We start from the raw sequence: 57,671 nt of genomic DNA, 5'->3' as shown, positions 1-57,671 counted from the left end.
CCGAGTCATTTACTTTTTTGGTAGTTTCTGTTATTAATGTACCACCATTTTGTTCGGTAACCGAATTATATATTAACCCTTGTTTAGTAACCGTATTAAATACAATAGAATCTGGTTCTATTACATTTTCGCCTTGTTTAAATACAGGTCGCTGTTTGTAAAGTTTAGTAGAATCGTCAATAATACCTTTGGCATAAATTAAATCTTTATCAAAATCTAAAATAATATGACCAGCAGTCACTTCCATATCTTCATAAAGCACTTCAGCTTCGTTATAAAGATGCATTTTGGATTCCTTTTTCTTATAAGACATGTAATCCGTAGCTTTATAGGAAACAGTACTAGATAGTAAAGGTTTGACTTTTATGGTGTCTACAGTAGTGCTATCACTAGCTTTTTCTGACAGTAAAGGAATATCTTTGTCAGTTTTTGTAGTGTCAATTATTGTATTGACTTGTAATTCGGTTGTTTTTACTGCAGGTAAATCAACGCCCTTTTTAGGGATTTCTCCTTGCGCAAAGCCTAGAGTGTTAATAAACACTGTAAAACTCAAAGTAAAAAGTATGTTAAGACTATGTGTACGCAACGCTTTTAAATGTATTTTTGTAAAAGTATGGCTTGGTATTTGAATTGACAAAACTACATATATTTTTTTGTGAATGTTTTAATATTCGTTAAAATTTATAAATCATACTAAACGCAAAATAAATTGGTTATAACATCTATGCAAACGAACATTTTTAAACTTATAGTATCCTTTATAATAGTATTAACATTTAATAGCTTTCAAACTAGTCTTGCACAAGGTAGTAATGGTAAGTTTATTGTTGTTTTAGACGCTGGTCATGGTGGTAAAGATCCAGGAAAACATGCTAAAACAGGTTTGAAAGAAAAAGATATTGCCTTAAATATTGTGTTAAGTGTTGGAAAAATATTGGAAAAAAATCCTGACATAAAAGTGGTGTATACTAGAAAAACTGATGTTTTTGTAGATTTATTTAAAAGAGGAAAGATAGCTAATGATGCCAATGCAGACCTTTTTGTATCCATACACTGTAATGCTCATAATACGCAAGCTTCAGGATCCGAAACTTATGTTTTAGGAATACATCGTAATAAAACTAATTTTGAAGTTGCTAAAGCAGAAAACGAAGTAGTTTACTTAGAAGAAAATTATAAAGAAAACTATAATGGTTTTGATCCAAACTCACCAGAATCTTTTATTGGGTTATCTTTAATGCAAGAAGAATATTTAGATCAAAGTATAAAATTGGCCTCTTTAATTCAAAGTTCTTTCACTAATAAATTGAAAAGAAAAAACAGAGGAGTAAAGCAAGCTGGATTTATAGTTTTACATCAAACGGTTATGCCAAGTGTATTGGTAGAGACTGGTTTTATTACTAATACAGCGGAAGGTGCTTATTTAAACTCGGCTAAAGGACAAAAAGATTTATCTAAATCTATATCTGATGCAATTTTGGATTATAAAACCGAAATTGATAAAAATGTAGGTAGTATTGTAATGGAAGCACCTATTGTGGACACTATTTCAACAGAAGAAAAAACAATTAAAAATACCGTTTTTAAAATTCAAATAGCAGCAAGCTCAAAATCTTTAGAGCCTAAAGCCTATAATTTTAAAGGATTGCAAGATATTTCTAGAGAAAAATCAGGAGGTCTTTATAAATATTATTACGGTTATACTTCGGACTATAATAAGATTCAAAAACTACAAATAGAAGCTAAAAATAAAGGTTATAAGGACGCTTATATTGTTGCTTTTAAAGATGGTAAACAAATCAAACTTTCAGAAGCATTAAAAACCGAGTCTAATTAGACCCATTCTTTTATAATTATTTTCTAATTTTGTTACCAATCTAAATTTCATATCTTGAAACTATCACTAGAAGTTAAAACAGCCATATTAGTTATTCTTGGAATAATATTTTTCATTTTTGGATTTAGTTATCTAAAAGGGAATAATATATTTGATTCTAACAATACATATTATACAGAGTTTGATTATAACTCATTAGCAGTATCTGCTCCAGTAACTATAAAAGGGAATACGGTAGGTAAGGTTAAAGAAATCAAATATGATTTTGAAACCGGTAAAACAAGAGTCGCTTTCTCGGTAGACAAACAATTACAGTTTTCTAAAAACAGTAAAATTAGTATGTACCAAACAGGTTTAATGGGTGGTAATGCATTGGCAATAAAACCTGCAGAAGACAATCAAATGGCTAAGGATGGCGATTTAATCCAATCAGACGTAGAGGAAGGTTTAGTAACTAGCCTTACCAGTGATTTCTCTCAATTAAGTACTAACCTTGACGGAACGTTAAAAACGGTAGATACATTAATGGGTAATCTTAATGGTTTAATTGCAGACAAATCTGAAAATGGATTACAAAATACGTTAGCCGAATTAAATGCTACCTTAAAATCTTACAAAGGATTAGCGTATTCGATTAACTCTGTAGTTAAAAAAAATGACGAAAACATAACTACAATGGTGGATAACTTTAATCAAACTAGTGGCAATCTAAACCAGATGAGCCAAAAGTTAAACCAAGTAGATATAGCAAAAACGGTTGAAGATTTGCAAGCAACCTTAGCAAGCGTAAATACCATGATGGCAAACGTTAAAAACGGAGAAGGATCACTGGGTAAACTACTTAAAGACGATGGCTTGTATACAAACCTAGAAGGTGCAGCATTACAAATGGAGCAACTTTTAGAGGACATGAAACTAAACCCTAAACGTTACGTACACTTTTCATTATTTGGTAAAAAGCCAAAACAATACGATGCAGAAGGAAACGAGCTTAAAGATTAATACAAAATAAAACTAACTAAACTAACCCTATGGAATACATACCTAACATAATTTTTGCAATAATACTTTTTGCAGGTATTGGTTACTTTGCAAACAATGTAAAAAAATTAGTCAGAAACATAAAACTAGGTAAAGACGTTGACGTATCAGACAATAAACCACAACGTTGGAAAAACATGGCATACATTGCTTTAGGACAAAGCAAAATGGTTAAACGTCCTATTTCTGGATTTTTACATGTTATTGTTTACGTAGGATTTGTAATAATAAACATCGAAGTTTTAGAAATTATAATCGATGGTTTATTTGGTACACACAGGATTGGTCATAGCTTACTTCCAGAAGCACTTTACGGTTTTTTAATAGGAAGTTTTGAGATATTGGCAGTACTAGTATTAGTAGCAGTTGTTATCTTTTGGACGCGACGTAACATTATTAAACTAAAACGTTTCATGAAGTCAGAGATGAAAGGTTGGCCTAAATCTGATGGTAATATTATATTGTATTTTGAAGTCGTATTAATGTGTCTATTTTTAGTGATGAATGCAACAGACACAGTCTTTCAAGACTATAATTCTGGTAACGTAATCAGTCAATTTATAGCACCATTATTTAGTGGATTATCAGAAGCAGCATTACATACTATAGAGCGTGCAGCATGGTGGATTCACATAGTAGGTATTTTAGTATTTTTAAACTACCTATATTTTTCTAAGCATTTACATATCCTTTTGGCATTTCCAAACACATATTACGGTAAGCTTACACCAAAAGGACAATTTAAAAACAATGCAACAGTAACTAAAGAGGTTAAGTTAATGATGGATCCAAACGTAGATCCATTTGCAGCACCTGCAGAAGGTACAGAAGCAGCAATGCCAGAAAAATTTGGAGCAAGTGACGTACAAGATTTATCATGGGTAAACCTTTTAAATGCCTACACGTGTACAGAATGTGGACGTTGTACAAGTGAGTGTCCAGCAAACCTAACAGGTAAAAAGCTATCACCACGTAAAATAATGATGGATACCAGAGACCGTCTGGAAGAAGTAGGTAAAAATATAGATGCCAATAAAGGGACGTTTGTAGACGACGGTAAACAATTATTAGGCAACTATATTACAACCGAAGAGCTTTGGGCTTGTACAAGTTGTAACGCCTGTGTAGAGGCGTGTCCAGTTAGTATTGATCCATTAAACATTATCATGGAAATGCGTCAATACTTAGTAATGGAGCAAAGTGCTGCACCAACCGAGTTAAATAACATGATGACCAATATAGAAAACAATGGTGCACCTTGGCCTTACAACCAAATGGACCGTTTAAACTGGAAAGACGAGTAGTATAATTTGGGCGTTACCACAAGGGTCGCGCTATCCATTATATCTTTTTTTGCCATATATGGCAGCAAAAAAAGGATGTCATTACTATCGCTAACGCAAACCACAACATGAGTTTTATATTAAAAATACCATCAAAAACAAGACTAATAGTTGGCATTATAGCTACAACTTTAGCTGTGTTATCATTCTTAATTTTAGATAAATATAAGGTTGGTTTTTTAGGTGGATTAATATCAGGAATGCTTTTAGGGATGGGTATTGGTTTAATAGTAACATATAAAAAAACACAACTTATATAATTGAAGTACAGAGTTTTAATATTACTAATCAGTAGTTTTAGTTTAATACAACTAAACGCACAAGATTATAAAAAAGATTCACTTCAATTTAAAATTATAACACAAATAAAATACAAGTCTGGAGCAGTACAAGACATAAAACTTAAAAAAGTATTATGCGACTATTGTACAGACAAACAAACAAAACAATTAGGGTTACAAGCACTAAAGTTAGCAAGCTTAGAGCAAAACGATCCAAAAAATAAAAAGGAAAACGGAATTAAGATTTTATCCATTTACATAAGATTAGCTAAAACCGATTTTTCAGCAATTAAATAAAACAGATTATGAGCGAACAACTTATAGTGCCAACTATGGCAGAAATGATGAGCCAAGGTAAAACTCCAGATATTTTATTCTGGGTTGGATCAGCAGGAAGTTATGACGACAGAGCTAAAAAAATCACCAAAGCTTTTGTAAAAATATTAAACAAAGCAAAAGTAAATTTTGCAGTATTAGGTACAGAAGAGAGCTCAACAGGTGATATCGCAAAACGTGCAGGAAACGAGTTTTTGTTTCAAATGCAAGCCATGATGAATATTGAGTTACTTAACTCATATAACGTAAAACGTATTGTAACCTGCGATCCGCATTCATTTAATTGTTTAAAAAACGAATATCCAGAATTAGGAGGTAATTACGAGGTGTTACACCACACACAATTTATCAAACAATTAATAGACAATAAAGTTATTCAAATAGAGAATAGCAACTTTAATGGTAAACGTATCACGTTTCATGATCCATGTTATTTAGGTCGTGCAAATTCAGAATATTTAGCACCAAGAGACGTGTTATCTGTATTAAACGCAAATTTAATCGAGATGAAACGAAACAAATCTACAGCATTATGTTGTGGTGCAGGAGGTGCGCAGATGTTTAAAGAGCCAGAAAAAGGAGATAAAGATATTAATGAGTTAAGAACAGAAGATGCTTTAGAGACTAATCCAGATATAATCGCTACGGGTTGTCCTTACTGTATGACCATGATGTCTGATGGTGTAAAAGTTAAAGAAAAAGAAAACACAATTAAGGTTATGGATATTGCCGAGCTAATTGCTAACGCACAGGACCTATAATGGATATCAAAAAATTTATACTTGCAGGTTTAATCTCAGGAATTGTGTTTGCTTTATTAATGGCTGGATGGGATTATTATAAAGAGGTGCCTTTTTCGGTTTTAAAATTTGTAATTCATTTTGTGTTATTTGCATTGTTTAATGGCTACATGTCTTACAGAACAGAAAAAAAGAAATTAAATAATAAGTAGCATTTAGTCGCTTTTTAATAGCAGTTTAATAATGACCAACGAGATATTTCTTCTAAACATATCAGGACCAGATAAACCAGGTTTAACCTCCAGTTTAACTAACGTTTTATCGCAATATGGTGCTAAAATTTTAGATATTGGTCAGGCTAATATACACGATACGTTGTCATTGGGTTTTATGTTTGAGATAGAATCTGGTAACAACTCAGCAGCAGTTTTAAAAGATCTATTATTTAAAGCTTATGAGTTAGGTGTCAAAGCTAAATTTACACCAATATCTTTAGAGGATTACGAAAAATGGGTAGGTCTACAAGGTAAGGATAGATACATTATTACCATTTTAGGAGAAAAACTAACAGCAGAACAAATATCTGAGGTAACTAAAGTGATTTCAGAAAAAAACCTAAATATTGATGCTATTAAGCGATTAACTGGACGTACTTCATTAATTAAAGAAGAAGAATACCCAAGAGCATCCATACAACTATCCATTAGAGGTAAAATTGAAAACAAAGCAGAGTTTACAGAAAAATTTATGCAAATTTCTCATGATTTGGATGTCGATATAGCGTTTCAAGAAGATAACATTTATAGACGTAACAGACGTTTGGTGTGTTTTGATATGGACTCAACATTAATACAAACCGAAGTTATTGATGAGCTAGCAGAGCTAGCAGGAGTAGGAGCAGAAGTAAAGGCAATTACAGAGTCTGCTATGCAAGGCGAAATTGATTTCAACGAAAGTTTTAAACAACGCATGCAATTATTAAAAGGGTTAAGTGAAGACGTATTACATGACGTAGCAATCAACTTACCAATTACTAAAGGTGCAAGACGTTTAATAGATACTTTAAAAAAATACGGTTTTAAAACAGCAATTTTGTCTGGTGGTTTTACTTACTTTGGACACTATTTGCAAAAAGAATTAGGTATTGATTATGTATACGCTAATCAATTAGAAATAAAAGATGGTTTACTTACTGGTGGCTATCTTGGAGAGATTGTAGATGGTAATAAAAAAGCCGAATATTTACAAGATATAGCTAATAAAGAAGGCATAGATATTAGTCAAACCATTGCAGTTGGAGATGGAGCTAATGATTTGCCTATGCTAAATTTAGCAGGTTTAGGGATTGCATTTCATGCCAAACCAAAAGTAAAAAATAATGCACAAAGTGCTATTTCTAGTATAGGATTAGATGGTGTATTATATTTATTAGGATACCACGACAGACATATAGATTTAATAGAATAACGATAATTATAACATGTTAGTAGATTTTAGCACATTACCAGAAACATCAAGAGTATGGATTTATCAATCTAATCGCTCATTTTCGGATACCGAATTAGAAGAGATAAAAGCTAAGTTAGATATTTTTATCGAAAGTTGGACTGCTCATGGTAGCGACTTAAAAGCTGGCTATGACATTAGATATAAGCGTTTTATAATTTTAGCTTTAGACCAAGAGGTAAATAAAGCAACAGGTTGTAGTATTGATGCTTCTGTCACGTTTATTCAGCAATTAGAAAAAGAATACAATGTAGACTTGTTAGACAAAATGAATGTGTCTTACAAGCAAGGCGAATTTGTGGCGCACAAAACATTAACCGATTTTAGAAAAATGGCTAAACAAAAAGCGGTATCTAAAAATACAATTGTATTTAATAACTTAGTTACTAACATTGAAGAGTTAAACGAAAGTTGGGAAGTACCAGCTAGCGAAAGTTGGCATAACAGATTTTTAAATTAATAGCTATTAAAAAAAGCTTACGTTATTTGGGATTAACGGTTTATAATTAGGTAATAAATCTATCTTAAAGTCCTTTAATAATAGGGATAAATATACTAATTTGGCATAGTTTTTAGTTGTACATTAAAGTGTAACTATAATAGTCAATTTCAGTATATGCAATATTTAAAATCCCTCGTCTTATTTTTATGTTTTACTTGTGTCATGGTTGCACAAGATACGCCTAACCCTTTATTAGATAAAAACCCTGTAGCCCAACAACAATGGGTTGACAGCTTGTATAATAATATGTCTTTAGAAGAAAAAATAGGACAATTATATATGGTTCAGGTGTTTTCTAGTCAATCAGAACAAGAAAAAACTAATATTGTAAATTTAATTAGAGACAACAAAATTGGAGGATTAATTTACTCAAAAGGAGGTCCTGTTAGACAAGCAAAACTTAATAATGAGTTGCAAGCTGCTGCTAAAATACCATTGTTAATTGGTATGGATGCAGAATGGGGTTTGAGCATGCGATTAGATTCTACTTATGCTTTTCCTTGGAATATGACGCTTGGTGCTGTTAAAAACAATCAGTTAATAGAGCAAACTGGACGTCAGTTAGGTGAACATTGTAAGCGTATTGGTGTACATTTTAATTTTGCTCCTGTTGTAGATATTAACACTAATCCAAATAATCCTATTATTGGTAACAGATCTTTTGGAGAAGATAGAGATAACGTTACAGATAAGGCATTAGCCTTTATGAAAGGGATGCAGAGTACTGGTGTTTTAGCAAACGCAAAACATTTTCCTGGTCATGGAGATACGGAAGCAGATTCGCATAAAACACTACCAACAGTTAGTTTTGATGAAAAACGTATTGATTCGGTTGAGTTATATCCTTATAAAAAGCTAATAAAAGAAGGTTTGTCTAGTGTTATGGTAGCTCACCTTAATATACCAAGTCTAGAACCTAGAGATGGATACCCTTCAACGTTATCAGAAAACATAGTGACGTCAATTTTAAAAGAGCGTTTAGGTTTTAAAGGCTTAATTTTTACAGATGCATTAACCATGAAAGGAGCTTCTAGTTTTAGTGCTCCTGGAGATATCGATTTAGCAGCTTTTAAAGCTGGTAATGACGTTATGCTTATGTCTGGAGATGTTCCTACTGCTATAAATAAATTTATTGAGGCTTATAATGCAAATGAAATTACAGAAGCGCGATTAGCACATTCTGTTAAAAAGATTTTAATGGCTAAATACAAAGTAGGGTTAAATGACTACAAGCCAATTGGAACGTATAATTTAGTTTCTGATTTAAACAGAATTAAAGATGATGCGTTGTATGAAATACTAATGGAAAATGCAATTACCATAGCAAGAGATACAACTAATCAGTTACCTTTTAGAAATCTTGAAACTAAAAAAATTGCTTATGTTAGCTTAGGAGATGATTCCGGAAGTACGTTTTATCAAGAGTTAAAAAAATACACTAAAGTTCATGAAATTGCTGCAGATAATTTAGATGAGCTTATTACAAAGCTTCAATCTTATAATACCGTTATCGTTGGTTTTCATAAGTCCAATGACAGTCCATGGAAAGATTATAAATTTACAAATAAAGAGCTAGTTTGGTTGCAAGAAATAGCTAGAACTAATAATGTTATTCTAGATATATTTGCTAAGCCATACGCCTTATTAGATTTAAGTACAGTAACAAATATAGAAAGCGTTATTGTGAGTTATCAAAATAGTAAAATAGCTCAAGAAAAATCGGCTCAATTAATATTTGGAGCTATTCCTGCAAAAGGAAACTTACCAGTTTCTGCGGGTGAGTTTTTTAACGTTGGTGATGGTAAGCAAGCCAATTCTTTAGAGCGTTTGGGATATTCAATACCAGAGCGAGTTGGCATGTCTAGTTATGCACTTAAAAAAATTGACTCGATTGCCAACTATGCAGTCAATGGTAAAATGACACCAGGAATACAATTAGTTATTGCTAGAAAAGGTAAAGTGATTTATAATAAAACCTTTGGTAAACATACTTATGAAGGTTCGACTAAAGTAGAATCTGATGATATTTATGACATTGCGTCTTTAACTAAAATTGTAGCTACATTACCTTTATTAATGGAGTTAGAAGAGCAAGGTATTGTGTCTTTAGATACTAAACTTTCAGAGATTATACCGTCTTATAAAAATTCAAATAAAAAAAATGTGACTTTAAAAAAGATGTTGTCACATTACGCCCAATTAAAACCATGGATTCCTTTTTATTATAAAACTTTAGATCCAGAAACTAGCAAACCTTCGGCTAAATATTATAGAAAAACTAGAAGTAAGGGATTTACAGTAAAGGTTGCTCCAGAACTTTACATGAGAGATGACTATAAAGATTCCATTAATACTATTATTAAAGATACAGAGCTATTATCAAGATTAAAATATCGCTATAGTGATTTGCCTTATTATATTTTAAAGCAATATATAGAATCTCATTATAGTAAACGTTTAGATGAGTTAACTACAGATCATTTTTATAAATCATTAGGTGCTAATAATACAATGTATAATCCTTACGATAAAATTAGTGACACTAAAATTGTACCTTCAGAGAATGATGATTATTACCGTTACCAAACTGTACAAGGTTACGTGCACGATATGGGAGCTGCAATGCAAGATGGTGTTGGTGGTCATGCAGGCGTATTTAGTAATGCTAATGATATTGCTAAGATTATGCAGTTGTATTTACAAAAAGGATTTTATGGTGGTAAACGTTATTTTAAAAATGAAACCTTAGATAAGTTTAATACCTGTTATTATTGCGAAAGTAACAATAGAAGAGGTATTGGATTTGATAAGCCACAATTAGGAGACGCTGGACCAACTTGCGGTTGTGTAAGTATGACTAGCTTTGGTCATTCAGGATTTACAGGGACTTATGCTTGGGCAGATCCGGAACAAGAAATTGTGTATGTATTTATGGCTAATAGGACCTATCCAACGTCTAAAGGACCAAATACATTATTAAGAGAAGATATTAGAACCAATATTCAGGCAGCAATTTACGAAGCTATTATAGATTAAATTGTAAAGTTATCTGAATTATATAGACCAAGTTATAAAACTATAAAGATTACATGAAAATAGGAATTGTTTGTTATCCAACATTTGGAGGAAGTGGAGTAGTAGCAACAGAGTTAGGATTGGAGTTGTCAAAACGTGGTCACGAGATTCACTTTATTACATATAATCAACCTGTTAGACTTGAGTTATTAGGTAATAATGTTCATTTTCATGAAGTTAATGTACCTGAATATCCTTTGTTTCACTATCAACCTTATGAGTTAGCATTATCTAGTAAATTGGTAGATATGGTTAAGCTTCATCAAATAGAAGTTTTACATGTACATTATGCAATACCACACGCATACGCAGCTTACATGGCTCAAAAAATGTTAAGAGAAGATGATATTTATTTACCTATCGTAACCACATTACATGGGACAGATATTACATTAGTAGGTAGTCATCCGTTTTATAAACCAGCTGTTACATTTAGTATTAATAAATCAGATGCTGTAACTGCAGTATCACAGAGCTTAAAAGATGATACATTGCGTTTATTTGATATTAAAAATGAAATAAACGTAGTCACTAATTTTATAGATATTAATAAGTTTAGTCATAATTTTACAGACTGTCAACGCGGAATGATGGCTAACGATAATGAAAAAATTATTACACATATTAGTAATATGCGAGAAGTAAAGCGTATTCCTGATGTGATTAATATTTTTAATAATATTCAAAAAGAAATTCCTGCTAAATTAATGATGGTAGGTGAAGGTCCAGAAAAAGAACCTGCTGAGCGTTTATGCGAAAAATTAGGTATAAGCGATAAGGTTGTATTTTTTGGAAATAGTAATGAAATTGATAGGATACTTTGCTTCTCCGATTTGTTTTTATTACCAAGTAAAACCGAAAGTTTTGGATTATCAGCTTTAGAAGCTATGGCTTCAGGAGTACCTGTAATATCTAGTAATACAGGAGGTATTCCAGAAGTAAATAAAGAAGGTTTTTCTGGTTATTTAAGTAATGTTGGTGATGTAGAAAGTATGAGTAAAAACGCTATAAAAATACTTAAAGACGATTCAGTTTTAAAACAGTTTAAAGCAAATGCTAAGGAGCAGGCTAAAACTTTTGATATTCATCAGATTGTACCACAATATGAAGCTATCTATCAAAAAACACTAAACAGGTGTAAGGTTTTAAAATAATAGTATAAAAAAAACCACCGTAATAGGTGGTTTTTTTTATATAAATATAGTGTTGATTTAAAATCTATAACGGATTCCTAATGCGATATCAAAATCTAAATCATCTCTGTAATCTCCAAAGCCTAATTCTGGTCTAAAGTCTAAAGATAATTGTAACGGAATATCAAAATTGTATTCAATTCCAATATCTCCAGCAGCAAAAACAAAAGTTTCATCATCTATAGCGCTGTTGTCAAAACTATAAGATCCAACACCACCACCAACTCCAGCGTACCAATTAAAGTCACCATCTAATACCCAAACCCATTGGTATAAACCAGCAAGTTTAAAACCGTCATAAGCACTACCAGAACGCCATCCTAAATCTACTTCTAATCGGTTATTATCACCTAAAGCACGTTGGTAAGACACTTCTGCTCCAAACCCGTCGCTATCTCCTAAACGTAAACCAATAGCGTTATCAGAAATATCCTGAGCGTAAGTAATTGTTGCAAATCCAAAAATTGCAAAAGCAAATAAAAAGTATTTTTTCATGTTAATTAATTTATTAGTTAATGTATGTACGTTTAAAATCCAATTAAGGATTATAACGCTCTAATATATTATCAAGTTAACTTATTTTTTGTTAAAAATATAAAATTTATTAACAAAAAAAAAAGACTGATAAACAGGTGTTTATCAGTCTTTAGTAAACTAAAACTAACTAACTATTATTCTCTATTTTACTACAGAAACATCAATTCTTCTATTTTTAGCACGTCCTTCTGCAGTTGCATTGTCAGCTATAGGATCAATTGATCCCATCCCTTGTGTATTTATACGTCCCGAAGCGACTCCCATTTCAACTAATGTATTTTTAACAGATAATGCTCTACTAGCCGATAAACTTTTGTTTCCTTCTATAGATCCAGTATTGTCTGTGTGACCTCTAAATAAGATATTTACTTTAGGGTAAGCTTTCATAATTGCTGCTACATTTTCAATTTGATTCATAGAATTAGCATCTAAAGAAGAAGATCCTGTATTAAAATATAATCTATCAAAAGCGTAGTATTTACCAGCGTCCATTTTACCGTCTTTGATATAACTTAAAAAGTTATCTTCAAATCCGCCTTCAGGTATATTTAATTTTGTTCCATTAGGTAAATCAGAGCTAAAAAAGTTGCCGATAGCTTCACCAAAAGCGTTGACTACATTTCCAGAAGCATCAACTATTCCTCCAGCAACATTACCAATTGTTTTTCCAGCTGCATCAACAGCATTACCTGCTGCGTCTACAGTTTTACCAATCGCGTTACCAGTAGCATCTACGACGTTTCCTGCAGCATCAGTTACTCCATTGGCAGTATTTTTAATTGCTCCTGTAGTTTCATTAGCTGCATCTTTTACATTATCCATTATAGATTTTTCACTATCACATCCTTTTATTAAAAAGAAAGCTAGTAACAATCCGATAATACCGATTGCCCAAGGTAAAATCTTTTTTAGTAAAGATCCTCCCGACTTTACAGCATTATTAGCTGTGTTAGCAGCAGCTCCTGAAACTTTGCTTGCTCCACTAAAAGCAGCTTTACCTGCATTACCAGCTAACCCTGCAGCTCCTCCTACAACTTTACCTGCACCACCAATAACGGATTTTCCCGCATCTCCAGCTATTCCTGCAGCACCACCAATAATTTTACCAGCACCATCAACAGCAGCTTTTCCTGTGTTGCCAGCAAACCCTAAAGCACCACTAGCTAAGCTTCCTAATTTATCAGAAATTCCTGAAAATGAACTTAGACCTAATAATGATGCTAATCCAGCAGGAGCAAACTTATCAAGAAAACTACCTTGATTTGATAATAAACCTACAAAGCTTCCTAAATCCATCCCTGAAGCTTTTTGCTTTCCTAAGACTCCTCCCAAAACAGATCCTGCAACATTTAAAATAGATGAAGACGAATCTTTACCCATTCCAGATACAGAGCTTACCAAGTCTATAACTCCTGAAGCTTTTTCTCCTAATATATTTTTTACAAAATCTAATCCTTTATTTAAAAACCCTTCCGATTGTGCGCCACCAACTCCTATTGTACTTGCTAAGTTGTCAACAGTACTTCCGTCTCCTAACATGCTAAAAATAGATTTAGCACCTTCAGGCGAAGAGGCTTTATCCATTATTCCTCCCAACAAAGCAGGCGCTGCAGCCATAAGTCCTTTTTGGATGGTGTCCTTTTGTTCTCCTCCTAAAAGTGAAGAAACGTTACCAAGTACATCATCAGATAATTGATCTTTAAATAGATTTAATAGATTTGTTGCCATTTATTTATTGTTTTAAGTTAATAATTACTAATACAAAGATATTTTTCTAATAAGCTTTAGTATTTTTGTTAGATAACTTAATAACGGTTATCGATAAAGTGTATCATTAATACGCTAAAACACCGTTTTTTTTAACTTAATTTTAGTTTTATTTAGCTTTATGGATTTAAAGAGTCTAAAAAACAGCTTGTTAGGTGATTTGTTTTATGATGATTTAACCAAATCTATTTATGCTACAGACGCTTCGGTTTACAGAATGCTACCTATAGCTGTAGCTTACCCCAAAAATAGTGACGATTTAAAATTGCTAATACAGTTTGCTACACAAAATAAAACAGCATTAATACCTAGGACTGCAGGTACATCTTTAGCAGGACAATGTGTTGGAGAAGGTATAATAGTAGATGTATCCAAATATTTTAATGCTATTGTTTCTTTTGACAAAAAAAACAAAACAGTAACTGTGCAACCTGGAGTGGTTCGCGACCAGTTAAATAATTATCTAAAGCCTTTTGGATTATTTTTTGGTCCAAATACATCAACCTCAAATCGTTGCATGATTGGTGGAATGGTGGGTAATAATTCGTCAGGTACGACATCAATAAAATATGGAGTTACCAGAGATAAAGTGCTTGAGTTACAAACGGTGTTAAGTGATAGTAGCTTAGTTACTTTTAAAGGGCTTACTAAAGCTAATATCAAAGAAAAATTAAAACTTGATACTTTAGAAGGTCAAATATATAGACAACTACAAAGTAATTTATTTAATGATAACGCTAAAGCGGAAATAATAAAGCACTTTCCAAAACCAGAAATCCATAGACGTAATACAGGTTATGCAATTGATGAATTAGTCAAAGATGAAACGTTTAATATTTGTAAATTACTTGCAGGAAGCGAAGGTACCTTAGCTTTTACTACGCAAATAACATTACAATTAGACGATTTACCTCTGGCAAATAGGATTATGGTTGCTATGCATTTTAATTCTATTAAAGAGTGTTTAAATGCTGTACAACCAGTAATGGAGCATGATTTATATACTTGCGAAATGATGGATAAAACCATTTTAGATTTAACCAAGTATAATAAAACGCAACAAGACAATCGGTTTTTTATTAAAGGTGATCCCGAAGCAATACTTATGTGTGAGGTTAGAGGAGTAACATTAGAGCAAGCAAAACAACAAGCTAATGACTTAATTAATATTTCTAAATTAAATACAGCAAGCTATGCTTACCCTATATTAATAGAAGACCAGATTGATAAGGCTAATAATTTAAGAAGTGCTGGATTAGGTTTAATGGGTAATATGATTGGTGATAAAAAAGCAGTAGCTTGTATAGAGGATACTGCTGTTGCATTACCTGATTTAGCTAATTATATAGCAGATTTTTCAGCCTTAATGGCTAGTTACAATCAAAAAGCAGTTTATTATGCACATGCAGGAGCAGGAGAATTGCATTTGCGTCCAATTTTAGATTTAAAACAATCCGATGACGTTAAGCTTTTTAGGCAAATTACAACAGATGTAGCGCATTTAGTTAAAAAGTATAATGGATCCTTTAGTGGAGAGCATGGTGATGGTATTGTTAGAGGTGAGTTTGTTGAGCTTATGATTGGTAGTAATAACTATCAATTATTAAGAGAGATAAAATCAAGTTTTGATCCTAACAATATTTTTAATCCAGGAAAGATTGTGGATGCTTATCCTATGGATAAAAACTTGAGATACCAACCAGATAAAGAGGTGCTAGAAATTACAACTCTTTTAGATTTTTCTAAGTCGGAAGGTATTTTAAGAGAAGCAGAAAAATGTAATGGTTCTGGTGATTGCAGAAAACTACCTGAGTTTGGTGGTACTATGTGTCCTAGTTACAGAGCAACTAAAAACGAAAAAGATACAACAAGAGCAAGAGCAAATGCACTACGTGAATATTTAACAAATTCTGATAAAAAAAATAAGTTTAATCACACAGAATTAAAGTCTGTTTTTGATTTATGTTTAAGTTGTAAAGCATGTGCAAGTGAGTGTCCAAGTAGTGTAGATGTAGCTAGTTTAAAAGCAGAGTTTTTGTATCAATATCAAAAGGAAAATGGCGTTTCAATTAGGACTAAATTATTTGCATTTAATAATCAATTAAATCAATTTGGTAGGCCAGTAAAAGGCATTACTAATTTTATGTTTTCTAATAAGATTACTGCATCATTAATTAAAAAAAGTCTAGGAATTGCTAAACAAAGAAGCTTACCTTTATTGTCAAGTAATACTTTAAGTAGTGCATTTCAATCATCTAAAAACAAGTATTTTGTATATAAAAAAACAAAAACAGTTTATTTGTTTAATGACGAGTTTACTAATCAATTAGATGCTAACATTGGTGAAGATGCTATTCAACTATTATATGCTTTAAACTATGATGTTAAACTAATCAGTAACGCGGAATCAGGACGTGCTTTTATATCTAAAGGCTTATTAGATCAGGCTAAAAAAGTAGCCGAAAAAAACGTTAGTTTATTCAAAAATATAATCACTGAAAATTCGCCTTTAATAGGTATTGAACCTTCAGCGATTTTAACTTTTAAAGATGAATATCCAAGACTAGTTGAGGACAAAATTTCTGCGGAAGCAATAGCCAAAAACACATTTTTAATTGAAGCCTTTTTATCTAACGAAATTGCTATTGGAAACATTACTTCAGATCAATTTACATCCGAAGCAGAAGTGATTAAATTTCATGGTCATTGCCATCAAAAGGCACAATCAAACCAAATCCATAGTTTTAATGTTTTAAATCTTCCAAAAAATTATAAAGTAACCATAATACCTAGTGGTTGCTGTGGTATGGCTGGTAGTTTTGGTTACGAAAAAGAGCATTATGAGATAAGTATGCAAGTAGGTGAACAAACATTATTTCCTGCTGTAAGAAAAGCACCTGAAACTACTATAATTAGCGCTAATGGTACAAGTTGTAGGCATCAAATAAAAGATGGTACACAACGCGTTGCATACCATCCAGTTACTATATTAAAAAAGGCTTTGCTATAGTTATTCTGATACATTATAATCCGATAAAACTTGTGTATTAGTAATAGAAAGTGAGGTTTGTAAAGCGCCTAAATCTGCACCTAATTGATTTAATAATGCGGCAGTTTCAGTATTTAGCTGATAATTAGTATTAGCTTCTGCTTTAATTAAACCTACATTTTCAGCATAAAAACTATTAACAGATAGTACTTGTTGAGTGTCTAAAATTGAAATGGTTTGAGCTACTAAAATGGTAACTTCAGTGGTTACAGATAACTCTAAACTAATATTAGAAGACGTCACTGTATTATAGGTTACACCATTTACATCTAGGCTATTTAAGTTTTGTAATTGTTTACTTTTTAAAGTGTAATTTATGGTAACAGGATACCCTTCTAAATCTTGTGTAAAGGATCCAGTTTGTATAGATAATTGCGTTCCGTTATTTGCTTGTGTATTGTATAATAATGCATTGTCAAGTTCAATTTGAAAATCAAAACCATCAATAGGTAAAGCTACCGTTCCGTTAGCAGCTAAAGTCGTTTGGGTTCTAGATAATTCGCCACTAGTCAATATACCACTCATGGTTCCGTTAGCGATTCCGCCTTGGTTAACAGATAATGTGTAACCGTTTGAGGATTGGCTTTCAACCATTAATTCATCTTCACTTGGTGTGTCTAAGCCAGTATTATTGTCGGTATTTACAACATTATAATTCCAAGAATTTAATGTGTTTAAAGGAAAAAAATCGCCTTCAAATTGTTGTTGTGACGTTGCAGGACTATCATCGGTAGAGTCGCTAGAGCAGCCAACTAAAATAATACTTAAAATTATTAAAGATGTAAATTTAGAAAAAGTCATAGGTCTGTAATTTTTAACAAATTAACACAAACTATAACAAACACCAAAATTAACGCTTATTTAGATGTTTTAAAAGGCTTCATAATAGTTATAGCTGCAATCAATTCTTGCTCTGACATCTCTTTAATGTCTTCATCAGCAAAAAAAGCAGATAATTTATCCTCACTATATCTATATAATTTCCAACGTTTAAATTGATACTCCAAAGCTGTAAAATTTTCTACCCAATCTCCAGAGTTTAAATAGTTTGTGGTGCCTTTTTTAGTTTCAACTATTTCATTTTTTGGTTGGTGGATATGACCACAAATAACGTAATCATACCCATTTTCTATGGCTAAGTCTGTCGCTGTTTTTTCAAAATTACTAATAAAGCGTACAGCACCTTTGACACTACTTTTTATTTTTTTAGATAACGAATAACGTTCTTTACCTAAAGTTACCAATATCCAATTAAAGACTTTATTAATTAATATTAAAAGGTCATAACCGTAAGCGCCTAATTTAGCTAACCATTTGGCACTTTGTATGGACGCATCAAAAACATCACCATGAAAAAACCATGCTTTTTTACCGTCTAATTCTAGTACCAATTTGTTAACAATGGATATATTTCCAATCTCTGAGTCTGTAAATTTTCTCAGCATTTCATCATGATTACCAGTTATATAAGTCACTTTGGTACCTTTTGCAGCTAAAGAGACTATCTTTTTTATAACTTGCATGTGTGATTTAGGAAAATAACGTTTGCTAAACTGCCAAATATCTATAATATCACCATTTAGTATTAAATGTTTAGGATCAACGCTACTTAAGTAAGTCAACAATTGTTTAGCATGACAACCATAAGTACCTAAATGGACATCTGATATGACTACAACTTCAACTTTTCTTTTTAATTTCAATACGGTTTAGTTTCTTGATTACTAATGCAAATATCAAACTGTAGTGTTAATCTAACATTATTGCATAATTATCTAATTATAAGCTAATTGTTAAGATATCATTACCAATTTTTATAAGTTGAAATTATATTGGTTTTGTTTGACTATTATTTATGATTACATTAGCGTAAATTAAATTATTTATGGCAGGTAATAGCTTCGGAAACTTATTTAAACTCACCACTTTTGGAGAATCTCATGGTGTAGCTATTGGAGGAATTATTGATGGATGTCCTCCAGGAATTGAAATAGATTTGGAGGCTATCCAAATGGAAATGAATAGACGTAAACCAGGTCAGTCTGCTATTGTAACTCAGCGTAAAGAGCCAGATGAAGTTAAATTTTTGTCAGGAATTTTTGAAGGCGTTACAACAGGTACGCCAATTGGATTTATTATCGAAAATTCTAATCAAAAATCTCATGACTATTCACACATCAAAGATAGTTATAGGCCAAGTCACGCAGATTATGTCTACGAAAAAAAATATGGTTTAAGAGATTATAGAGGAGGAGGTCGTAGTTCTGCCAGAGAAACTGCTAGTCGTGTCGTTGCAGGCGCAATTGCTAAGCAAGTTTTAAAAAATGTAAAAATTAATGCTTTTACGTCTTCAGTTGGAGACATATTTATAGACAAACCGTATCAAGATTTAGATTTCACTAAAATTGAAAGCAATGCTGTGCGTTGTCCAGATTCAGCTATAGCTGAAAAAATGATTACACGTATTAAACAAATCCGTAAAGAAGGTGATACCATTGGAGGTACAGTAACTTGTGTGCTTCAAAATGTACCAATAGGTTTAGGCGAACCTGTTTTTGATAAACTGCATGCCGAATTAGGTAAAGCAATGTTATCCATTAATGCTGTTAAAGGTTTTGAATTTGGTAGTGGATTTTGTGGTGCTAAAATGAAAGGTAGCGAGCATAATGACTTATTTAATATTGACGGAAGTACAAAAACTAACCTATCTGGAGGTATACAAGGTGGTATTAGTAACGGAATGGATATTTATTTTAGAGTTGCATTTAAACCTGTGGCTACTTTAATACAAAAATATGAAACCATTAATAGAGATGGTGAAATAGTAGAAATGCAAGGAAAAGGAAGACATGATCCTTGTGTGGTACCAAGAGCTGTACCTATTGTGGAAGCTATGGCAGCTTTAGTATTAGCGGATTATTTATTGATCAATAAGACGTATTCTTAAATAAAATAAAGTCTAATAACTTAGTTTATAATATTTAAATGGACCCTCAAATTTATTATACTGCTTTAAATACCTTTGATCCCGAAAGTAAAACGGGATTTAGTTGGGTAGATTTTATGGTTTATTCTGATTTGACACATCTAACAGAATTAGTATCTTTAGATGGTAACTTAAATAGGTTGTCTTTTATGCCTGATTTAGATTCGGTAAAGGATTGGGATCATATTATTACACATCAAGGCATGGTCATGTTTTATTTTAATGATTTAAACTATGTGCTTGAAAAAGTAAAAGAGTTGCAATATTTTAATTTGTTAGCAATAATCAAACAACCTAATAGTGAAAAAGCTAACTTAACAACACATTTTGATTTTGTAGGCTATGACTTAATTGACGTTACAGGAGATACTAGTGCTTTATCAAATGCAGGAGGTTTTGATGCTACATTTTTACCTTCAGATTTAAATGATTATGGTTTAATAACGGACTATGATAAAGCAAAAACAATACAAACACAATTACCATTAAACAATCCAAATCAAGAACATACAACGTGTCATCTTTACGAAGTTTGGAGACATAAAACAATAGGAAGAAAAACTAATTTAATAACTTAAAAAAAGTACTTTTTAAAAGGAACAACTACCAAAAGATATGAAAAAACTTGCATTACACTGGAAAATTATAATAGGAATGATATTAGGTATCATTTTTGGATTTTTAATGAATAGCGTTGATGGAGGTAGAGGTTTTGTTGGAGATTGGATAGCACCTTTTGGAACTATTTTTATTAATTTATTAAAATTGATTGCTGTTCCGTTAATATTAGCGTCACTAATAAAAGGAATTTCTGACCTAAAAGATATTTCTAAAATTAAATCTATGGGCTTACGTACCATAGGTATTTATATTGGGACAACTGTTATAGCTATAGTTATTGGTTTAAGTATAGTTAATATTATTAAGCCAGGCGAAGGAATGCCTCAAGACACAATCGAGAACATCAAAACAGCATACCAAGGTAATGCAGATGTAATGATAGGTAAAGCCAAAGTGACTAAAGAAGCTGGTCCATTACAACCATTAGTAGATATTTTTCCTAGTAATATATTTAATTCATTTGCTGAGCCAGCGATGTTACAAGTTATATTCTTTGCTTTATTTGTGGGTATATGCTTACTATTAATTCCGGAGAAAAAAGCCAAACCATTAATTGATTTCTTTGATTCTTTAAATGAAGTGGTTATGAAAATGGTAGATTTAATTATGTTGTTTGCTCCTTATGCAGTATTTGCACTAATGGCAAATGTAATTATCGCATTTGATGATACCACCATATTGGTTAAACTATTGGGTTATGCTGCATGCGTAGTATTTGGTTTATTTTTAATGATTTGCTTCTACCTAATGCTAGTCAAAGTAGTTACTAAAAAATCACCTTTATGGTTTTTAAAACAATTTAGTCCAGCGCAATTATTAGCATTTTCTACATCAAGTAGTGCTGCTACATTACCTGTAACTATGGAGCGTGTAGAGGAGCATTTAGGTGTTGATAAAGAAGTCGCAGGATTTGTTTTACCAGTAGGAGCAACGGTTAATATGGATGGTACAAGTTTATACCAAGGTATTGCTGCTGTATTTATTATGCAAGTTATTTGGCCTGAAGGACTAACTTTTACAAATCAATTAGTTATTGTAGGTACCGCTTTATTAGCTTCTATTGGTAGTGCTGCAGTACCAAGTGCTGGTATGGTTATGTTAGTTATTGTATTAGAAGCTATAGGATTTCCTGCAGAATTACTACCTATTGGGTTAGCCTTAATATTTGCGGTTGACAGACCATTAGATATGTGCAGAACGGTAGTTAATGTAACAGGAGATGCGACTGTATCTATGTTAGTAGCTAAGTCCTTAGGTAAATTACATGATAATCCTAAGGCTAAAGAATGGGATGATAATTATGAAAATGTAAAATAAACTACTAATTTTAATACGCTTAATCGTTTAATACATATAAATAAAAAAGTAATTATGGATGGATTTGATACTATTGTTTCGGTAGATTGGTTGAAGGCTAACATTAATCATGACCAGCTAATCGTATTGGATGCGTCTATACCAAAAGTAGGAAGTCAGTCTTTAAAACCGAATCAAAAGTATATTCCAAAAGCCCGTTTTTTTGATATAAAAAACGCTTTTAGTGATGTTAAAGCAACATTTCCTAATACAATACCCTCAGAGATACAATTTGAAACAGAAGCCCAAAAACTTGGAATTAATAATACTAGTTTTATTGTGGTTTATGACGCTTTAGGCATCTATTCTAGTCCAAGAGCTTGGTGGCTTTTTAAAACGTTTGGACATAATAATGTAGCGGTTTTAGATGGTGGTTTGCCAGAATGGGAAGCTAGCGGTTATGCTACAGAAAATAAATATGAAACAGATTTTAAATCTGGCAATTTTACAACTAAATACAACCCAAATAATGTAGTATACTTTGAGTCGATTGAAGCTATTAGTAAAGATCCAGATTTTACAATTATTGATGCTAGATCAAATGATAGATTTACTAGTAAAGTAAAAGAACCTAGAGCAGGTTTACGATCTGGCACAATACCAAACTCGATAAATTTACCGCACGATGCTATTTTAGAGGGTTACAAGCTTAAGTCTATAGATGAGTTGCGTCTGATTTTTGAAACTATTTTAAAGCAGAATCAACACATAGTATTTAGTTGTGGCTCTGGTATTACAGCATCTGTTTTAAGCTTAGCAGCAACAATTATAGGTTATAATAATAGTGTTTACGATGGATCGTGGACAGAATACGGAACTTTAAAATCTTCAATAATGAAACAACCTAATACATGGACTAAGGACGAATTGCTAGCCTATATTTTAATATTTATAGCACATTCAGATTTAGACGAAACTAAAAAAGAAAAAAATTATATTCTTTCTAGAGTTAATAAAGACGTCTATAATCGTGTACACGAAAAATTTGAAGAAGATAACGACTATCAAAGTATTCAAAATATAATTGAAGCAGTTAAAACTCATGATTATTATCGCAATGATTTTGCAGATCTATTTGCAGATATAAAACTTATGGCTTTTGCAGATGGTGAAATGGATCAAATGGAGAAAGCTGCTTATAATTTATTAAAAAAAATACTAAAAGCTTAGTTTAGCAACTTTTGATTAAGCTTTAGGGTAAAATTAAAAAGCCTCAAAACAGTTTTTTTGTCCTAAGTATAATACTATGCTAATTTAAGGTTAGACATTCCTTAAACTAAAACGCAATCTATTCCTAACTAACAGAAGTTAGGCTTGAGTTAACATAACTGTTTTGAGGCTATAACCAACCTCATACTCAAAGTTAAGAGACTAGCTAGTGTTATAAAATTGTAATTGAGTAAACAGGTGTTTTTAATGAGGGAAGTATAACTTTGGATGAGTCAAAGCTTATTAATTTAAAAATTTAGCTTTTAATTCTGGAGTAGGAATCATACAAGCTTCTTTTTTGCCATACCATCTATAACGGTTTTTAGCTACAAAGTCGTACACCCAATTTCTAATAAATGTAGGCACTATAAAAAAAACACCTAACATATTTATCGGAAATCCCAAGTGTGTGGCTATTACTATTGCAGCAGTAGATTTTACCTTTAAGCCTTTAGTATTGGAATAGAGTAGTATAGAGTCTGTTTTGCTTGTATCCAAGTTATATTTCTGGATAATGGATTGACCAATATTACTTTGTAAAGGAGCAAATAGATACTTGTTTTTTGTATCGTGTTTTATAACAAATTGTATTGATGTGTTGCAAAGGTTGCATACACCATCAAAAAGAATAAGCGATTTGTCGTTTGGTAAATTTTGCATATCACAAAAATAAATTAATATATTTACAAAAATCAATTATATGAGAACTTTACAACAATGGTTTGATAGTTATGCTGTCAGTCATCAAAATCCGACAAACATTTCTATACATTTTATATGTGTGCCAGCTATATTTTTTAGTGTTGTTGGTTTGTTTATGTCTATACCTAGTGGATTTTTAAATAATATTTTACCGCATCCTATCATTGCTAATTGGGCATTTGTTTTATTAGTTATAACCTTGGTGTTATTTTATTTTAGACTGTCTGTAAAGGTTGGAATACAAATGTTATTGTTTTCGGCTTTTTGTCTTGTACTTAATTATGTTATTGCGCAATATGTTCCTTTAGTTTACTTCTCTTTAGCGTTATTTATTATAGCTTGGATTGGTCAATTTTATGGTCATAAGGTAGAAGGTCAAAAACCTAGTTTTATTGATGATTTACAGTTTTTATTAGTTGGACCAGCTTGGGTTATGTACAAACTATTTGGTAAGTAGTATATTTAAGTAATCACAACACATGAGTTCAAGTGCTTCGACGTAGGAGGAGTATATCTAGAGCTTTTACTTTTATTATTTTAATGTACTTCTCGATACAATTTGCTCGTGCCTCACAAATCACTCGAAGTGACGATGTGTGTTTTTAGTTGTACTTAGCAGTATTTGAGTAATCGCATCACGTCAGTTCGAGTGCTTCGACGTAGGAGGAGTGTATCGAGAACTATTACTTTTATTAATTTTATATGCTTCTCGATACAATTTGCTCGTACCTCACAAATCACTTGAAGTGACGATGTGGTGTATTGTTATAATACTATTATTTCTTTTTAACAGCCTCAACAAGCTCTAATACATCAACATTGACGTTAGTGGTAAACATACCGTAGTTCACAATTGCTTTGCCTTTTTCAAACTTATCAATAGTACCAACAGCGCGACCATCATTCATCCTAACGCGATCACCAACTTTTAAGATTGCTTTTGGTGCTACAGGTTTATTTTTTTCTTTTTCTTTAGCGTCTTTCTTCTTTTTACGGATGACTTCTACTGTTTTTTCGGCTTCCTGTTTAACTTGTTTCTCTTTAGCTTTTTCGGCTTTAGCTTGTTTTGCAGTTATTTTTTTTCGTTTAGAGTTTTCAATTTGTACTAATCTAAATAACTCTGACATTAACTCTTTTTTCTTCTTATCGTTAAAAAATTTCTCTGCAATATCATTCATTTTCTGACCTAAATAAATCAGTCGTTGATTGCTGTCATATAACTCTTGATAGTTTTCTAGTTTTTTCTGAACTTTAGCATTGATTTCTTCTAATTTATCAGCTTCAGATTGTTTTTTCTTTTCATTAACCTTTAGCGATTCGCTTGTTTTTTCAAGCTTAGCACGTTGTTTTTGCAGCTTAGCTATCGTTGCATCAAAGCGGACTTTACTGCGTTCAATCTTCTTTTTAGAACGATTAATTAAGCTATACGGAATTCCATTTTTTTGTGCGACTTCAAACGTAAAACTACTACCTGCTTGACCTAATGCTAATTTGTACATTGGTTCCAAGGTACGCTCGTCAAACATCATGTTAGCGTTAATCATTTCGTCCTTTTCATTAGCCAACATTTTTAGGTTAGCGTAATGTGTGGTAATAATTCCGTAGGCTTTTCTAGCATAAAATTCTTCCAAAAAAGTTTCAGCTAAAGCACCTCCTAATTCTGGATCAGATCCAGTACCAAATTCGTCAATTAAAAACAGCGTATTCTTGTTAATTTTCTTCAAGAAATAATTCATCTGTTTTAAACGGTAGCTATAGGTACTTAAATGATTCTCGATGGATTGATTATCTCCAATATCGCTAACAATACGATCAAATAAAAAGGCTTTGCTACGCTCATGCACAGGAATTAAAAAACCGGATTGCAACATGACTTGCAGCAAACCAACGGTTTTTAATGTAATGGATTTACCACCAGCATTTGGACCCGAAATCACAATAATGCGACTGTCTTCTTTAAGTCCAATGGTTTGCGGAAACGTTTTTTCTTTTTTCTCTAAATTGTTTAAATAGAGTAGTGGATGGTAGGCATCACGCAAGTATAACGCTCTGTCTTCGCTGATTTCTGGTAAAATAGCGTTCATGGATTTAGCATATTTCGCTTTCGCGGAAATCACATCCATTTCGGTTAAAAAGGTTTGATATAACTCTAATAACGGTAAGTAATGACGAATGTAATTGGTCACTTCTTTTAGGATACGCACGACTTCTTCGCTTTCTTCGTATTCTAAATTATTAAGTTCTCTGGTGTGTTGTAACGTGGTTTCAGGCTCGATATAAACGATGCTTCCTGTTTTACTTCCACCCATTATGGCACCTTTAACCTTACGTCTGTACATTGCTTTTACAGCTAACACACGCTTGTTGTCCACCACAGACTCTCTAATATCATCTAAATATTCTAGGTTGTGATATTGGTTTAAGGCAGAGGTAAAGCTAGAGTTAATTTTACCTTTTAACTTATTAATTTGTTGTCTGATGCTTTGTAATAATACCGAAGCATTGTCCTTTACATCTCCAAAACGGTCCACAACGCTATCCACTTTTTCAATAATAGCAGTAGTAACTTCTATTTGTGTGCTAAATTGGTGTAAACCTGGATAATAGGTGTCAAACTTTTTTAAAAATTTGACAATATCGTTAGCGGTTAAGGATATAGAAATTAGTTTTTTAAGACTATGGGTTTCTAAATAGGTATTTTCTATTTTTAATAATTGCAACTCTTTAGTAATGGTGTCAAAACCATGATTTGGAATGCGATTATCATTATAGTAAGACGATAGATACTCGTTAGTTAACTGTAATGCGTTAAGTAGCGTTTCTTTGTCTTTATATGGTAAAATACTTAGTGCTTTTTGGTTACCTAAAGCAGTAACGCAATACTCGCTTACTTGCTCTAAAACGGTAGAAAACTCTAAATCTTGTAATGTCTTTTCGTGAATGTTTATCATCTATATTATTTTTCGTGACAACGAAAAACTGGTAATAAGCGTTAATTATTCTTTTTTTAGCATTACAAATTTACGGAATTGCGTTGGGATTTTAAATTATAGTTTAAATAGTTGTTTATCATTTTAAGATTTGATTAATAAATATCTAGTACAAGAAACACTTTAACTTGCGATTGGTTAGTTCTTTTTATTTTTAAAATAATTATAATACAGTTTAGCTACCATTCTAGATGACGCTAAAACTATAATAAAAACAGGAATATATCTTTTTTGAAAAACACTTTCTGTAAATAAGTCTGTTACACTTAAAGTAATTAAAATTACAGATACCATCCATAATAAAGTAAATACTATCAGGTTAGTTTTTGTCGGATTTTGAAGGATATTTTTTTGGTCATTTTGGCTATTTCAGGTCACTATTTTAACTTAATCATTTCTTGTTTTATTATAACGTCTCCAGAGTCAGTTTGACATATAATTTTATTGTCGTTAATCTCAATGATTTCAATAACATATTTAACACCAATAATAGGTTGCATTTTAGGATCGTTAACTTTAGTGTAAACCATTTTATATTTACAATCCGAAAGCCAAGTCACAGTGCTAGTCATTTCTAAATTTAGTTTTGGGTAAGTATCTATTTGTATCGAGCCTGTCCTGATAGTTAATAAGTCTGCGTAATCTGGATCTGTGTAAGTAAATGTTCCGTTTTTAAATGCTGAACAGTTTAACTCTTGACTAAAACAATTGGTTGTTATTAGAAACAATACTATAAAAATTATTTTTTGCATATTAAGTGAAATTGGGTTTTATCTGTTTACTGTTTTTGTAACCACAATCTAATGGCTTTACGCAAAGAAACTTCAGGTTTTGGTAACGGAATGGTTTGTCCAAATTGTTTACTTCGGTTAAATTTTGAATAGTTTGTTTTGTGTTTTTTCCAAACTTCTGGGTATAACTCCAAGAACTTATTAAAAAAACTTTGTTCGTTAATTTTACCTTCTAATTTAGAAAGTACGTCTTTAAATATTTGTTCTTGATCTATAATCATTGGTTGTTGTATTGAGCAAATTATAGCGCTTTTGGTTAGCTTACGGTAACTTGAATTGGTTAGGTAGCTAAATTAAGTAAATTTAAATTGATACTTGTTTAGAGGTTCATTAGTTATTTGTAAGCTAAGTTTGGTTTAATTTTGAGTTGGTAAATTTTACAAGTAAATTATCATTAAAATGTTCTTGTAATCAATTGTTAATTATACATCTGCTAAGTCAAATATTTTGATTGGATAAAGTGACGACATGTCTTGTACACATTGAATTAGCGAGTATTTAGCGATATTAGATTTACTTTGCTTAATTCTATCCTCCAATGTTAGTTTGCCTTTTTTTGATTTATAAGCCATGACATAAATAATTTCTTTGTTTTGATTAAACTTATTAATAAACTTGTCTTTATCAATTTTTATAGGATGGTGTTTATTATAGGTTTCAACAATTGATGCTAGATATGTTGAACTTCCCGAATTAAAATCATTCCAAAATCTATTTGCAGAAATTGTTATTTGGTTTGCTACATCTCTGATTTTAGCATCAAAACCATCCTTTACATGAATTAAATAAATAGCGTTTTTATCTTCAAACATTATATCGCAAAACTCAATGTTGTCAGGAAGCATTTTATCAAAAACGTGATAATTAGGCATTCCTTTGTATTTCAAATTATAATCGCCTTCTTTTAAATTTGAATCCCAAGTGATGTTTAAAAAGTATTCTTTAAGAATATTTTTATTTATTTGATTTATACATCTATCATTAATAATAGTAATGAAATCATCTTTTACTTGGTACCAATTACTGTCAATAAGAAAAACAGGTTTTTCTTGATATTTTATTTCACAAGTTATATGATGCAAAAACATTGCGTGAGTTTTCCATTTTTTTTCTTTATCCTTAAATCCATAAACTCTAACGCCTAATAAAAACGTATTAAACTCTCTTTGATCATTTGGATTATCTAGATTAATGAACATATAATTTAAACATTGAGTATAAAGCTCATTTCTATCGGAAGTTTCAAAAAATGATTTCTTTCTTCCTTTTGCTTTTAACTCGAAACGATTACATTCATAAAATTCTTGAATTTTTGATGGATGAATAAAGTCAATATCAAATTTATAAGGATTAGCTGTACGAGCTGGACTAAACTTATTCAACATATCTTCTCTCAGTTCTCTCAAAAGGATCTTTTTATATTCGCTTTTTATAGTTGTTTTATCCTTTACTTTTGAAAAAGTTGAAATTGATTTAGGCTCATGCTTTCTTTGGATTTCATTTATTTCTATGAAGAGTAGGTGTAAGGATTTAAAGTCAATACGATGTTTTATATAGAAGTAAGAGCCAATTTCAACATATATTGTATCATTGTTAAAATTTATAAAACTGAATGCGCTATTTTTTAAATCTTCTCTTAGCTCTAAGTTTATTTTTATTGGAATCTCTGTAAACTTTAATGCATCCAATAGTGTTTTTCCATTTCTATAAATTCCACTTTGTTGCATAAGAGTTCCAGAAATACCTCTTGCTGTAAGGGATATAACTATGTCTTCCTGAGGAATAGTCAAATATTCGTAAAACTCTAATCCAAAACGGTGATTTAAATACCTAGTTATAACTCGAATTCCACCACCACCAACTATAGCATATATATCACCTTTAATTGACGCAAAAAGAGTAAATGAAATTCTGAGAACATCAAAACTATGGTTTTTCGCTATTGAAGAGGGTAAATAGTTTTTCCAATAAGAATCTTTTAAAGTTTCATTGTAAACATATGAATAATAATCTACGTCATCTTGAGTTATTTTAGGTATTCTTTTTCCTATTGATTTAGTGTCTTCTACTAACTTTCGATGCTTATCTACAATAAAATTTATTATTTGTTCGTCATTTTTAATATTATTAAAGTCGTGATGTGTTTTTTCGATTTGGAAAATCTTAATTTCTGAAAATTCTTTACTATCGAAAAAAATATTATTCATTTAATCTGGTTTTATTTGATTATTAAAGACTTATTTAAAATGACTTTATAATGATTTTTATCAAAGCGAATCTACAAGTATCCAATTTAGCTCGCAATACGTACAACTACGTATTTTTAGTTTCGGTTGTGTTGTAAATTTAGATTAAGTTTTGGTGGTATTTTTACGGTATTCCGTAATCATATTAAATGTTATAAACATAAAAAGCACAAACTAAGGGTTTGTGCTTTTTGTAAAGTGATTATTACTGTTGCTATAATGTAAACTGTTTAGGTTTGTTTTTATAGTTTCGGTAGTAGGTAAGTGGCTTATGGCTGTATTTCCGCGAAAGCGTTATACTATTAACTTGTGGTTAGGCTATTATAAAATTGTAGAGTAGTCCAACGCTTATAGCTATTCCAAAACTAAGTAGTGTACCTATTAAAATATATTCGGTTAATTTACGGTCTTTGGCTTTGGATAAATCGCCAAATCTAAACACGGATTTTGCTGCTATTAATAGTCCTATAGCACTCCATTGATTGATGATTATAAAGCCAAACACAAATAATCGCTCTAGTATACCAATGTATTTTCCTGCTTTTTCTAAAGAGTCGTTTGCATCGTCCTCGTCTAGGATCCATTTGCTCATGACTAAGCGCATGATTACGGATGCGATACTAGTTATAGCTATTAAGGATAGTAGTAATGCTAAAACGTTTTTAGAGTATAATGTGTTGATGTCAAAGCTGTATTGCGTGTAACTTAATGCGACTATTGCAATGACTATTAGGTGTGCTATTTGATCTAATATAAATAGTAGTCTTGGGTTTATTTTTTTTGTTAGATTAAGTTTGATGACATCTATTATGTAATGAGAGACGACTATGCTGACTATTCCTATCCAATAGTTGGCATTAAATTGTAGTAAAATTAGTAATGCTAAGGCGTGGATTAGCACATGAAAATATAGGTATTTGGACTTGTGCTTTTTTATGGTTTTGTCTTTTACCCATTGGTCTGGTTGCAGGACAAAATCGCCAATTGCGTGTGCTAGGACTAATTTTAGGACTAATAACATCATAATTTTTGTAATTGTTGTTGGTAGTAGGTGTTTAGTTGCATGACCTCATCATAGCCACCACGTTTTAAGGCTTCGCTGATATTACTTTGGGATTTGCCTAATAGTGTAGCTATTTCTTTTTGGTTTTTTGTAGGATGCTCCAAAACCGTTACAATAACATTGGCAACTGTGCTGCTCCAGTTATTTGCGGTTAATAAGGCTAGATTTAGCATAATGTTTAATGGTTGGTCCCAATCTGGTTGATTTGCGTTTATGGCTAGTGTTTGCTTTTTTAGGTTTTCAAAAGCTAAACCAGAGTTAACGTAAGCAGGACCATTGGATTCGGCTATTTTTTTAGCCTTATGGGTTTGTTGTCCTAAACCAATTGCGATTCTGACATCGTATAATTTACTTTCTTTAATGGCTGCTTTTATATGTATAGCAGCTAATAATGCAACTTGTGGTGTGGTGATTAATTGAAAACTGTCTCCTCTAAAAATTTCCCAATCGTGTGGCTCTTGACCATATTGATTAAGCGTTTTTTTTAAAGTATCCAACCATTGCAAGACATTACCTTGTCTAGAATTTATAATATCTCCTGTTAAAACTGCAATCATAGTACTACTATTTTTTATAAAGATATCTGTTTTTAAGACGATATACAAATATATCTGCTTATAATACGATAATTTAAAATATCTGCTTTAAAACAGATAATTAATTATATCTGATTATTAAAGCGATTACATGTAGCTAGTCACTGTCATGACTACTAAAGTAAAGATAATTAGGATGATAAATAATGGCATTATAAATTTTAGCCATTTATTAAATCCTACTTTAACCACAGCTAATGAGGCTAAAATTAAACCTGTTGGGTTAATAAAATAAAATAATCCCATACCAAATTGGTAGGCATTAACCACAATCTCTCTACCAATACCAACACTATCTGCTAAAGGCGACATGATTGGCATAGTTAGTACAGCCATACCAGAACTACTTGGAATAAAAAAGGATAAACCTGCATAAATAGCAGTTAAGGCACTAGCAAAAACACCTTTATTCATACCTTGTGTCATTCCGCTAGCATAATGTAATAAGGTGTCACTAATTAAGCCATCTGCCATAATAACGGTTACACCACGTGCAATACCAATAATTAAGGCAACACCTAATAAATCTCCTGCACCTTTTACAAAGGTGTCTATAAAATCGGTTTCTTTAATCTTAGCAATAATACCAATTATGATAGATCCCACTAAAAACGTAGAAGTCATTTCCACAAACCACCACTCTAAAGCAACAACACCATAAATCATGATTATAAAGCAAAGCGCAAATACAATTAAGGATAATCTTAATCTAGTAGTAAAGGCTACCGTTTTTGAGTTATTTTGTGTAAATAAGGCAGCAATTTGCTGTTGTTGGTCATAAATAATAGATTTTGTAGGGTCTTTTTGTACACGTTTACCATATCTAATAATATAAATTAAAGCAATAGTCAGACAGGCAAACAACATAAAAAGACGAATCCATAATCCTGTGGTCCAACTAATTCCAGCCGAATCACTAGCAATAATAGTACTAAACGGATTAATTGTTGAGCACATGGTACCAATCGAGCTTCCTAAAAAGATACAAGCAATACCAACCATAGCATCATATTTTGCTGCTAAAAACACAGGAATTAGAATAGGGAAGAAGGCAATAGTCTCTTCAGCAAAACCAAACGTTGTTCCGCCAGCAGCTACCAAAACAGTAACTAATATAATAAGGATAAACTCGCGACCTTTTAAAGCATTTGCCAACCATCCAATACCAGCATCAAAAGCTCCTGTACTATTAATAATACCAATTAATCCTCCAATAATTAAAACTAGAAAAATAATGTCTGAAGCCTCAATAATACCCTTAACTGGCGATTTTACAAAGTCGTAAAAACTTTGTGGTTTGGCTTCCAGCTGTTGGTAGGTATTTGGAATATTAATAGGTTTATAAATGTCACCATTTGTAAATTTTTCTAACGGAATTTTAATATTTAAAGTCTCCAACGTTTCCTGAGTAGCAGGTAAGGTAACAGATTGCTCTGTACTAACTCTAGTAAACTGATTAGATGTTTTATCGTAACCCAAGGTTTGGTATTTACCAGCAGGAACTAACCAAGTTAATAGCGTTACTAATCCTGCAATAATTAGTAAAATGGTTTGTGCAGAAGGAAATTTAAGTGTTTTCATGTATTATTTATTCAACTTTTTGAAAATCAAACACTATTTCAAATAAATTAAAACAGTTTTTAAGATTACTAAAAGTTAAGCTTTAAATGGTTATTTAATATTTTGAATATTGGTTTAGTGTTATTAAAGATAGTATTATTTTTAGCATACTATTACAAGTCAACGCTACAAAAATAAACAACATATGAACGTCGCTATCCATGAAAGTTGGAAAAATTATTTACAAACCGAATTTGATAAACCTTATTTTAAAGATTTAACTCAATTTGTAGACAATCAATATAAAACTGAAACTTGTTTTCCACCAGAAGATTTAATATTTAATGCTTTTAACACCTGTACTTTAAAGGCTTTAAAAGTCGTTATTATTGGTCAGGATCCTTACCACAATTACAACCAAGCTAACGGATTGTCGTTTAGTGTTAAAGATGATGTAAAACATCCACCATCTTTAGTAAACATTTTTAAAGAAATTGAAATAGATTTAGGTAAACCTTATCCGTCAAGCGGAAATTTAGAGCCTTGGGCTAAACAAGGCGTGTTTTTGCTAAATGCCACATTAACCGTCAGAGCACATGAAGCAGGTAGCCATCAAAACAAAGGTTGGGAAACCTTTACAGATGCTGTAATAAAAACTATTAGCAAGCAAAAAGAAAATGTTGTGTTTTTACTTTGGGGAGGATTTGCTAAGAAAAAAGCGAAGTTAATAGATGCTACAAAACATCATATATTAACCTCTGGACACCCTTCACCATTAAGCGCTAATCGTGGATATTGGTTTGGAAATAAACATTTTAGTCAGACTAACAGTTTGTTAATATCTGATGGATTAGATTTGATAAATTGGTAGATTTATAATTGTTGTAGTTTTTTGAAACTGCTTCGCGTTGTATGTCAAACACTCCGATTTTATTTCATAAAACCACCTCTCTTTGGCTAAAGTGAGGAGCTGTATAAGATTGTGCTAATGTCTTTGAGATAAAGTATAAATAAAAATGCCTCATTTTAAATGAGGCGTTTTTATAATTTATACATCTGCGACTAAATCTTCATACTTCCATTTTTCAGGAATAATATTTAATGCAAACAATTCGTCTTGTACTTTTAGTACTGTTTTTTTAGAAATATTTTCTTGCGACCATTCTGTTAAGCCTAACCATTCTTGCACGTCTTCCAATTCCTGCTCGTAGCGGTTTGCAATCATACGATCAATACTTGGTATATCTTTAAACTCTTGGGTTGTAGCATTAACAATGTCTAAAATAGCCTTCACATCGTCTTTATTGGTTTTCAAAAATTCTTCTCTAACAGCTATAACAAAACAAGGCCAAGGTGAAGGACAGTTGTCAACACGTCTAAATGTACCATTATCTACTAATGGTTTTGTGGTAAATTTTTCCCACATAAAGTAATCTGCTTTACCTTGGGTTAGTCCCTCAACAGCACCTTCAAGGTTTTTTATAACTTCAAAATCTAAATCTTTTTCTAAATCCCAACCGTTATTTTCTGCATTAATGTATGCCATTAAATGCGATCCAGAACCATATCTGCTTATAGCAGCTTTGGTTCCTTTTAAATCTTCAATCTTATTATAGTCAGAGTTTGCAGCAACATGAATTCCCCATATTAATGGTGTTTTTACAAAAACTTGTACAATTTTAGACTTATTACCATCAATAATATCTTTAATAATCCCTTCTGTTAGGATTACTGCCATATCAATGTCACCATCTCTTAAGCCTTTACACATGGCTCCAGTACCTCCAAAATAGTCTTTCCAACGTAAGTTGATATCTTGCTCTTTAAATTCGCCATTTTTTAAACCTAAATACCAAGCTAGATTAAAATGTTCTGGTACACCACCAATATTAATTTGTTTCATCTTAACTAACTATTTTATCTAACGTATATGTAATTAACAGATCTACTATTTTTTTAGGATCTTTACTAAATTCTCCAGTAGCACGATTGGCTATAATAGCATTCATGGATACAGCACGATGACCCAATAATTTAGATAAACCGTAAATTCCGGCAGTTTCCATTTCTAAATTAGTAATAGGTTGATTGTTAAAATTAAAACTAGCAAGTTTATCGTTTAAATCGTTATCCTGAATGGATAATCTTAATACACGACCTTGTGGTCCATAAAAACCAACATTTGTTGCTGTAAAGCCTTTAGTGGTTTGATCAGATTCTAATTTTGCAGCTAAGTCTTTATCTACTGCTACGATATAGGGTTTTGATTTTTCCGAAGCCCAATTTGTATGCGCAACTAAAGCATCTGCTACATCAGTTTGTTGTATGTGTTTACTATTATAAAAATGAAGTAGACTATCAAATCCACAAGCTTTTTCGCTTATTACAAAGGTATCAATAGCAATGTCTTTTTGAATAGAACCAGAGGTGCCAATACGAATTATATCTAAAGACTTGTGCGTTTTATTTATGGTTCTGGTTTTTAAATCTATATTAACCAAAGCATCTAATTCATTAAACACAATATCGATATTATCAGTTCCAATTCCAGTTGATATAACGGTTATACGTTTACCTTTGTACATTCCTGTTTGAGTATGAAACTCTCTTTTACGGGTTGTAAACTCAACCGAATCAAAGTATTTTGTTACTCCAGAAACACGATCAGGATCACCTACAGTAATAATTGTATCTGCAATATGTTCTGGTTTTAAATTAAGATGGTAAACACTACCATCAGGATTTAAAATTAATTCTGATTCTTGTATAGCCATTTATATGGTATGTATTAATTTATTTTCTGTTTTATTGTATTGGTAGTCCGCTTTATTAACGCCTCCAAATCTAAAATTGGTATCAATTATTTTAAAGAAGTTTTTTTGATGCTCTAATGCTAAATGCCCATTTCTATTAAGTGTCAATGTCTCTTCAGTTTCGTCATAAAATAGGTGTAACCTATCAATCATGCGTTCTAATTGTAAATCTCCAAAACCATAATAGCCTTGATAATGTAAACAGTATCCAAGGAGGTGATGGCGTGATTTAATTTTGTATTCTTTAATTAATTTTAAAGTATTGTACTCTAAGGTATTTAAACCGCTTCTTGTATCCGGAAAACGACGTAAATGTGCTTTTAAGCAATTGCTTAAATATTTAAAGCTAGAAGGTCTAACAATTAACTCTTTTAATAAATTATGGTCTTCTTCACAATATATTCGCCATGCTTTTTGTGCAGTTGCAATATCATCAACATTTAATTTGATTTTGTTTTCAAACTCTTTTAATAGTTGTTTTTCAGATAATTGTGCAAGTCCTTTTAAGTCTTTTTCGCCTTCAATACGACCGCTACAAACTAAATATAAAGGTAACTTTATTCCTTTTTGTTTAATTAAACTAATAGCAGCTATTAAGTTAATATGACAAAATAAGTCATATTCAAACCATAAAATAATTTGGCTGTAGTTAGAGACATCGTTTAGTTTATTAAACTCAGTCTTGATTCTATCTACATCATACTCGACATCATAGGTGTTTTCTAGAAACGTTTGTCTAATTTCAAAAAAATTAGGTGTGTCAAAGTCTTTTAGGGTAGGACCTTCACACAGCATTTCGTGCCAAGTCAACATGTCGCCTTCAAAATTTAATTTTTTAAGGACATCTGTAACATTAGATCCATTGGTAATATGTAGACTAGTTTGACTCATTTTAACCTCCAACTCGTTTAACATTAAAACCTTTATCTTTAAGAATAGCCATTATTTTATCGCGATAATCACCTTGGATAATAATTTTATCATCTTTAAAACTTCCACCAACACTTAAAGTTTGTTTTAGCTCTTTGGCCAAAAGTTTAAAATCTTCTGTAGCTCCAGTATACCCTTCCAAAATTGTAATAGGTTTCCCTTTACGTTTTTCGTATTTACAAAGTATTGGGTCGTCTTGTAGCCAGATATCACTAATGTCTTCTTGTTCTTCGATATTTTCCGACTCGTGATCTGGAAAAAGATTTTTTAATTGATCTTTTAAATCCATTGTAGTAGTATTCCGTTTACAGATATGTAGACTTTAGTCAATGATTATTAACTAAAGTCTAATGCCTGTTAACTTATTTTTTAAGCCCAAGTTCTCTTAAACGTTCGTCTAAAAATTCTCCAGCAGTAATATCTTCAAATTGTTTTGGATTAGCATCATCTACACAACTATCTAAAACATCTAGTTTCATTTCGCTAATAGGATGCATGAAAAAAGGAATTGAATAACGTGAAGTTCCCCAAAGTTCTCTTGGTGGATTAATTACTCGGTGTATTGTAGATTTTAATTTGTTGTTGGTATGTCTAGATAACATATCACCAACATTAATCATTAATTCGTCTGGTTCTGCAATAGCATCAATCCATTCACCTTTATGGTTTTGCACTTGTAATCCACGACCTTGTGCACCCATTAATAATGTGATTAAATTAATATCACCATGTGCAGCAGCACGTACAGCATTATCAGGCTCTTGTGTAATAGGAGGATAGTGGATAGGTCGTAAAATTGAGTTTCCGTTGTGGATATAATTATCAAAATACGTTTCTTCTAAACCTAAGTATAACGCTAAAGCACGTAACACGTATTTAGCAGTTTCTTCTAATTTTTGGTAGGCTTTTTTACCGACTTCATTAAAATGAGCCAACTCATTAACCGTAACATTTTCAGGATATTCCTTTGCACGTTCAGCATCATCTTCAACATATTGTCCAAAATGCCAAAACTCTTTTAAATCACCTTCTTTTTTACCTTTTGCACTTTCTTTTCCAAAAGACACGTAACCACGTTGTCCTCCAATTCCAGGGATTTCGTAGTTGTGTTTGGTCTCTAATGGTAAAGAGAAAAAGTTTTTTATTTCTTTATATAAATCGTCAACTAAGGCTTCATCAAGTAAATGCCCTTTTAAGGCTACAAACCCAATTTCTTCATAGGCTTTCCCTATCTCAGCAACAAATTTTTGTTTTCTAACAGGATCTCCAGATGTAAAATCCTTTAAATTAACGCTAGGTATGCTATTCATCTTTATTATTTTATAAGTGTAATATATACAAATGTAGCGAAAACATTGGAAAAATGGTAGTCATATTTTTTTTAAAGTGCTCATTTATTTTTAAGCAATTATTCTATATTTGACAAACGCTATTTATGAAAACAGCAGTATTAGAAAAAACCATAATGACTTTTGATAAAAAAACTCTAGATAACACTACGCTTTTAAACCTTTATAAGCGTATGCTAAAACCAAGATTAATAGAAGAAAAAATGCTAATTTTATTACGTCAAGGTAAGGTTAGTAAATGGTTTTCTGGTATTGGTCAAGAAGCTATATCTGTTGGCGTAACCTCTGTTTTGGATCAGGAAGAATACATCTTACCAATGCACAGGAATTTAGGTGTTTTTACGACTAGAGACATTCCATTACACAGATTATTTTCGCAGTGGCAAGGAAAAGCTAATGGTTTTACTAAAGGTCGTGACAGAAGCTTTCATTTTGGAACACAAGAATTTAATATAGTGGGAATGATTAGCCATTTAGGACCTCAATTTGGCGTTGCAGATGGGATTGCATTAGCATCAAAACTTAAAAATAAAAATCAAGTTACTGCTGTATTTACAGGAGAAGGCGGAACAAGTGAAGGAGATATACACGAAGCGTTAAACGTAGCTTCTGTATGGCAATTACCAGTATTGTTTTGTATAGAAAATAATGGATACGGTTTATCCACACCAACTACAGAGCAATATAATTGTAAAGATTTAGCAGACAGAGCTATTGGTTACGGTATGGAAAGCCATATAATTGATGGTAATAATATCTTAGAAGTTTACACAAAATTAAATGATATTGTAGCAAGTATGCGTAAAATTCCGCGTCCTGTTTTAATCGAGTTTAAAACTTTTAGAATGCGTGGACACGAGGAGGCTAGTGGTACCAAATATGTGCCACAAGACTTAATGGATCAATGGGCAGCTAAAGATCCTATCCAGAATTTTGAAGAGTATTTAATACAACAAGCGCTTTTAAATGACACTATTATTGCGGATTTAAAAGAAGAAATAATTAAAGAAATTAATGATAATTTAGATATCGCTTACGCGGAAACTCCAATCATGCCTATTGAAAGTGATGAATTAAATGATGTGTTTCAAAACTTTGAATATCAAGAATTTAAAGAAAACAGTAATGCTGAAGAATTACGATTAATTGATGCTATATCTGAAGGATTAAAACAATCCATGGAGCGTCACGATGATTTAGTAATTATGGGTCAAGATGTTGCCGAATATGGTGGTGTTTTTAAAATAACTGATGGTTTTGTAGCGCAATTTGGAAAAGACAGAGTACGTAATACTCCAATTTGTGAATCTGCTATTATCGAAACTGCAATGGGCTTAAGTATTGCGGGAATTAAAAGTGTGGTGGAGTTACAGTTTAGTGACTTTGTGACCTCAGGTTTTAATCCTGTAGTTAATTATTTAGCAAAATCACATTACCGTTGGAACCAAAATGCAGATGTAGTTTTAAGAATGCCATGTGGCGCAGGCGTTGCAGCAGGACCATTTCATAGTCAAACAAATGAAGCTTGGTTTACAAAAACACCTGGTTTAAAAGTGGTGTATCCAGCGTTTCCGTATGATGCTAAAGGACTTTTAGCTACAGCCATTAACGATCCAAATCCTGTCTTGTTTTTTGAACATAAAGCATTATATAGAAGTATTAGACAACAGGTTCCAACCGATTATTTTACAATTCCGTTTGGTAAAGCTGCAACCTTACAATCAGGAAACGATGTTACTGTAATAGCTTATGGTGCAGCAGTACATTGGGCTTTAAATACACTAGAAAAACATCCAAATATCAAAGCAGATGTTATTGATTTAAGAACTTTACAACCTTTAGATACAGATACTATTTACGCGTCAGTTAAAAAGACAGGTAGAGCTATTATATTACAAGAAGACTCGTTATTTGGTGGAATAGCAAGTGATATATCTGCATTAATAATGGAGCATTGTTTTGAGCAATTAGACGCTCCTGTTAAGCGTGTCGCTAGTTTAGATACACCAATACCATTTATAAATCAATTAGAAGATCAATACCTTTCTAGAGATAAATTTGAAGGTGAATTACTAAAATTATTAGAGTATTAATATATTTTTAGCATTTAGGTATGATTTTTGGTTTATTTTCGACTAATAATAGATAATAATACCATGAAATTTTACATTTCTTTTTTTATTCTTTTTAGCATCTCACTATTCGGTTATGCCCAAATAGATAGTGAGAGTAATGGTTTTGCCATTCCTGCAATAGAATCTGAAGACCCTAAAGATGATCCAGAATTAATTATAGAGCCTGCTCCAGAAGCAGAAACGGTTAAACCTGATGCTGCAAATAACAATGAAATTATTGCGCCTAAGGAGGTACAAACTGCTGTTAAACCTAAAAAAGAGTTCTCGATGATTGAAGAGGATAATAACTTTAGAAATCCAGCAGAATTGTTTAATAAGCAATTAAAAAAACAACTTAAGTTTAAGGAAGACGACGAAAAATCTAATAATGGAAGCTTAGTTAATCAATTTTTAGGAGAGTATAAAACAACAGCTAAAGTCGTTAACATAATCTACAGAGATCATCAATATCCTGATGGCGATGCTATACGTGTCTTTTTAAATGATGATATTATGGTACCAAGTGTGACATTAACTTCAGGGTTTAATGGCTTATTAATATCTTTAGATGAAGGTATTAATAAAATAGACTTCCAGGCTTTAAACCAAGGGACTTCTGGACCAAATACAGCAGAGTTTCAGGTATTGGATAAAGATGGGAATGTTATTGTTTCAAACCAATGGAATCTGGCAACAGGTGTTAAAGCATCTATTGTTGTTGTTAAAGAAGAGGGTAGTGTGCTTAAGTTAAAATCTCAGGTAGAAGACAAATCTGAAGCTGATCCAAATCCAAAAAATGACGAATAACTTAATTAGGTACTAGACCTAAACTATTAAATAATTTAGCTTTTGTAGCATAAAATTTATTGTTTAATTGTATTGCTTTTACTTGAGATTCAATCAATTTATTTTCTCTACTATTTATTAAAAACACTGAACTTTCACCAAAGCTAAATTTACGTTCTTCTGCGCTAAGCAACGTTTTGTAATCTGCAATTATTGTTTTAATTAATTGGTTTTGAGTCTTGTAAGACTCTAATTCTTGCGTAATAGCTTCAATTTTATTTTTTATCTGAAGTTGGGTGTCTGCAAATGTAAATTGGGCATCTTGTAATTTTAGTTTAGATAATTTTAAATCACCACGTTCCTTTCTTAAAAATAAAGGAAATGCAATATTTATCGTTGCTTTATATGATGCAGCATTAAACGTATTTACTTGATCTGGAGTTTCTGACAAAAAATTATATTGAGCATCAATAACTGGTAAAAGTTTATTAGCTTTTAATCGTCTATCTACATCTAAACCATTTATTTTACTGCCTAAAGCTAATAATTTTGGATGATTATCTAAATTGTAACTTTGGATAGTGTTGATACCTAAAACTAGGTCAATATCTTCTTCTAAAGTATTGATAGGACTTACGGTTTGATTAATATCAACAGGCGTATTGTTTAACCAAATAAAGTTAGAAGCCTCCAAACGCGATTTTAATAATTTTACTTTTGCTTGTTCAAGTTCAAGCTTTCTGTTTTTAACTACAATACCAGCTTCTAAACTATCAATACCTGCTTTGTCTCCTGCTAAAACGCTTGAACGCACACCATTAAATCTTATGCTAGCATTAGCTAAAAAACGCTCGTAAATTTTAGTTTCATTATAAGCTTGTAACCAATCAAAATAAGCTATTGATGCGTCATAAAGGACTTGATTTACTTGTAAATTACGTTCTGCTTGAGTTTGCTCTTTAAAAAACTTAGCTTTTTTAACGTCAGCCATTCTCTTGTTTATCAATAATCCTTGTCCTAAAGAAAATCCAATTCCTGCGCTAAATAATCCATCTTCAGGGACTGTATTTTCTGGGTTTAGATAATAACCTGTGTTTTCCTCAAAGTTAGCTTTAAGTTCTATTCCGTACCAAGTTGGGACTTTAAATGTTGCATTTAAACGCTCATAATACTCGGTGTTTTTATAATCTTTTTCATTAAAATCGGCTTCAAGCTTTGGGTCAAAACCACCTCGTGCTTTCATTAAAGAAGCTTGACCACTTTCAAGTAATAAATCGGCTTGTTTAGCAACAGGATGATATTGCTTAACATAGCCTAAAAATTCGGTATAACTTAAACTATCCAACGTTTGAGACTGCAGTACAAATGGGATAATAATTGTTATGTATAAAATAACTTTTTTCATATTTATTTTTTGTCTGCTTTTGCTGTTTTATTATCAGTTGGTTGATAATAGTTAGGAGGGAAGCCATTTAATTGCCTCCATAATTCAAACCAAATTGGCACATCTTCTAATAATCCAATAGCTCTGGCACCAGAACCAACGCGAATAGCTTCAGGCCATTTATGCTCGTTTTCAACAGGAGCTAAAAGCACTCTAAATTTCCCGTTAGGACTTATAAATCGCTCTATTGCTACTACTTTTGCACCATATGTTCCGTAGGACACGTTAGGCCAACCACTAAATATAATTGCAGGCCAACCGTCAAACTGAACCCTAAAAACTTCGCCTTCGTGTACTAAAGGTAAATCTATTGGGTTTATAAACGTCTCAATAGCAATATCAAAATTTGAAGGTGATATACCTACCAATTGTTCGCCTTCCTTAAATGTTTCACCAATACCAGCTTTAATAGCTTTGTTTATGTAGCCATCTTGAGGAGCTTTAATGTAATACATATCATTACGCATCGAGTAATTAGTAAAATCGTTTTCTAATTTTGTGACTTGTGCTTCTGCATCAAAACCGCTTGATTCTGCAGTAAATTTATCGCTTTGTGCTTTTGATATTTTATCAGAATACTCAGCACTAATACGATTTAACTCTACTTTAGCGTTAATAATCTCGTTTTGAGCAGTTAGATATTTGTTTTCTTGCGAAATTAATTTTGCCTGAGTTTCTTGTAATTTTAAACGTTTTTCTTCTACGTCTGTAACTGCTTTTAAACCTTCGGTTTGCAATTGCTGTGTACGTTCAAATTGCTTTTGTGCGATGCCTAAATTGGTTTTAGAAGCTTCAAAATCTATACTATCACTTTTTACTTTTAATTTAGATTGTAACAACTTGTTTTCGGCTTGTTCAAGTTTTAATTTTCTTTCATTGGCTAAAGCCGATATCTGGTTGTTTAAAGCATTGACTTTGCCAACATAAGATTGTACTGACGATGATTTAGCTTTTATTTGCTGACTTGTTCTTTCAACCAAGTTAGGATCAAAATATTCATTTTTTATTTCCGAAATAAATAAAATCGTATCACCTTTAGCTACAAAGTCCCCTTCTTTAACAAACCATTTTTCAATACGTCCAGGAATAGGTGATTGTATGGTTTGAGGACGCTGGTCAGGCGTTAAAGTGGTAACTAAACCTGAGGCTGTTATATTTTGGGTCCAAGGAAGAAACAAAATAATGATACCAATTACTCCAAAAATGATAAGTAAACGATTAAAATGCTTATAATGTCTTCTGGTTAATGCTCTTTGCACCGAAGTATATCGACTGATGTCAACATTTTTATTGACGCTATTTGTTGAAATATTTAACATGCTATTTTGTGTTAATTATTTGACCTTTTTCTAAAATGATAACTTTGTCTAATTTAGAATGCCAAATGTTATTTTGACTAACTACTATAAGTGTCCAAGGATGTTCTGGTTGACTTAAAAAATTGACTAGTTGTTGTGCTTCTTTAGCTTCAAATTGATCAAGAGGCTCTTTTAGCATTAGTAATTTAGGGTTTTTAACGATGCTTCTAGCTAACATGATTTTTTTAGATATGGTAAATGATACGCCTTTTCCTTCTGGATAAATCATTGTATTTAAACCATTAGGTAACTGTTTTACAAAATCTTTTAATCCTACATTTTGAATAGCCCAATCTAATTGCAGACTTGTAATGTCTGTATCTCCAAATGTAATGTTTTGTAAAAGTGTACCTTCAAAAGGTGTTTCTTCTACTAAAGTTTGACCAATATGTTGTCTGTAACTATTAATATTTAAACTAGTCAGCGATTTATCACAGACATAAACGCTTCCATTTGTTGGACTAATTACTCCAGCTATTAATTTTAACAAACTAGATTTACCAGAACCACTATTACCTTGGATTAAGATGCGGTCTTTAGCATTAATTTTTAGAGAAACATCTTGCAAAATTGGCTTTTTTCTGTCCTTAACACTGTAAGACACATTATCTAATTCTATATTAAAGTCATTATGTTTTACATTTAAAATTTCGCCATCCTGAGGTTCTAATTCTTTATCAACGACTTTACCTAATTTTTCAATAGAAGTCAAAACATCATAAAAGGTTTCTAGTCCTAATATTAGTTTTTCAACAGAATTAATAACTAATAGGATAATAATTTCAGCAGCAACAAATTGACCAATATTCATTTGTTGGTTAAGTACTAAAGCACCACCAATCATTAATAATCCTGCAGTTACTAGAACTTTAAATCCAATTAACTGAATGAATTGTATGACTAATATCTTAAAATGACTCTCACGAGCTTCTAAATAATTAGTAACTAATTTGTCATTTTTATTAAGTGCTAAGCTTGTTTTTCCTGATAATTTAAAGCTTACAATAGATCTAGCAATCTCTTGAAGCCAATGCGCTACTTTGTATTTATGATTAGATTCATCAATACTTGTTCTTAACCCTTTTTCTGCAGTAAATTTAAATACTACATAAATTAGGATTAATAATAAAGCACCATAAATTATAAAAAAGGGATGGTAAAAGGATAATAACATTAATCCAAATACAATTTGTAAAACTGCAGCAGGAAAGTCTATCATTACTTTGGCAATACCTTTTTGCACATTTATTGTGTCAAAAAAACGATTAGCTAATTCTGGTGGGTAATAACCATTTAATTCGCTCATTTTCATTTTAGGAAAACGGTAAGCAAACTCAAAAGACGCTCTTGTAAATATTTTTTGTTGAATATTTTCTATAATTCTTATTTGCATTAATTGTAGAACACCAACAAAAACAACACCTAAAGTCACTAATACGACTAATACTATCCATGATGTGCTAACTTGAGCTGCCTGTAATAAATTAATAATAGCTTGTATTCCAAGCGGTAACGATAAGTTTACTAATCCTGCAAAAATGGCATAGAAAAAGACTTGTCTGACGTCTTTTTTGTCTAATTTAAGTAGGCTAATAAAGCGTTGCCAAGCGGTTAATATTTTTTTACTCATTTGTTGAGATGTTAAGGGTTTTGAAAACTAAATCTTTAAAATAGTTAGTAGGATCGTCTGATTTTTTAAGATCAGATATAGTAGTAAAATGGTCTTTTAAAAAATGTTGATGCAATGCACCATCAATAACAGTACTTGATAAACTAAAGGCATACGAATAATCCTTATCAATGGTTAGTACCATATCATGTAGTCGTGTAACCAGTCTTTTGTATACTAGAAAGTAACCTTCCTTATTTTCGTTATCGACCTCTTTAGTTAGGTATGATTTAGAGTATTCGTTAATTACAATACGTTTTAAAAGTACCTCATCGATATGAGAGAAATTAGAGTCTAAAGTTGCTGATTGTGTAAGGACCTCAATAGCTTTTTCAATTTTTTGTTTTGGATTTGCAATACTGTTAGTAGCAAAAACCAATTGATATTCTAGCCAGCTCCAATACCAAGAGGTAAGGTAGATTAGTAGTTTGTGTTTGCTTTCAAAATAACGATAAATGCTACTCTCGTTAGAGCCAATTTTAGTACCTAATTTTTTAAACGTAAATAAGTCAAATCCAATCTCATCAATTAGTTGGATACTGTTTTCAACAATACGTTTACCTAAATCAGAAGATTCTGGATCTTTAAGGTAAATTTTATCGTTTATATTAATTTTTAGATTTGAAAGTAAACTATGCATAAATAATTATTTGATTGCAAAGATAATAGTAATACTATTACAAATGAAATCACATTAACTATTTATTAACTTTTTCTAAAAATTATAAAAGTAATTTACTTAAAAGTACTGTTGCTAGGCAATTCAAAAAGTTCTAAATCAAAGTAAGGTACAGCAGCAAGGAAGTGGTCAAAAAGGTCGCTCATAACATACTCATAACTTTCCCAACGTTTATCTTTACTAAAACAGTAAATCTCTAGAGGCACACCTTGAGAGGTAGGCTGTAGTTGCCTTGCCATTAATAACATGTTATTATTAATAGCAGAATGCTGCTCTAAATACGTCTGTATAAATTTTCTAAAAACACCAATATTGGTCATATTGCGACCATTAATTAATGAAGATTTATCTATACCATGAGATGTATTAAAATTATTAATCTTGTCTTGCATGGTACTTAGATAAGTGGATATGATTTCAATCTCTTTTAAACGTTCAATATCTTCATTGTTTAAATATTTGATAGACGTTTGCTTAATTAACATGTGTCGTTTGATACGTCTACCATCAGAGTTTGTCATTCCTCTCCAGTTTTTAAACGAGTCTGATATTAAAGCATACGTTGGTATAGTGGTAATAGTGTTATCAAAATTTTGAACCTTAACCGTTGCTAAATTAATTTCAATAACATCTCCATCTGCACCAAATTTTTCAAAAGTAATCCAGTCACCAATACGAACCATATCATTTATAGACACTTGTATACTTGCTACAAAACCTAAAATGGTATCCTTAAATATTAATAATATAATAGCAGTAGCAGCACCAAAACCAGTGATAAACTTCCATAGAGAATCTCCTCCAACCAGAACAGCCATAGCCAATCCAGCACCAAGAATCCATGCAAATATCATAAAAACTTGTATGTAACTATCTATTGGTTTATCCCTTAAACTAGGTAAAGTTTTAAAGTAATTTTTTAAAGTATTAAGTATACTTCTTACAATCCAAAGCCCTAAAACAATTCCTGCCACTTGCATACATTTTTCAAAAAGCAAATGCAGATTAGCAAAATCATTAAATACTAACGGAATACTTTTTATTGCAGTATATAAAGCTGGAATATGCGCTATATTTCTTGGGACTCGATTAGTAATTAATAAGTCGTCAAAATTTGATTTTGTTCGTGATGCAATTTTAGCCGAAATCAACCTTAAAACCTTTCTAACTAATAGATCTAAAATTAAAATAAAGATTAGTGTTAAAATCAATAACACCAACATATTTAAGTACTTAGATGTAACTCTAGTTAGTCCTAAATCTCTAAAATAATCGTAAAAAAAATGTGCGTATTGTATCATGAAATATGTTAATATTTAAAACAAAAGTACTATGTTTTTAACAATTACTCTTGCTATAAAAACTAAAGATACGTTAAAGTAGTTGGTTTAGATTTTTAATAGCCAAAACATCTGCAACTTGCATGTTGTCAAGAGTGATATTTCCGACTCTAACACGCACCAAACGTAGGGTTGGACAATTTACAGCACTAGTCATTTTGCGGACTTGTCTAAATTTTCCTTCCGTTAAAGTTACTGACACCCATGATGTTGGACCATGTCTAGCATCTCTTATTTTTTTGGAACGTTCCGGTAAATCAGGTAATTCTTTTAATTTTGTGACTTTACAAGGTTTTGTAACATATTTTTTACCGTTAAATCCTATTTCTACACCTTCGGATAATTGTTGTATCGCTTTCGCGGAAATGTCGCCATCTACTAACGCATAGTATTCTTTTTCAATTCCGGATTGGTTAACATGGTCACTTAGTTTACCGTCTGTGGTAAGTAGGAGTAGACCTTCACTTTTTTCGTCCAAACGACCAATAGGCATAATGCCTTCCGGAAAATCACCCAATTCTCCTAAAAATCGCTTTTTCTGTTCTTTAGCAGCATTGCTAGAAAACTGACTTAGCATTCTATAAGGTTTGTATATTTTAAAGTGTTTATGCCTAGTGTCCATATAAAATTTTGAAAACTAAATCCTTTGTAAGTTGTTGTCCATTAGCTTTTTCGCGAATTAAATCATAACTAAATCTAAAATCACAACCCGATTTATAATCGCTACAACCATAAGCTGTTTTTCCTTTTATAATCGTTCCTTTTTTACATTTTGGACACAGATTAGTTTCGGAATTTGAACTTGCTTTAGCAGACTTTTTTTGCTTAGGTTCTAATTTAAGTTTAAAATTATCATCAAAACGTAGTAAACCTTCAACAGTTGCACCTTCGACTTTAAAACCTTTTAAATTAACGGTAGATCCTTTGTCCAATAAACGTTTGTATTGGTTTTCGGATATATTCTTTTCACCAAAACTAAAAGGCAATACAAAATCACATGTTTTACCATAATTGGTGCACCCATAAGCCTTTTTTCCTTTTAAAATTTGTCCTTGTTTGCATTTAGGACAGGCTTTACCAACAATACCTTTAGTACCAGTTTTGGTTTTAGATTTTGATTTGGTGGATTTTTCTGATTTATTGTTAGTGTAGCTTATTTTAGCTTCAAGTTTTTCGCTTCGCACTTCATAGACTAATTGATCTACCATATGCTTCATGTTTTTAATAAAAGCAGCAGCCGAATATTCGCCTTTTTCAATATCCTTTAATTGTTTTTCCCAAAGACCAGTCAACTCGGCAGATTTAAGCAAATCATTACTAATAATATCTATTAATTGGATGCCTGTAACGGTTGGTAATACTTGTTTTTTATTTCGTTTTATGTACTTACGTCTAAACAGTGTTTCAATAATATTTGCACGTGTGGATGGTCTACCAATACCATTTTCTTTCATTAAATCACGCAACTCGTCATCGTCCACTTGCTTACCTGCAGTTTCCATAGCACGAAGTAGTGTTGCCTCTGTAAACTGATTAGGTGGTTTGGTTTGCTTTTCTAAAAAACTTGGTTCATGTGGTCCTTTTTCACCTTTAACAAAAGTAGGTAATAAACCCTGCTCTTTTGTTGTACTATTTTTTGTTTCAAATACAACACGCCATCCTTTTTCAAGGATTTCTTTACCAGTGGTTTTAAAGTTTACGGTTTCGGCTTTTCCTATGACTGTGGTGTTAGCCACTTTACAATCGTCGTAAAACACAGCAATAAAACGTCGTGTAATAATATCATATACCTGTTGTTGATTATATTGTAAATTACTTTGTACACCAGTAGGGATTATGGCATGGTGATCTGTAACCTTAGCATCATCAAAAACTTTTTTAGATTTTTTAATTTTTTTAGCTAAAACAGGAGCTGTTAAAGTCGCGTATTGTGTTAGGTTTTTTAAAATACCTGGTACTTTTGGATAAATATCGTTGGGTAAGTAGGTTGTATCTACTCTAGGATAGGTAACCACCTTCATTTCATACAGTTTTTGTACAATTTTAAGGGTTTCGTCTGCAGAAAATCCAAATTTGGTATTACAGTACACTTGTAATCCTGTTAAGTCAAATAATTTTGGCGCATATTCATTACCTTTTTTCTTGGTAATAGAGACAATTTCAAAGTCATGTGCTTTTACAATATTAGCTAACTTTTCTCCATCTTCCATTTTTAAAAAACGACCTTCCTCATAGCTAAATAAGGTATCGCGATACATGGTTTGCAGTTCCCAATAGGGTTGAGGCTTAAAGTTTTCAATTTCTTTCCAACGGTTTACAACCATTGCTAAAGTTGGTGTTTGTACACGTCCTACACTTAATACTTGCTTGTAGCCACCATATTTAACCGTATATAGTCTTGTAGCATTCATACCAAGTAGCCAGTCTCCAATAGCACGCGAAAAACCTGCATAATATAGATTATCGTATTTTTTGCTTGGTTCTAGTTTTTCAAAACCTTCTTTTATTGCTTCGGTCGTTAGAGAGCTAATCCATAAACGCTGTACTTCGCCTTTATACTTAGCTTGATCAATAACCCAACGTTGGATTAATTCTCCTTCTGTTCCTGCATCACCACAATTTATTACCACATCTGCTTTGTCAAAAAGGCTTTTAACAATTTTAAATTGCTTTTGTATCCCAGAATCTTTGGTGACTTTAGTTTCAAATTTTTCTGGTAGCATTGGTAAGTTGTTTAAATCCCAACTTTTCCAATAAGGTTTATAATCATTTGGTTCTTTTAAGGTACAAAGGTGACCAAAAGTATAGGTTACTGCATAGCCATTACCTTCATAATAACCATCACGTTTAGAGTTGGCACCTAATACTTGAGCTATTTCTCTGGCTACAGATGGTTTTTCGGCAATACAGACTTTCATTTTATAAGGTCTATTAGTTATTAAAGCGCAAAGGGTTAGTGTGTTGCGCTAATATATTAAAGCGTCAAAATTAGGCTTTAATTTTTAGTTTTTAAAGTCGCAAAATAAGTGAATAAGTTAACTAAATAAAAGGGTTTTGTTAGTAGTTATTAACTATTGATTAAGCCTTTTGGTTGTTGCTAAAATTTCGGAATAATTAGACTCTCCAAACTTACTAGTAAATTCGCCATCTTTTGAAATGACTAAATAGCTAGAGCAAGGATAATGGTATTCAAAAAATAAAGATTCTATTAAACCATCTGGATCTTGATGCCATTTAGATAGATCATAATTATTTGATAATCCGTCTATACTTTTATATAGATAAATAGGTTTGATTTGTACTAAATTGTATAATTTAACCTCAAAATCTTGTTGTGCTTTTACTCTTGTTTGTTTTGTTGCTGACCCACTAGAATTGCAAGGATCTTTTCCTGGATAATAAATAATTACAATAGGTTTGTCGCTAGCAATATTAATATCTAATTTATTGTTTAATTGTTTTATTATAGTTGCTTTATCTGATATTACACCATGTTTTTGACCAGCTACTAATCGTTTATCAAATTTTGTTTTATTAGACACATAAGCCCATGATAAATCTTGATTTTTTAATAGTTGATTGTAAAATTTAGATTGACTTATTCTATTATTTTCCTGATCGTATAAACGGGATTTTCGATAGGTAACTTGTGTTGTTTCGCTACTTCCGTTTTGATTTGTTTTACATGATGCTAGCAGCAGTAAGGAAAGAGTAAAGAATACTAGTTTTTTCATTTTTTAAAATTTCAATTAAAACATTAAAGACCTACAATGTAATAAAATTAAAAGACTATTTAATAAGTGCGCGTGATTAATAAAAAGTTAATGAAGATTACGTAAAACAATTAATTATTTTCATTGTTAAACACTTTATTTTTCATCCATTTAAATCTAGAAAGCATTTTAGATTTATGAGTAAGCAAATGTGCAAAAAACAGTGTTGTTATTAATGCAATAAAAGCTAATGTGCCTAAAGCACCACCATAACCTTTAAAAAAAGCGCTTTTATTTATGTAAACTATACTAAATAAAAGGCCAGCAAAAGCTAACAACAAATAGTTGTTTTTACCTTTTGGAGAAGCCATTCCAATAAATGAGGCTCCAATAAATACTAACGGAATATTTTGAGTGAGATACACATTTAATACATTAGGAAAGCAGTAAAAAAATAAACCAATTATTAAAGATAGTAAGGCAGACGCCCTGACTGGACCTTGTTTTAACTGTTCACTTACGTAAAACGTTACAGTAGCTCCTAAAACACTAGCTAATATTATAGGTATAATATTCATAAATATAACCAGTGTATTAATGATACAATAATGACACCTGCAAAAGCTAAAGCACCAAGTTTACCTCCAATTCCAAGAAACAAGTTTTTAGACAGCATATATAACAATCCAGTAATGCTACCTGCAGCAATTACAAAACTTATAGATGGTGTTATTTGTGCGCTAGACATACCAACAAAAGCACCACAATATATTACTGTTGGTAGTTTTTTTAGATAATTAGATTGGCTATTTATTTTTGGTACAAATGAGGCTAAAACACCAATAATTCCTGCTGCCAATACACTACCCAAACCAAGATATATATTAATTATATAACACAATAATGCACCTATAGGAACCCAAATTACAACTGACAACCTCTCATAATTATACTTATGATGATGTAAATCTAAATAGCGATAACCAAAAAAGGTAGATAGGATAACTACTATAATTGCAGTACTAATCAATACATTATTTACTGCGTATTGTTCTTTAATTATCATGGATAAAAAAACAATCTGAATAAGTAATAACAAAGCAACTGTTAAAAGTCTGATGTATTTGTGTGTTTTCAAAAAAATAAGAAACCGAATTAATTACTAATATTAGTTAGGGAAAAAGATTTAAGGCTACAAAACTACTCTAATAAATTAAATTACCATGCGACCACAAAGCATTTTGTTATTTGACCATTAGGAAACTTTAGCCATAATAAAGGTGAATATTTTTCGGATTGATGTATGGTTAATTGTGGCTTTATTTGATCTAGAGTCAACCAATTAACATGACTATTCACGTCTAATAACCAATCGGTTTTTTGAGGCTTATAAAATTTACAATCCTTAAACAGCATTAGATCTTTATAATTAAAATAAAAGCCATAAATACAGTTATTGTTTAACGTTTTAAAAGTAATGTTACTTCCATAAGGTACAAAAATTTGCGCCTTAAAATATATTTGCTGTTTTATGGAATCGACATCTAATTGTAATTTATCTAAGTAAGGTTTTGTAGCAGTATTATATAGTAGTGGTAGTTGTTTTAATTTAAGTTTATTTAATTTTTCAATTAAACTATCTCGACGCATAGGTCCAATTAAACAGTCTATTTCAGTGCTCCCTAAACTGGCATCATATAGATAGTATTTAAATTGAATTTCTAAATGAATTGGTTCCGAATTATTTAATATTAAGCAGTCCAATTCGCCAATAGTCTGGTTCACATTTTCCTGTATTTGGATGTTTTCTGACAAAACAGAAATGTCATCAAATTGCTTTAACTCCTCAAACACAAATTGTTCTACACGTTGTCCTAACCTAATATTAGGTCTAACCTTTCTATTAAAAACAAAAGGCCTATCTAATTGCTTAACAAAAGGTTGCATAGTATTTATTTCAGAAAAAAATAAATGTGGTGTATTAAAAAAGCCACTAAATTGGGCCTGAAAATTATCGGTTTTATCGCTCATATTGTTGTGTAAAAATAGGTATAATAATTTTTTTTGAAGAATAGTCGTTGAAACCCTTTAAATCGTTGTATTTTTGCACATCTTAAAATTTAAAAATTGCAATTAATTAATGTCTACTAAAACTCTAGAATTACAAGAACGTACAGAAGGAAAAAGTCTTTATAGTTACCAAAAAGGAGCAATCGATAAGATTTTTAAATGTTTTGAAGAAGCGCCTGAAGATTATCATCTATTATATCAACTACCTACAGGTGGTGGAAAAACGGTTATTTTCTCTGAAATTGTAAGACAATACTTAAAACACCACAAAAAACAAGTGTTAGTAATGACACATAGGATAGAATTATGTAAGCAAACATCAAATATGCTTTCAGAATTTGGTGTAAGTAATAAAATTGTAGATAGTAAAGCAGATTTAAGTGATCAAGGTGATTTTAATTGCTTTGTAGCAATGGTTGAGACACTTAATAATCGTTTAACAGATAATAAGCTAGATATTTCAGACATTGGACTAGTAATTATTGATGAGGCACATTACAATAGTTTTACTAAGTTATTTAAGTTTTTTGAAAAATCGTTTATTCTTGGTGTAACTGCGACACCTTTAAGTAGCAATATTAACCTTCCAATGAAGGATAATTATAACGAGCTAATCGTTGGAGAAACCATCCAATCTTTAATTGAAAACGAATTTTTAGCGCCTGCCGAAATATTTTCATACAACGTTGGATTAACCTCTTTAGTGGTTGGAGCTAATGGTGATTATACCGTAAAATCATCAGAAGATTTATATACCAATACAGATATGCTAACTAAGCTGATACAAGCTTATGAAGAACGTTGTAAAGGTAAAAAAACATTAATATTTAATAATGGTATTAATACATCATTACACGTATATGATACCTTTAGACGTGCTGGATATCCTGTAGCACACTTAGATAATAACAATACTAAAAAAGAGCGTAAAGCCATACTTAAATGGTTTAAAGAAACGCCAGATGCCATACTAACATCGGTAAGTATCTTAACCACTGGTTTTGATGAGCCAACAGTAGACTGTATCATGCTTAACAGAGCAACCAAGTCGTTGACATTATACTACCAAATGATTGGTCGTGGATCGCGTATATTAAAAAATAAAAATAAGTTTATAGTTATCGATTTAGGTAACAACTTACACAGATTTGGACCTTGGGGAAGTGACTTAGACTGGCACAAAATTTTCCGTTCTCCAAATTATTATTTAGATGGTATTTTAAGTGATGAAGAACTTGAAAACAATTTTAGATATGAAATGCCAGAGGATTTGCGCGAGCAATTTAAAAAATCTGACCATGTCTATTTTGATATTAAAAAATGCTACATTGATAGTATTAGAGCAGGAGAAAGCTCTAAAGTTGTATTAGAGCGCTCCATCCAACATCACGCACATATTTGTACAGAAAATAGTGAGGATTTATGGGATGCATTAGCTTTAGCTAAATTATTGGGTGACGATATAGATTACCGTATTTCTAGATATACTAAGTGTATAAGTAAAAGTACGTTTAACTTTGTAGAATGGTTAAAAGACGATTATCGTAAAAAGTTAAACGCCTATTTACGTACTAATTTTGACGATATTTTTGAAGAAATCAATGGTTTTCCACCAGAAGATTAAATCTTAAATGTAACAGTATTCAGTCGCAGTTTGCAGTTGCTTACTTTTGTAAAAACATATTAATAACACAGACTAATTACTATTTAATTATGACTTTTAAAGACCTTGGTTTAGATAAAAACTATATAAAATCTCTTAAGGAATTAGGGATTAAATCGCCAACCGAAATTCAGGCACAAGCGATTCCTATGTTATTAAAATCATCAACCGATTTTATTGGTTTAGCACAAACAGGAACAGGTAAGACAGCTGCTTTTGGACTGCCATTACTACATAAAATTAATCCTAAAAAAGATGCAGTCCAAGCGTTAATAATTGCGCCTACTAGAGAATTGGTTCAGCAAATTAAAAAACAACTATTTAAATTCACCAAGTATAACAACTCTAAAATATTTTTGGAAGGTGTATATGGTGGCGAAAAAATAGACATTCAGTTACGTAACGTTGCTAGAACCACACACATTATAGTGGCTACTCCAGGTCGATTAGTAGATTTAATGACGCGTGAGGCTGTAGATTTATCTCAAGTTAAAACAATTGTTTTAGACGAAGCAGATGAAATGCTAAGCATGGGTTTTAAAAATGATTTAACTACTATTTTAAAAGGCGTTACAGGTCAAAAAAACACATGGTTATTTAGTGCTACAATGTCTAACGATTTAAAAGATATTGTTAAGCGTTACATAGCTGACGAAGCTATACGATTAGAGATAGATAGAAGTAGTGTAGTAAACCAAAACATATCTCATTATTTTGTTGAAACGACGTTGCACGAAAAATCGTCTACATTAATTAGACTTTTAGAAGACAGAGAAAACCAACGTGGAATAATTTTTACAAAAACAAAAGCAGGTGCACAAGCACTAAGACATCAATTAGAAACCGAAGGATTTAACGTTGGTGCTTTGGAAGGTGACATGCAACAAAAAGAGCGTGATAAAGTCATGCGTGCTTTTAAAAATACAACCTTACAATTATTAATTTCTACAGATGTATCTGCTAGAGGTATTGATGTTAATGATTTAGCATTTGTAATTCATCATCAATTACCAGAACATACTGAGTATTACACACACAGAAGTGGTCGTACAGCACGTGCTGGTAAAAAAGGAGAATCTATTGCATTAATTTTAGGTAATGAGCATAGTGATCTTAAAAAAGTAGAAACCACATTAGGTATTAAATTTAAACAACTATCTGTTTAATTATAAAATAAAAAAAAGCGACTTAATTAAGTCGCTTTTTTTGTATATACATTTTAGCATTAATTAATGCGTATTCATTTTTCCTTTACGTTTGGCTAATTGTCTTTCTATTTGATTGACAACTTCACTAACACTTTTGTGTAAAGTCTCTTTGCTTTCTTCAGCAAATAATCTAGGACCAGGAGCACTAAGTCTAATACCCGCAATTTTACCAGATTTATCATCATTAGTATTTTCTAATTTAAAAAATACATCAGCACGTACTATAAATTCATATTTATTAAAAAGTTTTTGGATTTTTTCAGTGGTAAATTCCTCTAAAGCCTCACTTGCTTTTACCTTGTCATATTCAAAATTGATATCCATATATTTAGATTTTAAGATTACTTAAAGATAATTAAATTCAATTTCATTTCCATTTAATTTATTAAAAATTTAAGACAAAAAATTATTGATTATCTTTAAACCACAATCAAAAAAACTTTAAATAATGCGTACAATTAAAATTGCTTTACTGCTAATGTCCTTAACAGTAATCTCTTGCAAAGATTCAGGTACCACTGAAACTACAAAAACCGAAGATTTTAAAATCAATTATGAAAAATTCACTTTAAAAAATGGTTTGGAAGTAATCCTTCATGAAGACCATTCTGACCCAATTGTAGCTGTTGCTACCTTAATGCATGTAGGTTCTAACCGAGAAAAACCAGGAAAAACAGGATTTGCTCACTTTTTTGAACATATGTCTTTTAACGACTCAGAGAATGTTCCTGTTGGAGCCAATCGTAAAATGATACCAGAATGGGGAGGAAGTCGTAATGGTGGAACTTCTAATGATTATACTGTGTATTATGAAGTTGTTCCAAAAGACGCCTTTGAAAAAATCATGTGGATTGATTCAGATCGTTTTGGTTATATGATTAACACTGTGACAGAAGCTGCTTTAGAGCGCGAAAAGCAAGTGGTTAAAAACGAAAAACGCCAACGTGTTGATAATGCAGCTTATGGTTATACAGATGAAATTATTAGAAAAAACCTATATCCTGAAGGACATCCTTACAGTTGGACAGTTATTGGTGCCTTACCAGATTTACAAGCAGCAACTATCGATGATGTTAAAGCCTTTTACCAACAATATTATGGTGCAAAAAATGCATCTTTAGTTATTGCTGGAGATATTGATGTTGCCGAAACTAAAAAATTAGTAGAACAATGGTTTGGTGAAATACCAAGTGGACCAGAAGTTGAAG

General features: G+C 31.6%; 53 protein-coding genes (2 of these 53 cut by a window edge). 23 read left to right on the top strand and 30 right to left on the bottom strand.

Annotation, left to right across the window (positions count from 1 at the left end; translation table 11 throughout):
* Positions 1 to 637, bottom strand: partial view of a putative LPS assembly protein LptD gene (locus WNY60_RS02735; RefSeq protein ID WP_342861451.1) — the start only. 2,138 nt of this gene lie to the left of the window's left edge; 637 of the gene's 2,775 nt are visible here — the first part of the coding sequence; the start codon lies at positions 635 to 637; its stop codon lies off the left edge, out of view.
* Positions 638 to 724: 87 nt separating this feature from the next.
* Here WNY60_RS02735 and WNY60_RS02730 point away from each other — a divergent pair, with 87 nt between their 5' ends.
* The 11 genes from WNY60_RS02730 (at position 725) to bshA (ending at position 11,815) form a co-directional block, all read left to right on the top strand.
* Entirely contained in the window at positions 725 to 1,837 is a 1,113-nt protein-coding gene (locus WNY60_RS02730) for an N-acetylmuramoyl-L-alanine amidase (protein WP_145001621.1), read from the top strand.
* 54 nt (positions 1,838 to 1,891) lie between these two features.
* Positions 1,892 to 2,839, top strand: coding sequence for an MlaD family protein (locus WNY60_RS02725; protein ID WP_339874162.1), 948 nt, complete (start codon positions 1,892 to 1,894; stop codon positions 2,837 to 2,839).
* Positions 2,840 to 2,868: 29 nt separating this feature from the next.
* Positions 2,869 to 4,182 (top strand): (Fe-S)-binding protein, encoded by a 1,314-nt coding sequence (locus WNY60_RS02720; protein ID WP_342861450.1) that lies wholly within the window; start codon positions 2,869 to 2,871, stop codon positions 4,180 to 4,182.
* A 107-nt stretch (positions 4,183 to 4,289) separates the two neighbouring features.
* Positions 4,290 to 4,481, top strand: coding sequence for a hypothetical protein (locus WNY60_RS02715; RefSeq protein ID WP_342861449.1), 192 nt, complete (start codon positions 4,290 to 4,292; stop codon positions 4,479 to 4,481).
* Entirely contained in the window at positions 4,482 to 4,799 is a 318-nt protein-coding gene (locus WNY60_RS02710; RefSeq protein WP_342861448.1) for a hypothetical protein, read from the top strand.
* Positions 4,800 to 4,807: 8 nt separating this feature from the next.
* A complete protein-coding gene (locus tag WNY60_RS02705; RefSeq protein WP_145001625.1) occupies positions 4,808 to 5,599 on the top strand; it encodes a (Fe-S)-binding protein in 792 nt (263 codons plus the stop codon).
* The gene (locus WNY60_RS02700; RefSeq protein ID WP_099569285.1) at positions 5,599 to 5,790 is read left to right on the top strand and encodes a hypothetical protein; all 192 of its coding nucleotides are present in this window, start codon (positions 5,599 to 5,601) and stop codon (positions 5,788 to 5,790) included. The genes WNY60_RS02705 and WNY60_RS02700 overlap by 1 nt, the downstream gene beginning before the upstream one ends.
* Before the next feature lie 31 nt (positions 5,791 to 5,821).
* Positions 5,822 to 7,045 carry a phosphoserine phosphatase SerB gene (serB, locus tag WNY60_RS02695; protein ID WP_145001627.1) on the top strand — a complete coding sequence of 408 codons (1,224 nt, stop codon included), beginning with the start codon at positions 5,822 to 5,824 and terminating at the stop codon, positions 7,043 to 7,045.
* A gap of 13 nt (positions 7,046 to 7,058) precedes the next feature.
* Positions 7,059 to 7,544 (top strand): ABC transporter ATPase, encoded by a 486-nt coding sequence (locus WNY60_RS02690; protein ID WP_339807696.1) that lies wholly within the window; start codon positions 7,059 to 7,061, stop codon positions 7,542 to 7,544.
* Between the two features lie 156 nt (positions 7,545 to 7,700).
* Positions 7,701 to 10,622 (top strand): glycoside hydrolase family 3 N-terminal domain-containing protein, encoded by a 2,922-nt coding sequence (locus tag WNY60_RS02685; protein ID WP_342861446.1) that lies wholly within the window; start codon positions 7,701 to 7,703, stop codon positions 10,620 to 10,622.
* A 53-nt stretch (positions 10,623 to 10,675) separates the two neighbouring features.
* Complete coding sequence (gene bshA, locus WNY60_RS02680) at positions 10,676 to 11,815, top strand: N-acetyl-alpha-D-glucosaminyl L-malate synthase BshA (RefSeq protein ID WP_342861445.1); 1,140 nt, start codon at positions 10,676 to 10,678, stop codon at positions 11,813 to 11,815.
* Positions 11,816 to 11,872: 57 nt separating this feature from the next.
* On the opposite strand, the gene WNY60_RS02675 is transcribed toward bshA, so the two are convergent.
* Both WNY60_RS02675 and WNY60_RS02670 read right to left on the bottom strand, forming a co-directional pair.
* Positions 11,873 to 12,349: a hypothetical protein gene (locus WNY60_RS02675; RefSeq protein WP_145001632.1), complete on the bottom strand. Its 477-nt coding sequence runs from the start codon at positions 12,347 to 12,349 to the stop codon at positions 11,873 to 11,875.
* Between the two features lie 183 nt (positions 12,350 to 12,532).
* Positions 12,533 to 14,119, bottom strand: coding sequence for an OmpA family protein (locus WNY60_RS02670; protein WP_342861444.1), 1,587 nt, complete (start codon positions 14,117 to 14,119; stop codon positions 12,533 to 12,535).
* A 160-nt stretch (positions 14,120 to 14,279) separates the two neighbouring features.
* Between WNY60_RS02670 and WNY60_RS02665 the strand changes: the two genes are divergently transcribed.
* Positions 14,280 to 17,168 (top strand): FAD-linked oxidase C-terminal domain-containing protein, encoded by a 2,889-nt coding sequence (locus tag WNY60_RS02665; RefSeq protein WP_342861442.1) that lies wholly within the window; start codon positions 14,280 to 14,282, stop codon positions 17,166 to 17,168.
* Here WNY60_RS02665 and WNY60_RS02660 read toward each other — a convergent pair whose 3' ends face one another.
* The gene (locus WNY60_RS02660) at positions 17,169 to 18,008 is read right to left on the bottom strand and encodes a hypothetical protein (RefSeq protein ID WP_342861441.1); all 840 of its coding nucleotides are present in this window, start codon (positions 18,006 to 18,008) and stop codon (positions 17,169 to 17,171) included.
* A gap of 56 nt (positions 18,009 to 18,064) precedes the next feature.
* A complete protein-coding gene (locus WNY60_RS02655) occupies positions 18,065 to 18,910 on the bottom strand; it encodes a UDP-2,3-diacylglucosamine diphosphatase (RefSeq protein WP_145001636.1) in 846 nt (281 codons plus the stop codon).
* A 182-nt stretch (positions 18,911 to 19,092) separates the two neighbouring features.
* Here WNY60_RS02655 and aroC point away from each other — a divergent pair, with 182 nt between their 5' ends.
* The 4 genes from aroC to WNY60_RS02635 are packed head-to-tail and all read left to right on the top strand — an operon-like array spanning position 19,093 to position 23,340.
* Positions 19,093 to 20,154, top strand: coding sequence for a chorismate synthase (aroC, locus tag WNY60_RS02650; RefSeq protein WP_145001637.1), 1,062 nt, complete (start codon positions 19,093 to 19,095; stop codon positions 20,152 to 20,154).
* A 38-nt stretch (positions 20,155 to 20,192) separates the two neighbouring features.
* Positions 20,193 to 20,771 carry a hypothetical protein gene (locus WNY60_RS02645; RefSeq protein WP_342861440.1) on the top strand — a complete coding sequence of 193 codons (579 nt, stop codon included), beginning with the start codon at positions 20,193 to 20,195 and terminating at the stop codon, positions 20,769 to 20,771.
* Positions 20,772 to 20,808: 37 nt separating this feature from the next.
* Positions 20,809 to 22,131, top strand: a complete 1,323-nt coding sequence (locus WNY60_RS02640) for a dicarboxylate/amino acid:cation symporter (protein ID WP_145001639.1) — start codon at positions 20,809 to 20,811, stop codon at positions 22,129 to 22,131.
* A 54-nt stretch (positions 22,132 to 22,185) separates the two neighbouring features.
* Positions 22,186 to 23,340: a rhodanese-like domain-containing protein gene (locus tag WNY60_RS02635; RefSeq protein WP_342861438.1), complete on the top strand. Its 1,155-nt coding sequence runs from the start codon at positions 22,186 to 22,188 to the stop codon at positions 23,338 to 23,340.
* 282 nt (positions 23,341 to 23,622) lie between these two features.
* Here WNY60_RS02635 and WNY60_RS02630 read toward each other — a convergent pair whose 3' ends face one another.
* A complete protein-coding gene (locus WNY60_RS02630) occupies positions 23,623 to 24,039 on the bottom strand; it encodes a DCC1-like thiol-disulfide oxidoreductase family protein (protein WP_342861436.1) in 417 nt (138 codons plus the stop codon).
* 40 nt (positions 24,040 to 24,079) lie between these two features.
* Between WNY60_RS02630 and WNY60_RS02625 the strand changes: the two genes are divergently transcribed.
* On the top strand, positions 24,080 to 24,538 hold the full coding sequence (locus tag WNY60_RS02625) for an Mpo1-like protein (RefSeq protein ID WP_339807702.1): 459 nt from the start codon (positions 24,080 to 24,082) through the stop codon (positions 24,536 to 24,538).
* A 319-nt stretch (positions 24,539 to 24,857) separates the two neighbouring features.
* Here WNY60_RS02625 and WNY60_RS02620 read toward each other — a convergent pair whose 3' ends face one another.
* From WNY60_RS02620 to WNY60_RS02590, 7 genes are all read right to left on the bottom strand, one after another.
* Positions 24,858 to 27,032 (bottom strand): DNA mismatch repair protein MutS, encoded by a 2,175-nt coding sequence (locus WNY60_RS02620; protein ID WP_292945639.1) that lies wholly within the window; start codon positions 27,030 to 27,032, stop codon positions 24,858 to 24,860.
* A gap of 416 nt (positions 27,033 to 27,448) precedes the next feature.
* Positions 27,449 to 27,823 carry a hypothetical protein gene (locus WNY60_RS02615; protein WP_342861435.1) on the bottom strand — a complete coding sequence of 125 codons (375 nt, stop codon included), beginning with the start codon at positions 27,821 to 27,823 and terminating at the stop codon, positions 27,449 to 27,451.
* A gap of 26 nt (positions 27,824 to 27,849) precedes the next feature.
* A complete protein-coding gene (locus tag WNY60_RS02610) occupies positions 27,850 to 28,083 on the bottom strand; it encodes a hypothetical protein (RefSeq protein WP_099569299.1) in 234 nt (77 codons plus the stop codon).
* A gap of 201 nt (positions 28,084 to 28,284) precedes the next feature.
* Positions 28,285 to 30,069: a DUF6119 family protein gene (locus WNY60_RS02605; protein ID WP_342861432.1), complete on the bottom strand. Its 1,785-nt coding sequence runs from the start codon at positions 30,067 to 30,069 to the stop codon at positions 28,285 to 28,287.
* Between the two features lie 352 nt (positions 30,070 to 30,421).
* Positions 30,422 to 31,132 (bottom strand): DUF3307 domain-containing protein, encoded by a 711-nt coding sequence (locus tag WNY60_RS02600; protein ID WP_342861430.1) that lies wholly within the window; start codon positions 31,130 to 31,132, stop codon positions 30,422 to 30,424.
* Positions 31,129 to 31,728, bottom strand: a complete 600-nt coding sequence (locus WNY60_RS02595) for a SatD family protein (RefSeq protein WP_191098633.1) — start codon at positions 31,726 to 31,728, stop codon at positions 31,129 to 31,131. The genes WNY60_RS02600 and WNY60_RS02595 overlap by 4 nt, the downstream gene beginning before the upstream one ends.
* Before the next feature lie 126 nt (positions 31,729 to 31,854).
* Positions 31,855 to 33,348 (bottom strand): YfcC family protein, encoded by a 1,494-nt coding sequence (locus tag WNY60_RS02590; RefSeq protein WP_145001650.1) that lies wholly within the window; start codon positions 33,346 to 33,348, stop codon positions 31,855 to 31,857.
* 184 nt (positions 33,349 to 33,532) lie between these two features.
* Between WNY60_RS02590 and ung the strand changes: the two genes are divergently transcribed.
* Positions 33,533 to 34,198, top strand: coding sequence for a uracil-DNA glycosylase (ung, locus tag WNY60_RS02585; RefSeq protein WP_342861425.1), 666 nt, complete (start codon positions 33,533 to 33,535; stop codon positions 34,196 to 34,198).
* Positions 34,199 to 34,375: 177 nt separating this feature from the next.
* Here ung and WNY60_RS02580 read toward each other — a convergent pair whose 3' ends face one another.
* The 5 genes from WNY60_RS02580 to WNY60_RS02560 form a co-directional block, all read right to left on the bottom strand.
* A complete protein-coding gene (locus tag WNY60_RS02580; protein ID WP_342861424.1) occupies positions 34,376 to 35,230 on the bottom strand; it encodes a substrate-binding domain-containing protein in 855 nt (284 codons plus the stop codon).
* Position 35,231: 1 nt separating this feature from the next.
* Positions 35,232 to 36,101, bottom strand: a complete 870-nt coding sequence (locus tag WNY60_RS02575) for a nucleoside phosphorylase (RefSeq protein ID WP_342861422.1) — start codon at positions 36,099 to 36,101, stop codon at positions 35,232 to 35,234.
* Positions 36,102 to 37,031 carry a DUF1835 domain-containing protein gene (locus WNY60_RS02570; RefSeq protein WP_339807712.1) on the bottom strand — a complete coding sequence of 310 codons (930 nt, stop codon included), beginning with the start codon at positions 37,029 to 37,031 and terminating at the stop codon, positions 36,102 to 36,104. It lies immediately after the preceding gene.
* A gap of 1 nt (position 37,032) precedes the next feature.
* Positions 37,033 to 37,359 carry a translation initiation factor gene (locus WNY60_RS02565; RefSeq protein WP_191098638.1) on the bottom strand — a complete coding sequence of 109 codons (327 nt, stop codon included), beginning with the start codon at positions 37,357 to 37,359 and terminating at the stop codon, positions 37,033 to 37,035.
* Between the two features lie 73 nt (positions 37,360 to 37,432).
* Positions 37,433 to 38,380, bottom strand: coding sequence for a 2-oxoglutarate and iron-dependent oxygenase domain-containing protein (locus WNY60_RS02560; protein ID WP_145001656.1), 948 nt, complete (start codon positions 38,378 to 38,380; stop codon positions 37,433 to 37,435).
* Between the two features lie 155 nt (positions 38,381 to 38,535).
* On the opposite strand from WNY60_RS02560, the gene WNY60_RS02555 reads away from it, so the two are divergent.
* A complete protein-coding gene (locus WNY60_RS02555) occupies positions 38,536 to 40,512 on the top strand; it encodes a dehydrogenase E1 component subunit alpha/beta (RefSeq protein WP_342861491.1) in 1,977 nt (658 codons plus the stop codon).
* Between the two features lie 63 nt (positions 40,513 to 40,575).
* Entirely contained in the window at positions 40,576 to 41,340 is a 765-nt protein-coding gene (locus WNY60_RS02550; RefSeq protein ID WP_145001657.1) for a hypothetical protein, read from the top strand.
* Between the two features lies 1 nt (position 41,341).
* Here WNY60_RS02550 and WNY60_RS02545 read toward each other — a convergent pair whose 3' ends face one another.
* From WNY60_RS02545 to WNY60_RS02495, 11 genes are all read right to left on the bottom strand, one after another.
* Positions 41,342 to 42,724 carry a TolC family protein gene (locus WNY60_RS02545; protein ID WP_342861418.1) on the bottom strand — a complete coding sequence of 461 codons (1,383 nt, stop codon included), beginning with the start codon at positions 42,722 to 42,724 and terminating at the stop codon, positions 41,342 to 41,344.
* A gap of 2 nt (positions 42,725 to 42,726) precedes the next feature.
* Positions 42,727 to 44,082 carry a biotin/lipoyl-binding protein gene (locus WNY60_RS02540; RefSeq protein ID WP_342861416.1) on the bottom strand — a complete coding sequence of 452 codons (1,356 nt, stop codon included), beginning with the start codon at positions 44,080 to 44,082 and terminating at the stop codon, positions 42,727 to 42,729.
* 1 nt (position 44,083) lies between these two features.
* Entirely contained in the window at positions 44,084 to 45,751 is a 1,668-nt protein-coding gene (locus tag WNY60_RS02535; protein ID WP_342861415.1) for an ATP-binding cassette domain-containing protein, read from the bottom strand.
* Positions 45,744 to 46,430 (bottom strand): TetR/AcrR family transcriptional regulator, encoded by a 687-nt coding sequence (locus WNY60_RS02530; RefSeq protein ID WP_339807716.1) that lies wholly within the window; start codon positions 46,428 to 46,430, stop codon positions 45,744 to 45,746. Before WNY60_RS02530 ends, WNY60_RS02535 begins: the two co-directional genes overlap by 8 nt.
* Positions 46,431 to 46,525: 95 nt before the next feature.
* Entirely contained in the window at positions 46,526 to 47,770 is a 1,245-nt protein-coding gene (locus WNY60_RS02525) for a mechanosensitive ion channel domain-containing protein (protein ID WP_145001662.1), read from the bottom strand.
* Positions 47,771 to 47,843: 73 nt separating this feature from the next.
* Complete coding sequence (locus WNY60_RS02520) at positions 47,844 to 48,431, bottom strand: pseudouridine synthase (RefSeq protein ID WP_342861410.1); 588 nt, start codon at positions 48,429 to 48,431, stop codon at positions 47,844 to 47,846.
* Positions 48,421 to 50,727, bottom strand: coding sequence for a DNA topoisomerase 3 (locus tag WNY60_RS02515; RefSeq protein ID WP_342861408.1), 2,307 nt, complete (start codon positions 50,725 to 50,727; stop codon positions 48,421 to 48,423). The genes WNY60_RS02520 and WNY60_RS02515 overlap by 11 nt, the downstream gene beginning before the upstream one ends.
* A gap of 153 nt (positions 50,728 to 50,880) precedes the next feature.
* Positions 50,881 to 51,543, bottom strand: a complete 663-nt coding sequence (locus WNY60_RS02510; protein WP_145001665.1) for a hypothetical protein — start codon at positions 51,541 to 51,543, stop codon at positions 50,881 to 50,883.
* 110 nt (positions 51,544 to 51,653) lie between these two features.
* A complete protein-coding gene (locus WNY60_RS02505) occupies positions 51,654 to 52,100 on the bottom strand; it encodes a hypothetical protein (RefSeq protein ID WP_342861404.1) in 447 nt (148 codons plus the stop codon).
* Entirely contained in the window at positions 52,097 to 52,588 is a 492-nt protein-coding gene (locus WNY60_RS02500) for a hypothetical protein (RefSeq protein ID WP_342861402.1), read from the bottom strand. Before WNY60_RS02500 ends, WNY60_RS02505 begins: the two co-directional genes overlap by 4 nt.
* 152 nt (positions 52,589 to 52,740) lie before the next feature.
* Positions 52,741 to 53,553, bottom strand: coding sequence for a DUF1853 family protein (locus WNY60_RS02495; RefSeq protein ID WP_342861400.1), 813 nt, complete (start codon positions 53,551 to 53,553; stop codon positions 52,741 to 52,743).
* Positions 53,554 to 53,662: 109 nt separating this feature from the next.
* Here WNY60_RS02495 and WNY60_RS02490 point away from each other — a divergent pair, with 109 nt between their 5' ends.
* Both WNY60_RS02490 and WNY60_RS02485 read left to right on the top strand, forming a co-directional pair.
* A complete protein-coding gene (locus WNY60_RS02490; RefSeq protein ID WP_342861398.1) occupies positions 53,663 to 55,216 on the top strand; it encodes a DEAD/DEAH box helicase in 1,554 nt (517 codons plus the stop codon).
* 86 nt (positions 55,217 to 55,302) lie between these two features.
* Positions 55,303 to 56,421 (top strand): DEAD/DEAH box helicase, encoded by a 1,119-nt coding sequence (locus tag WNY60_RS02485; RefSeq protein WP_145001669.1) that lies wholly within the window; start codon positions 55,303 to 55,305, stop codon positions 56,419 to 56,421.
* Positions 56,422 to 56,484: 63 nt separating this feature from the next.
* On the opposite strand, the gene raiA is transcribed toward WNY60_RS02485, so the two are convergent.
* The gene (raiA, locus tag WNY60_RS02480; RefSeq protein WP_342861397.1) at positions 56,485 to 56,787 is read right to left on the bottom strand and encodes a ribosome-associated translation inhibitor RaiA; all 303 of its coding nucleotides are present in this window, start codon (positions 56,785 to 56,787) and stop codon (positions 56,485 to 56,487) included.
* A gap of 124 nt (positions 56,788 to 56,911) precedes the next feature.
* Between raiA and WNY60_RS02475 the strand changes: the two genes are divergently transcribed.
* A protein-coding gene (locus WNY60_RS02475; protein ID WP_342861395.1) for a pitrilysin family protein crosses the window boundary here: on the top strand, positions 56,912 to 57,671 show its 5' end (the start). Its footprint extends 2,066 nt past the window's final position; 760 of the gene's 2,826 nt are visible here — the first part of the coding sequence; it begins with the start codon at positions 56,912 to 56,914; the stop codon falls past the right edge of the window.

This window comes from Olleya sp. AS48 (assembly GCF_038900355.1).
Taxonomy (GTDB): domain Bacteria; phylum Bacteroidota; class Bacteroidia; order Flavobacteriales; family Flavobacteriaceae; genus Olleya.
This window is presented reverse-complemented; position numbering and strand designations above follow the sequence as displayed.

What these genes read in the sequence shown, in the direction of transcription:
- WNY60_RS02730 (WP_145001621.1), top strand. Translation starts at nt 725, where the DNA reads ATGCAAACGAACATTTTTAAACTTATAGTATCCTTTATAATAGTATTA.
- WNY60_RS02675 (WP_145001632.1), bottom strand. Translation starts at nt 12,349, where the DNA reads ATGAAAAAATACTTTTTATTTGCTTTTGCAATTTTTGGATTTGCAACA.
- WNY60_RS02640 (WP_145001639.1), top strand. Translation starts at nt 20,809, where the DNA reads ATGAAAAAACTTGCATTACACTGGAAAATTATAATAGGAATGATATTA.
- WNY60_RS02605 (WP_342861432.1), bottom strand. Translation starts at nt 30,069, where the DNA reads ATGAATAATATTTTTTTCGATAGTAAAGAATTTTCAGAAATTAAGATT.
- WNY60_RS02565 (WP_191098638.1), bottom strand. Translation starts at nt 37,359, where the DNA reads ATGGATTTAAAAGATCAATTAAAAAATCTTTTTCCAGATCACGAGTCG.
- WNY60_RS02590 (WP_145001650.1), bottom strand. Translation starts at nt 33,348, where the DNA reads ATGAAAACACTTAAATTTCCTTCTGCACAAACCATTTTACTAATTATT.
- WNY60_RS02545 (WP_342861418.1), bottom strand. Translation starts at nt 42,724, where the DNA reads ATGAAAAAAGTTATTTTATACATAACAATTATTATCCCATTTGTACTG.
- WNY60_RS02670 (WP_342861444.1), bottom strand. Translation starts at nt 14,119, where the DNA reads ATGGCAACAAATCTATTAAATCTATTTAAAGATCAATTATCTGATGAT.
- WNY60_RS02540 (WP_342861416.1), bottom strand. Translation starts at nt 44,082, where the DNA reads ATGTTAAATATTTCAACAAATAGCGTCAATAAAAATGTTGACATCAGT.
- WNY60_RS02530 (WP_339807716.1), bottom strand. Translation starts at nt 46,430, where the DNA reads ATGCATAGTTTACTTTCAAATCTAAAAATTAATATAAACGATAAAATT.
- WNY60_RS02515 (WP_342861408.1), bottom strand. Translation starts at nt 50,727, where the DNA reads ATGAAAGTCTGTATTGCCGAAAAACCATCTGTAGCCAGAGAAATAGCT.
- WNY60_RS02630 (WP_342861436.1), bottom strand. Translation starts at nt 24,039, where the DNA reads ATGCAAAATTTACCAAACGACAAATCGCTTATTCTTTTTGATGGTGTA.
- WNY60_RS02615 (WP_342861435.1), bottom strand. Translation starts at nt 27,823, where the DNA reads ATGCAAAAAATAATTTTTATAGTATTGTTTCTAATAACAACCAATTGT.
- aroC (WP_145001637.1), top strand. Translation starts at nt 19,093, where the DNA reads ATGGCAGGTAATAGCTTCGGAAACTTATTTAAACTCACCACTTTTGGA.
- WNY60_RS02665 (WP_342861442.1), top strand. Translation starts at nt 14,280, where the DNA reads ATGGATTTAAAGAGTCTAAAAAACAGCTTGTTAGGTGATTTGTTTTAT.
- WNY60_RS02690 (WP_339807696.1), top strand. Translation starts at nt 7,059, where the DNA reads ATGTTAGTAGATTTTAGCACATTACCAGAAACATCAAGAGTATGGATT.
- WNY60_RS02715 (WP_342861449.1), top strand. Translation starts at nt 4,290, where the DNA reads ATGAGTTTTATATTAAAAATACCATCAAAAACAAGACTAATAGTTGGC.
- WNY60_RS02535 (WP_342861415.1), bottom strand. Translation starts at nt 45,751, where the DNA reads ATGAGTAAAAAAATATTAACCGCTTGGCAACGCTTTATTAGCCTACTT.
- serB (WP_145001627.1), top strand. Translation starts at nt 5,822, where the DNA reads ATGACCAACGAGATATTTCTTCTAAACATATCAGGACCAGATAAACCA.
- WNY60_RS02510 (WP_145001665.1), bottom strand. Translation starts at nt 51,543, where the DNA reads ATGAAAAAACTAGTATTCTTTACTCTTTCCTTACTGCTGCTAGCATCA.
- WNY60_RS02625 (WP_339807702.1), top strand. Translation starts at nt 24,080, where the DNA reads ATGAGAACTTTACAACAATGGTTTGATAGTTATGCTGTCAGTCATCAA.
- ung (WP_342861425.1), top strand. Translation starts at nt 33,533, where the DNA reads ATGAACGTCGCTATCCATGAAAGTTGGAAAAATTATTTACAAACCGAA.
- WNY60_RS02595 (WP_191098633.1), bottom strand. Translation starts at nt 31,728, where the DNA reads ATGATTGCAGTTTTAACAGGAGATATTATAAATTCTAGACAAGGTAAT.
- WNY60_RS02525 (WP_145001662.1), bottom strand. Translation starts at nt 47,770, where the DNA reads ATGATACAATACGCACATTTTTTTTACGATTATTTTAGAGATTTAGGA.
- WNY60_RS02705 (WP_145001625.1), top strand. Translation starts at nt 4,808, where the DNA reads ATGAGCGAACAACTTATAGTGCCAACTATGGCAGAAATGATGAGCCAA.
- WNY60_RS02600 (WP_342861430.1), bottom strand. Translation starts at nt 31,132, where the DNA reads ATGATGTTATTAGTCCTAAAATTAGTCCTAGCACACGCAATTGGCGAT.
- WNY60_RS02490 (WP_342861398.1), top strand. Translation starts at nt 53,663, where the DNA reads ATGTCTACTAAAACTCTAGAATTACAAGAACGTACAGAAGGAAAAAGT.
- WNY60_RS02560 (WP_145001656.1), bottom strand. Translation starts at nt 38,380, where the DNA reads ATGAATAGCATACCTAGCGTTAATTTAAAGGATTTTACATCTGGAGAT.
- WNY60_RS02620 (WP_292945639.1), bottom strand. Translation starts at nt 27,032, where the DNA reads ATGATAAACATTCACGAAAAGACATTACAAGATTTAGAGTTTTCTACC.
- raiA (WP_342861397.1), bottom strand. Translation starts at nt 56,787, where the DNA reads ATGGATATCAATTTTGAATATGACAAGGTAAAAGCAAGTGAGGCTTTA.
- WNY60_RS02635 (WP_342861438.1), top strand. Translation starts at nt 22,186, where the DNA reads ATGGATGGATTTGATACTATTGTTTCGGTAGATTGGTTGAAGGCTAAC.
- WNY60_RS02685 (WP_342861446.1), top strand. Translation starts at nt 7,701, where the DNA reads ATGCAATATTTAAAATCCCTCGTCTTATTTTTATGTTTTACTTGTGTC.
- WNY60_RS02720 (WP_342861450.1), top strand. Translation starts at nt 2,869, where the DNA reads ATGGAATACATACCTAACATAATTTTTGCAATAATACTTTTTGCAGGT.
- WNY60_RS02500 (WP_342861402.1), bottom strand. Translation starts at nt 52,588, where the DNA reads ATGATAATTAAAGAACAATACGCAGTAAATAATGTATTGATTAGTACT.
- WNY60_RS02575 (WP_342861422.1), bottom strand. Translation starts at nt 36,101, where the DNA reads ATGGCTATACAAGAATCAGAATTAATTTTAAATCCTGATGGTAGTGTT.
- bshA (WP_342861445.1), top strand. Translation starts at nt 10,676, where the DNA reads ATGAAAATAGGAATTGTTTGTTATCCAACATTTGGAGGAAGTGGAGTA.
- WNY60_RS02550 (WP_145001657.1), top strand. Translation starts at nt 40,576, where the DNA reads ATGAAATTTTACATTTCTTTTTTTATTCTTTTTAGCATCTCACTATTC.
- WNY60_RS02700 (WP_099569285.1), top strand. Translation starts at nt 5,599, where the DNA reads ATGGATATCAAAAAATTTATACTTGCAGGTTTAATCTCAGGAATTGTG.
- WNY60_RS02645 (WP_342861440.1), top strand. Translation starts at nt 20,193, where the DNA reads ATGGACCCTCAAATTTATTATACTGCTTTAAATACCTTTGATCCCGAA.
- WNY60_RS02570 (WP_339807712.1), bottom strand. Translation starts at nt 37,031, where the DNA reads ATGAGTCAAACTAGTCTACATATTACCAATGGATCTAATGTTACAGAT.
- WNY60_RS02495 (WP_342861400.1), bottom strand. Translation starts at nt 53,553, where the DNA reads ATGAGCGATAAAACCGATAATTTTCAGGCCCAATTTAGTGGCTTTTTT.
- WNY60_RS02520 (WP_342861410.1), bottom strand. Translation starts at nt 48,431, where the DNA reads ATGGACACTAGGCATAAACACTTTAAAATATACAAACCTTATAGAATG.
- WNY60_RS02555 (WP_342861491.1), top strand. Translation starts at nt 38,536, where the DNA reads ATGACTTTTGATAAAAAAACTCTAGATAACACTACGCTTTTAAACCTT.
- WNY60_RS02610 (WP_099569299.1), bottom strand. Translation starts at nt 28,083, where the DNA reads ATGATTATAGATCAAGAACAAATATTTAAAGACGTACTTTCTAAATTA.
- WNY60_RS02505 (WP_342861404.1), bottom strand. Translation starts at nt 52,100, where the DNA reads ATGAATATTATACCTATAATATTAGCTAGTGTTTTAGGAGCTACTGTA.
- WNY60_RS02660 (WP_342861441.1), bottom strand. Translation starts at nt 18,008, where the DNA reads ATGACTTTTTCTAAATTTACATCTTTAATAATTTTAAGTATTATTTTA.
- WNY60_RS02580 (WP_342861424.1), bottom strand. Translation starts at nt 35,230, where the DNA reads ATGAAACAAATTAATATTGGTGGTGTACCAGAACATTTTAATCTAGCT.